Annotated in this window: 56 protein-coding genes and 5 pseudogenes (2 of these 61 running past the window's edge); 26 read left to right on the top strand and 35 right to left on the bottom strand. The window is 69.2% G+C overall.

The genetic code is table 11. The features are described 5' to 3' along the window. On the top strand, positions 1-256 hold the final stretch of the coding sequence (locus ACZ6IM_RS31875; RefSeq protein ID WP_052840975.1) for a dihydrofolate reductase family protein. 302 nt of this gene lie to the left of the window's left edge; the window shows 256 of its 558 coding nt (coding positions 303-558); the start codon falls outside the window, past its left edge; it ends in the stop codon at positions 254-256. On the opposite strand, the gene ACZ6IM_RS31880 is transcribed toward ACZ6IM_RS31875, so the two are convergent. Further along, positions 241-1,128, bottom strand: coding sequence for a helix-turn-helix domain-containing protein (locus tag ACZ6IM_RS31880; protein WP_052840974.1), 888 nt, complete (start codon positions 1,126-1,128; stop codon positions 241-243). The genes ACZ6IM_RS31875 and ACZ6IM_RS31880 overlap by 16 nt on opposite strands. 130 nt (positions 1,129-1,258) lie before the next feature. On the opposite strand from ACZ6IM_RS31880, the gene ACZ6IM_RS31885 reads away from it, so the two are divergent. The 3 genes from ACZ6IM_RS31885 (at position 1,259) to ACZ6IM_RS31895 (ending at position 4,110) form a co-directional block, all read left to right on the top strand. After that, positions 1,259-1,723 (top strand): nuclear transport factor 2 family protein, encoded by a 465-nt coding sequence (locus ACZ6IM_RS31885; protein WP_052840973.1) that lies wholly within the window; start codon positions 1,259-1,261, stop codon positions 1,721-1,723. After that, complete coding sequence (locus tag ACZ6IM_RS31890) at positions 1,720-2,574, top strand: NAD(P)H-binding protein (protein ID WP_052840972.1); 855 nt, start codon at positions 1,720-1,722, stop codon at positions 2,572-2,574. The genes ACZ6IM_RS31885 and ACZ6IM_RS31890 overlap by 4 nt, the downstream gene beginning before the upstream one ends. 462 nt (positions 2,575-3,036) lie before the next feature. After that, on the top strand, positions 3,037-4,110 hold the full coding sequence (locus tag ACZ6IM_RS31895; RefSeq protein WP_469561283.1) for a PP2C family protein-serine/threonine phosphatase: 1,074 nt from the start codon (positions 3,037-3,039) through the stop codon (positions 4,108-4,110). A 302-nt stretch (positions 4,111-4,412) separates the two neighbouring features. Here the strand turns inward: ACZ6IM_RS31895 and ACZ6IM_RS31900 are convergent, their stop codons facing one another. Further along, entirely contained in the window at positions 4,413-5,021 is a 609-nt protein-coding gene (locus tag ACZ6IM_RS31900; protein WP_052840970.1) for a TetR/AcrR family transcriptional regulator, read from the bottom strand. Between the two features lie 101 nt (positions 5,022-5,122). Between ACZ6IM_RS31900 and ACZ6IM_RS31905 the strand changes: the two genes are divergently transcribed. Further along, positions 5,123-6,037: an NmrA/HSCARG family protein gene (locus ACZ6IM_RS31905; RefSeq protein ID WP_052840969.1), complete on the top strand. Its 915-nt coding sequence runs from the start codon at positions 5,123-5,125 to the stop codon at positions 6,035-6,037. A gap of 189 nt (positions 6,038-6,226) precedes the next feature. Here the strand turns inward: ACZ6IM_RS31905 and ACZ6IM_RS31910 are convergent, their stop codons facing one another. Next, complete coding sequence (locus ACZ6IM_RS31910) at positions 6,227-6,901, bottom strand: TetR/AcrR family transcriptional regulator (protein WP_469561288.1); 675 nt, start codon at positions 6,899-6,901, stop codon at positions 6,227-6,229. A 337-nt stretch (positions 6,902-7,238) separates the two neighbouring features. Between ACZ6IM_RS31910 and ACZ6IM_RS31915 the strand changes: the two genes are divergently transcribed. Further along, on the top strand, positions 7,239-8,174 hold the full coding sequence (locus ACZ6IM_RS31915) for an oxidoreductase (RefSeq protein WP_469561290.1): 936 nt from the start codon (positions 7,239-7,241) through the stop codon (positions 8,172-8,174). A 303-nt stretch (positions 8,175-8,477) separates the two neighbouring features. Continuing rightward, positions 8,478-8,996, top strand: a complete 519-nt coding sequence (locus ACZ6IM_RS31920) for a hypothetical protein (RefSeq protein ID WP_469561293.1) — start codon at positions 8,478-8,480, stop codon at positions 8,994-8,996. Positions 8,997-9,179: 183 nt separating this feature from the next. Here the strand turns inward: ACZ6IM_RS31920 and ACZ6IM_RS31925 are convergent, their stop codons facing one another. After that, entirely contained in the window at positions 9,180-10,115 is a 936-nt protein-coding gene (locus tag ACZ6IM_RS31925; RefSeq protein ID WP_469561296.1) for a quinone oxidoreductase family protein, read from the bottom strand. A 149-nt stretch (positions 10,116-10,264) separates the two neighbouring features. Between ACZ6IM_RS31925 and ACZ6IM_RS31930 the strand changes: the two genes are divergently transcribed. Beyond that, positions 10,265-10,645, top strand: a complete 381-nt coding sequence (locus ACZ6IM_RS31930) for a winged helix-turn-helix transcriptional regulator (RefSeq protein ID WP_469561433.1) — start codon at positions 10,265-10,267, stop codon at positions 10,643-10,645. A 119-nt stretch (positions 10,646-10,764) separates the two neighbouring features. Here the strand turns inward: ACZ6IM_RS31930 and ACZ6IM_RS31935 are convergent, their stop codons facing one another. The 8 genes from ACZ6IM_RS31935 to ACZ6IM_RS31970 all read right to left on the bottom strand — a co-directional run bounded on the left by ACZ6IM_RS31935 (position 10,765) and on the right by ACZ6IM_RS31970 (position 17,447). After that, on the bottom strand, positions 10,765-11,601 hold the full coding sequence (locus tag ACZ6IM_RS31935) for an NADPH-dependent F420 reductase (protein ID WP_469561436.1): 837 nt from the start codon (positions 11,599-11,601) through the stop codon (positions 10,765-10,767). A gap of 10 nt (positions 11,602-11,611) precedes the next feature. Next, the gene (locus ACZ6IM_RS31940; protein WP_469561298.1) at positions 11,612-12,205 is read right to left on the bottom strand and encodes a TetR/AcrR family transcriptional regulator; all 594 of its coding nucleotides are present in this window, start codon (positions 12,203-12,205) and stop codon (positions 11,612-11,614) included. A gap of 386 nt (positions 12,206-12,591) precedes the next feature. After that, positions 12,592-12,906, bottom strand: a complete 315-nt coding sequence (locus tag ACZ6IM_RS31945; RefSeq protein ID WP_052840961.1) for an SCO5918 family protein — start codon at positions 12,904-12,906, stop codon at positions 12,592-12,594. Positions 12,907-12,971: 65 nt separating this feature from the next. After that, positions 12,972-13,376 carry a CBS domain-containing protein gene (locus ACZ6IM_RS31950; protein ID WP_469561302.1) on the bottom strand — a complete coding sequence of 135 codons (405 nt, stop codon included), beginning with the start codon at positions 13,374-13,376 and terminating at the stop codon, positions 12,972-12,974. 57 nt (positions 13,377-13,433) lie between these two features. Further along, positions 13,434-14,915, bottom strand: a complete 1,482-nt coding sequence (locus ACZ6IM_RS31955) for a DEAD/DEAH box helicase (RefSeq protein ID WP_469561305.1) — start codon at positions 14,913-14,915, stop codon at positions 13,434-13,436. A 228-nt stretch (positions 14,916-15,143) separates the two neighbouring features. Further along, a complete protein-coding gene (locus ACZ6IM_RS31960; protein ID WP_052840958.1) occupies positions 15,144-15,347 on the bottom strand; it encodes a cold-shock protein in 204 nt (67 codons plus the stop codon). A gap of 463 nt (positions 15,348-15,810) precedes the next feature. Beyond that, the gene (locus ACZ6IM_RS31965) at positions 15,811-16,920 is read right to left on the bottom strand and encodes an FAD-dependent oxidoreductase (protein ID WP_469561309.1); all 1,110 of its coding nucleotides are present in this window, start codon (positions 16,918-16,920) and stop codon (positions 15,811-15,813) included. A gap of 83 nt (positions 16,921-17,003) precedes the next feature. After that, positions 17,004-17,447, bottom strand: a complete 444-nt coding sequence (locus tag ACZ6IM_RS31970) for a MarR family winged helix-turn-helix transcriptional regulator (RefSeq protein ID WP_469561311.1) — start codon at positions 17,445-17,447, stop codon at positions 17,004-17,006. A 572-nt stretch (positions 17,448-18,019) separates the two neighbouring features. Here ACZ6IM_RS31970 and ACZ6IM_RS31975 point away from each other — a divergent pair. Further along, positions 18,020-18,934 (top strand): hypothetical protein, encoded by a 915-nt coding sequence (locus tag ACZ6IM_RS31975; protein WP_469561314.1) that lies wholly within the window; start codon positions 18,020-18,022, stop codon positions 18,932-18,934. A gap of 45 nt (positions 18,935-18,979) precedes the next feature. Here the strand turns inward: ACZ6IM_RS31975 and ACZ6IM_RS31980 are convergent, their stop codons facing one another. Then, the gene (locus ACZ6IM_RS31980) at positions 18,980-19,429 is read right to left on the bottom strand and encodes a winged helix-turn-helix transcriptional regulator (RefSeq protein WP_469561317.1); all 450 of its coding nucleotides are present in this window, start codon (positions 19,427-19,429) and stop codon (positions 18,980-18,982) included. 85 nt (positions 19,430-19,514) lie between these two features. Here ACZ6IM_RS31980 and ACZ6IM_RS31985 point away from each other — a divergent pair, with 85 nt between their 5' ends. Beyond that, complete coding sequence (locus ACZ6IM_RS31985; RefSeq protein ID WP_469561320.1) at positions 19,515-20,441, top strand: NADP-dependent oxidoreductase; 927 nt, start codon at positions 19,515-19,517, stop codon at positions 20,439-20,441. Between the two features lie 301 nt (positions 20,442-20,742). Here the strand turns inward: ACZ6IM_RS31985 and ACZ6IM_RS31990 are convergent, their stop codons facing one another. Continuing rightward, on the bottom strand, positions 20,743-21,639 hold the full coding sequence (locus ACZ6IM_RS31990) for an NAD-dependent epimerase/dehydratase family protein (RefSeq protein WP_469561323.1): 897 nt from the start codon (positions 21,637-21,639) through the stop codon (positions 20,743-20,745). A 148-nt stretch (positions 21,640-21,787) separates the two neighbouring features. Here ACZ6IM_RS31990 and ACZ6IM_RS31995 point away from each other — a divergent pair, with 148 nt between their 5' ends. Then, the gene (locus tag ACZ6IM_RS31995) at positions 21,788-22,747 is read left to right on the top strand and encodes a GlxA family transcriptional regulator (protein WP_469561326.1); all 960 of its coding nucleotides are present in this window, start codon (positions 21,788-21,790) and stop codon (positions 22,745-22,747) included. Between the two features lie 306 nt (positions 22,748-23,053). Here ACZ6IM_RS31995 and ACZ6IM_RS32000 read toward each other — a convergent pair. Beyond that, a pseudogene (locus ACZ6IM_RS32000) lies at positions 23,054-23,212 on the bottom strand (helix-turn-helix domain-containing protein); the annotation flags it as partial. Here ACZ6IM_RS32000 and ACZ6IM_RS32005 point away from each other — a divergent pair. The 4 genes from ACZ6IM_RS32005 (at position 23,210) to ACZ6IM_RS32020 (ending at position 26,670) form a co-directional block, all read left to right on the top strand. Continuing rightward, positions 23,210-24,001 carry a Rossmann-fold NAD(P)-binding domain-containing protein gene (locus ACZ6IM_RS32005; RefSeq protein ID WP_469561329.1) on the top strand — a complete coding sequence of 264 codons (792 nt, stop codon included), beginning with the start codon at positions 23,210-23,212 and terminating at the stop codon, positions 23,999-24,001. The pseudogene ACZ6IM_RS32000 and the gene ACZ6IM_RS32005 sit on opposite strands and share 3 nt — an antisense overlap. Further along, positions 23,998-24,486 (top strand): MarR family winged helix-turn-helix transcriptional regulator, encoded by a 489-nt coding sequence (locus ACZ6IM_RS32010; RefSeq protein ID WP_469561332.1) that lies wholly within the window; start codon positions 23,998-24,000, stop codon positions 24,484-24,486. The genes ACZ6IM_RS32005 and ACZ6IM_RS32010 overlap by 4 nt, the downstream gene beginning before the upstream one ends. Then, positions 24,483-25,775: an MFS transporter gene (locus ACZ6IM_RS32015; RefSeq protein ID WP_469561334.1), complete on the top strand. Its 1,293-nt coding sequence runs from the start codon at positions 24,483-24,485 to the stop codon at positions 25,773-25,775. The genes ACZ6IM_RS32010 and ACZ6IM_RS32015 overlap by 4 nt, the downstream gene beginning before the upstream one ends. 217 nt (positions 25,776-25,992) lie before the next feature. After that, positions 25,993-26,670: a HalD/BesD family halogenase gene (locus tag ACZ6IM_RS32020; RefSeq protein ID WP_469561337.1), complete on the top strand. Its 678-nt coding sequence runs from the start codon at positions 25,993-25,995 to the stop codon at positions 26,668-26,670. A 539-nt stretch (positions 26,671-27,209) separates the two neighbouring features. Here ACZ6IM_RS32020 and ACZ6IM_RS32025 read toward each other — a convergent pair. The 5 genes and pseudogenes from ACZ6IM_RS32025 to ACZ6IM_RS32045 all read right to left on the bottom strand — a co-directional run bounded on the left by ACZ6IM_RS32025 (position 27,210) and on the right by ACZ6IM_RS32045 (position 30,627). Beyond that, on the bottom strand, positions 27,210-27,956 hold the full coding sequence (locus ACZ6IM_RS32025; RefSeq protein WP_469561339.1) for an NADPH-dependent F420 reductase: 747 nt from the start codon (positions 27,954-27,956) through the stop codon (positions 27,210-27,212). Between the two features lie 175 nt (positions 27,957-28,131). Next, positions 28,132-28,758 (bottom strand): TetR/AcrR family transcriptional regulator, encoded by a 627-nt coding sequence (locus ACZ6IM_RS32030; protein WP_469561342.1) that lies wholly within the window; start codon positions 28,756-28,758, stop codon positions 28,132-28,134. A gap of 320 nt (positions 28,759-29,078) precedes the next feature. Next, positions 29,079-29,519 (bottom strand): annotated as a pseudogene (locus ACZ6IM_RS32035) (inositol monophosphatase family protein); the annotation flags it as partial. Between the two features lie 49 nt (positions 29,520-29,568). Beyond that, on the bottom strand, positions 29,569-29,811 hold the full coding sequence (locus ACZ6IM_RS32040; RefSeq protein ID WP_469561344.1) for a hypothetical protein: 243 nt from the start codon (positions 29,809-29,811) through the stop codon (positions 29,569-29,571). A 237-nt stretch (positions 29,812-30,048) separates the two neighbouring features. Then, the gene (locus ACZ6IM_RS32045; RefSeq protein ID WP_469561347.1) at positions 30,049-30,627 is read right to left on the bottom strand and encodes a TetR/AcrR family transcriptional regulator; all 579 of its coding nucleotides are present in this window, start codon (positions 30,625-30,627) and stop codon (positions 30,049-30,051) included. Positions 30,628-30,718: 91 nt separating this feature from the next. Between ACZ6IM_RS32045 and ACZ6IM_RS32050 the strand changes: the two genes are divergently transcribed. Continuing rightward, positions 30,719-31,165, top strand: a complete 447-nt coding sequence (locus ACZ6IM_RS32050) for an anthrone oxygenase family protein (protein ID WP_052843641.1) — start codon at positions 30,719-30,721, stop codon at positions 31,163-31,165. Between the two features lie 384 nt (positions 31,166-31,549). On the opposite strand, the gene ACZ6IM_RS32055 is transcribed toward ACZ6IM_RS32050, so the two are convergent. Together ACZ6IM_RS32055 and ACZ6IM_RS32060 are read right to left on the bottom strand one after the other, a co-directional pair. Further along, positions 31,550-31,990 (bottom strand): DUF6281 family protein, encoded by a 441-nt coding sequence (locus ACZ6IM_RS32055; protein WP_469561350.1) that lies wholly within the window; start codon positions 31,988-31,990, stop codon positions 31,550-31,552. Positions 31,991-32,322: 332 nt separating this feature from the next. Then, positions 32,323-33,111, bottom strand: a complete 789-nt coding sequence (locus ACZ6IM_RS32060; protein ID WP_469561353.1) for an SDR family NAD(P)-dependent oxidoreductase — start codon at positions 33,109-33,111, stop codon at positions 32,323-32,325. A 120-nt stretch (positions 33,112-33,231) separates the two neighbouring features. On the opposite strand from ACZ6IM_RS32060, the gene ACZ6IM_RS32065 reads away from it, so the two are divergent. Further along, positions 33,232-33,870 carry a TetR/AcrR family transcriptional regulator gene (locus ACZ6IM_RS32065; RefSeq protein ID WP_052843647.1) on the top strand — a complete coding sequence of 213 codons (639 nt, stop codon included), beginning with the start codon at positions 33,232-33,234 and terminating at the stop codon, positions 33,868-33,870. 173 nt (positions 33,871-34,043) lie between these two features. Here ACZ6IM_RS32065 and ACZ6IM_RS32070 read toward each other — a convergent pair whose 3' ends face one another. Together ACZ6IM_RS32070 and ACZ6IM_RS32075 are read right to left on the bottom strand one after the other, a co-directional pair. Further along, positions 34,044-34,538: an LGFP repeat-containing protein gene (locus tag ACZ6IM_RS32070; RefSeq protein WP_469561355.1), complete on the bottom strand. Its 495-nt coding sequence runs from the start codon at positions 34,536-34,538 to the stop codon at positions 34,044-34,046. A 262-nt stretch (positions 34,539-34,800) separates the two neighbouring features. Continuing rightward, positions 34,801-35,358, bottom strand: a complete 558-nt coding sequence (locus ACZ6IM_RS32075) for a TetR/AcrR family transcriptional regulator (RefSeq protein ID WP_052843651.1) — start codon at positions 35,356-35,358, stop codon at positions 34,801-34,803. 135 nt (positions 35,359-35,493) lie between these two features. Here ACZ6IM_RS32075 and ACZ6IM_RS32080 point away from each other — a divergent pair, with 135 nt between their 5' ends. Together ACZ6IM_RS32080 and ACZ6IM_RS32085 are read left to right on the top strand one after the other, a co-directional pair. Then, positions 35,494-36,690, top strand: coding sequence for an MFS transporter (locus ACZ6IM_RS32080; RefSeq protein ID WP_052843653.1), 1,197 nt, complete (start codon positions 35,494-35,496; stop codon positions 36,688-36,690). 238 nt (positions 36,691-36,928) lie between these two features. After that, complete coding sequence (locus ACZ6IM_RS32085) at positions 36,929-37,804, top strand: glycosyltransferase family 2 protein (protein ID WP_469561360.1); 876 nt, start codon at positions 36,929-36,931, stop codon at positions 37,802-37,804. A gap of 1,402 nt (positions 37,805-39,206) precedes the next feature. On the opposite strand, the gene ACZ6IM_RS32090 is transcribed toward ACZ6IM_RS32085, so the two are convergent. Together ACZ6IM_RS32090 and ACZ6IM_RS32095 are read right to left on the bottom strand one after the other, a co-directional pair. Then, positions 39,207-40,235 carry a zinc-binding dehydrogenase gene (locus tag ACZ6IM_RS32090; protein WP_469561363.1) on the bottom strand — a complete coding sequence of 343 codons (1,029 nt, stop codon included), beginning with the start codon at positions 40,233-40,235 and terminating at the stop codon, positions 39,207-39,209. A gap of 48 nt (positions 40,236-40,283) precedes the next feature. After that, positions 40,284-41,261, bottom strand: coding sequence for an aldo/keto reductase (locus ACZ6IM_RS32095; protein ID WP_469561365.1), 978 nt, complete (start codon positions 41,259-41,261; stop codon positions 40,284-40,286). 215 nt (positions 41,262-41,476) lie between these two features. On the opposite strand from ACZ6IM_RS32095, the gene ACZ6IM_RS32100 reads away from it, so the two are divergent. Then, positions 41,477-42,373, top strand: coding sequence for a helix-turn-helix transcriptional regulator (locus ACZ6IM_RS32100; protein WP_469561368.1), 897 nt, complete (start codon positions 41,477-41,479; stop codon positions 42,371-42,373). 173 nt (positions 42,374-42,546) lie between these two features. On the opposite strand, the gene ACZ6IM_RS32105 is transcribed toward ACZ6IM_RS32100, so the two are convergent. Further along, complete coding sequence (locus tag ACZ6IM_RS32105) at positions 42,547-43,284, bottom strand: dienelactone hydrolase family protein (protein WP_469561371.1); 738 nt, start codon at positions 43,282-43,284, stop codon at positions 42,547-42,549. Between the two features lie 424 nt (positions 43,285-43,708). Between ACZ6IM_RS32105 and ACZ6IM_RS32110 the strand changes: the two genes are divergently transcribed. Further along, entirely contained in the window at positions 43,709-44,170 is a 462-nt protein-coding gene (locus ACZ6IM_RS32110; protein WP_052843660.1) for an SRPBCC family protein, read from the top strand. A gap of 197 nt (positions 44,171-44,367) precedes the next feature. Here ACZ6IM_RS32110 and ACZ6IM_RS32115 read toward each other — a convergent pair whose 3' ends face one another. From ACZ6IM_RS32115 to ACZ6IM_RS32135, 5 genes and pseudogenes are all read right to left on the bottom strand, one after another. Beyond that, on the bottom strand, positions 44,368-45,180 hold the full coding sequence (locus ACZ6IM_RS32115; protein WP_469561374.1) for an HD domain-containing protein: 813 nt from the start codon (positions 45,178-45,180) through the stop codon (positions 44,368-44,370). Between the two features lie 134 nt (positions 45,181-45,314). Then, positions 45,315-46,238: a serine hydrolase gene (locus ACZ6IM_RS32120; protein ID WP_469561440.1), complete on the bottom strand. Its 924-nt coding sequence runs from the start codon at positions 46,236-46,238 to the stop codon at positions 45,315-45,317. A gap of 417 nt (positions 46,239-46,655) precedes the next feature. After that, positions 46,656-47,369: pseudogene (locus tag ACZ6IM_RS32125) on the bottom strand (IS5 family transposase); the annotation flags it as partial. A 68-nt stretch (positions 47,370-47,437) separates the two neighbouring features. Next, entirely contained in the window at positions 47,438-47,917 is a 480-nt protein-coding gene (locus ACZ6IM_RS32130) for a hypothetical protein (protein ID WP_469561377.1), read from the bottom strand. Positions 47,918-48,005: 88 nt separating this feature from the next. Then, a pseudogene (locus ACZ6IM_RS32135) lies at positions 48,006-48,227 on the bottom strand (hypothetical protein); the annotation flags it as partial. Between the two features lie 253 nt (positions 48,228-48,480). Here ACZ6IM_RS32135 and ACZ6IM_RS32140 point away from each other — a divergent pair. Next, entirely contained in the window at positions 48,481-48,969 is a 489-nt protein-coding gene (locus ACZ6IM_RS32140; protein ID WP_469561380.1) for a DinB family protein, read from the top strand. A gap of 848 nt (positions 48,970-49,817) precedes the next feature. Beyond that, entirely contained in the window at positions 49,818-50,054 is a 237-nt protein-coding gene (locus tag ACZ6IM_RS32145; RefSeq protein ID WP_469561383.1) for a tectonin domain-containing protein, read from the top strand. Here ACZ6IM_RS32145 and ACZ6IM_RS32150 read toward each other — a convergent pair. Next, positions 50,051-50,518 (bottom strand): DoxX family protein, encoded by a 468-nt coding sequence (locus ACZ6IM_RS32150; protein ID WP_469561385.1) that lies wholly within the window; start codon positions 50,516-50,518, stop codon positions 50,051-50,053. The two genes, ACZ6IM_RS32145 and ACZ6IM_RS32150, sit on opposite strands and share 4 nt — an antisense overlap. A 125-nt stretch (positions 50,519-50,643) precedes the next feature. Here ACZ6IM_RS32150 and ACZ6IM_RS32155 point away from each other — a divergent pair, with 125 nt between their 5' ends. The 3 genes from ACZ6IM_RS32155 (at position 50,644) to ACZ6IM_RS32165 (ending at position 53,200) form a co-directional block, all read left to right on the top strand. Next, the gene (locus ACZ6IM_RS32155) at positions 50,644-50,868 is read left to right on the top strand and encodes a SpoIIE family protein phosphatase (RefSeq protein WP_469561388.1); all 225 of its coding nucleotides are present in this window, start codon (positions 50,644-50,646) and stop codon (positions 50,866-50,868) included. Between the two features lie 220 nt (positions 50,869-51,088). Next, positions 51,089-52,318 (top strand): metal-dependent hydrolase family protein, encoded by a 1,230-nt coding sequence (locus ACZ6IM_RS32160; RefSeq protein WP_469561391.1) that lies wholly within the window; start codon positions 51,089-51,091, stop codon positions 52,316-52,318. 291 nt (positions 52,319-52,609) lie between these two features. Then, on the top strand, positions 52,610-53,200 hold the full coding sequence (locus tag ACZ6IM_RS32165) for an SMI1/KNR4 family protein (protein ID WP_469561394.1): 591 nt from the start codon (positions 52,610-52,612) through the stop codon (positions 53,198-53,200). Between the two features lie 96 nt (positions 53,201-53,296). Here ACZ6IM_RS32165 and ACZ6IM_RS32170 read toward each other — a convergent pair. Further along, positions 53,297-53,536, bottom strand: a pseudogene (locus ACZ6IM_RS32170) (transposase); the annotation flags it as partial. A 446-nt stretch (positions 53,537-53,982) separates the two neighbouring features. After that, positions 53,983-54,532, bottom strand: partial view of a helix-turn-helix domain-containing protein gene (locus ACZ6IM_RS32175; RefSeq protein WP_052843667.1) — the 3' portion only. It continues 26 nt past the right edge of the window; the window shows 550 of its 576 coding nt (coding positions 27-576); its start codon lies beyond the right edge, outside the window; it ends in the stop codon at positions 53,983-53,985.

The raw sequence follows: 54,532 nt of genomic DNA on the forward strand, positions 1-54,532 counted from the left end.
CGAGCGGACCTTCGATCCGGATGCGGTGCGCGAGTTCAAGGCCCAGGCCGATCACGACCTGACCGTGGACGGTCCGAACCTCGCGGCCCAGGCGATCGCGGCCGGCCTGGTGGACGAGTACCACCTGTTCATCACCACGAGCGTGGTCGGCGGCGGCAAGCGGTTCTTTCCCGACGGTGTGCGCCTCGAACTCGAGCTGGTCGAGGAACGTGCCTTCGACAGCGGACTGATCTACGCGCGCTACCGGACCCGCTGAGCCGCGCCGGCTCCGATGGTGCTGCGGACCTCCGTGTTCGGCCTGCTCGCTGTTCCGAGTCGGGCCAGTGCGGCGGCGCTGGGGCTGCCCGGCTCAGCCTGGTACATCACCACCTGCAGGTCGGTTCCCGGCAGCAGCAGGGTTTGGCAGATCACTTCCAGGTCACCCAGCTGAGGGTGGCAGATCACCTTACGCACCGTGGGCACCGGCCGTACGTCGTGTTCGCGCCAGCCGGCCGCGAACTCCGCGCTGTGAGCGGCGAGTTCGTTGACCAACTCGCCGAGCATGCGGTCGGCCGGGTGCCGGACGCCGGCTGCCCGCAGCTGCGCGGCGAACTGCCGGGCGTACTCGCCTTCCGCGCCCTGCGCCGCCCGGCAGAGCGTGCCGCCGAGGCGGATGGCCAGCCGCACCGTGTTGCGCTCCGCAGGGTGCAGCCGCTCCAAGCCGGGGACCAGCGCGGCCACTTCGGCATTCCAGGCCACGATGTCCTGTCGCTCGTCGACCAGGTAGGCGGGGGTCGGCGCAAGCCGGTCGAGGAGTTGGCGGGCCTCGTCGGGAACCGGTCGTCGCTCGGCGTCGGTGGTGGGCGGCATCTGACCGGCCAGCCGCGCCAGGTGCTCGCGCTCCGCCGTGCTGAGCTGCAGCGCCGTCCCGAGCGTGGTGAGCACCTCCGGAGAGGGGCGCGGGGCCCGGGCCTGCTCGAGCCGTTCGTAGTAGCTGACCGACACCCCGGCCAGAGCGGCCACCTCTTCCCGGCGTAGTCCGGGTGTGCGCCGGGCGCGTCGGCCCGGCGGGTGCGTGCCCGGCGACCGGTCCGGGTGCAACGCCTCCCGCCGACGGCGCAGGAAGTCGGCCAGTTCCCTTCTGCTCACCCGTTCATGGTGGCACCTTTTGCCGGCCTTAGCCACGGACTGCCGGTCCGGGGCTCAGCCGTCGGTTCCCGGATCGCGGGCCCGCGTCCAGTCTGGGCGGGTCGCATCCCGTCGAACACCGAAGGACACCATGCCGAGCACACGTGAAGAAGCGACGAGCACCCCCGAAGCAACAATCCGGCGGTTGCTGGATCTGATGACGACCGGAGACACCGATGCCGCCGCCGGCCTGTGGGCGGAGGACGGCATCGCCGAGTTCCCGTTCGCCACCGGCACCTCACCGCGTCGACTGGCCGGGCGGAACGCGATCCGCGACTACCTCGCCCGCCTCCCGGAGCTGATGGACCTACGGGAGGTTCCCTCGATGACCGTGTACCGGACGCAGCGGCCGGACACGGCCGTCGTGGAGTTCACGGGCACGGGATCCACCGTACGAACGGGAGAGCCGTACCGGCTGGACTACATCGTGGTCCTCACCGTCCACGATGGACTGATCACTTGCTACCGGGACTACTGGAGCCCGCTGGCCACCGCGGAGGCGGCCGGCATCCTGCCCGAACTGCTCGACGCGCTGCGCAAGGAGGGCACCCGATGACGGGCGTGCTGGTGACCGGCGGCACCGGGAAGACCGGGAGCGCCCTGGTGGAACTGCTGCGCGGCCAGGACGTGCCGGTCCGGGTGGCCAGCCGGACTCCCGCTGCCGGTGACCCTGACGCGATCCGGTTCGACTGGAGTGACCCGCGGACCCATCCCGCCGCACTGCGCGGGATGGACCGGGTCTTCCTGGTGCCGCCGGTGGAGAGCGTGGATCCGCTGCCACTGGTCGCACCGTTCCTGGCCGAGGCGCAGCACTGCGGCGTACACAGGGTGGTGCTCCTCGGCTCTTCCATGGTGCTGCCCAACGCCCCCAGCGCACTGGAGCTGGCCTCACGGGTGCGGGCACAGCCAGGGTGGGCCGTGTTGCGCGCGTCCGGGTTCATGCAGAACTTCCTCAGCCCGCACCCCTTGGGCGAGCGGATCCGCCGGCACGGCGAGATCCGTACCGCCGCGGGGGAGGGGCGAGTGGGCTGGATCGACACGCGGGACATCGCGGCCGCGGCCTGTGCTCTGCTGGCCGACCCGGTCGTCAGGCCCGACGACCGCCGTGACTACCTGCTCACCGGGCCGCAAGCCTTGAGCTACGCGGACGCGGCGGCGACCCTCACCACGGGCACCGGCCGACCGGTGCGCGTGGTGCACATCGACACCGACGAACAGGCGGCCAACTACCGTTCGGCAGGCATACCTGCGGAGTTCGCGCACGCCCTCGCGGCTGTGGAGGACGGCATCCGGGCCGGTAGGGAAGACCAGGTCAGCACCGACGTACTGGACCTGACCGGCCGCCCGCCCCGCACGTTCGCCGAATTCGTCCACCAGCACGCACAGGAGTGGCCGATGAGGCCCTGAGCCCACGCGAAGCTGATGGAGCCGAGCCGCCTCACCAGGTCGTCATCGATGCCGACACGGCCTGGTCGGGGCGCGAAGCGTGCCGCGGCCACTGCGCGCCCACCCGTTCCATCTCAGCGGCCGGAACTCTTCCGGACCAACGCATTTGGGACACGTCCGGGCTCCGATCAGGGGGACGCTCCGAGTCCGAGCCCGGCTCCTCGTTGTGGACGCGACGGGATGGCGACCGTCTCGCCCCGCACCTCGACCGTCGCGGAGAGCCGTCGTGCGGTGGGTTGATGCCGTCCAGGTCGTGCTCACTCATGCATGATGCTCACCGAGGCATGGACCGGAAGCTGGTGAGAAGCGGGTGACAGCGTGGGAGCGGGGCGGGCTGCGGCGGAACACAGACAGTGGGATGAGCAGCACGCCTGGCCGCCCCGATGGCTCCCCTGGGTTCCGCCCGCACTCATCGTGGTGACCATGGTGCTCGACCAGGTGACACCGCCGCGCTACTTCTTCGGCTCGCTGCTGGCGGCCTCGGTGGTGCTGGCCCTCTTCACGTACCCGCCGTTGGGTGTCGTCGCCATCGGCGCCGCCGGATGTGCGCTGCTGGCGGTCACCGAGTGGCTCGAGGACTACATCGGTCCGATGACCGTCGTGGCCCTGACCGTCCTGGCCACCGTCACCGTGCTGTCCGCTTCGCTGTGTGTGGTGCGCCGACGGGCCGAGAGCCGTTTCCGCCGCGTACAGGCGGTCGCCGAGGCCGTGCAGCTGGCCCTGCTGCGTCCGCTGCCCGCCCGGATCGGCCCGTTGCGCCTGGCCGGCTTCTACCGGGCGGCGGACGACGAGGCGCTCATCGGCGGGGACCTCTACAGTGTCCGCCCGACGCCGTTCGGCATCCGGGTGATCATCGGGGACGTCAAGGGCAAGGGCATCAGTGCGACGCAGACGGTGGCCACGGTGATCTCCTCGTTCCAGGAGGCGGCGCTGCTCCAGCCGTCGCTGAGCCAGGTGGCCGAGCGGATCGACGTGGCCCTGCAACTGGACCGAGACAACCCTCCGCCGGAGCCGATGGGTGACGGCCGGCCGGCATACACGCCCGGGGAGGCCGCGGGGCCGGCGGACGAGGTCTTCGTCACGGCCGTCCTGCTCGAGTTCTCCGCCGACGCGCGTACCGTACGGATCCTGGACCGGGGGCATCAGCCTGTGTTCACCATCCGGCACGGCGAGGCGGCGGTCGTGGAGGGCGAGCACAGCCTGCCGCTGGGCATGAGTGACCTGCTGACCGCGCCCCCGCGCACCGTGACACTCACCCTGGACCCCGGAGACACCCTGATCGCCTACTCCGACGGGATCACCGAGGCACGCGACAGCGCCGGCACGTTCTACCCGCTGCGCGAACGCCTCCAGGCCCACTGCGCCGACAGTGCCGGGCCGGTTTCCCCCACCCGTCTTGTCACCTTCCTCGAGGAGGACGTCGCCCGGTGGGCATCCACACTGGGCGACGACCTTGTCGCCATCGCCTTCCAACCCGCCCCGTCCGGCGACAACTGACGTCCGCGCTGCGCAGGTACGATCATCCGACGGGCCGCCTGTCGCCCTTCCACCCGCCTCGCCTGCGAATCGCCCTGGCCGGGTCGCCGGAAAACGGCTCTGCGCACCAGCGCGGGACGAGGCCGACGAACGCAAGCGCCACGAGCGGGAGCGCCTGCGCCAGAAGGCAGCGGATCAGTTCGCCACGTAGAAGGCGGTGGCTGGCTCTCACGCTTCCGCACCCGACCCCGGCAGCTGTGGCGACCGACCACGCAGGGGCAGAGCCGATCATGAAGCTGTAGGCCACGGGCAGTACGGGCTGGTCACTCATTACTGCTGTTCGCCGTCTCCGGGGTGGAGCACGGCCGACGCCCGTGCTCAGGGCTCAGCCCTTCCACGGCGAGGCGGAAGAGGCGGTCCGCCTGGGGCTCGGGGTCCTTGTGGTGCTCGGTGGCCAGGGCGATGCCGACGGCGAGGGTCAGCAGGTCGTGAAAGGTGACGTGCGGTGCGACCGCCTCGTCGCGAATGGCCCGCTGGAGCAGGGGGGTTCCGGCCGCTGCGATCCTGTCGCCACAGGAGTGCGGGGAGGATTCCTCGGCTGGAGGCTCGTAGCTGAGGGTGCTGGCGAAGCCGCGGGCCGAAACGGAGTAGAGGACGAGGGCGTGGAGCCACTCCAGGAGGGCGGTGCGGCCGTCCTCGGTCGCACCGAGCCGGTGGGCGTGCTCGCACAGGCCCTCGATGCGCTCCTGAAAGACGGCTTCGAGCAGGGCACGGCGGGTGGGGAAGTGACGGCGCACGGTCGCCGAGCCGACGCCTGCGGTGCGGGCGATCTGCTCCACGGATGCCTCGGTGCCGTGCGCGGCGACCTCGGCTTCGGCGACGGCGAGGATGCGCTGGTAGTTGCGTCGGGCGTCCGAGCGCTGACCGGTCATGATCTCCTCATTGCTAAACGGCGGGCCCCGCCATATCTTAGCGGCATGAAAAACGGCGGGCCCCGCCGTTTTCTTTCCCCGGTCCGCGAGGAGCAACAACCATGCCCGTCAACAGCAAGACCGTCCTGGTCACCGGAGCCACCGGCCGGCAAGGCGGGGCCACGGCCCGCGCACTCCTGGCCGCCGAGGTGCCCGTACGCGCACTCGTACGCGATCCGCGGTCGAAGTCCGCCCGAGCGATCGAGGCGCTGGGCGCCGAGCTGGTGCGGGCGGATCTCTCCGACCGGACCTCCCTCGGCGCAGCGGTCGACGGAGTCCGCGCGGTGTTCTCGGTGCAGACGCCGCCCATGACCGAGACCAGCGTGGACTTCGCGGGCGAGCTCGCACAGGCCACCAACCTGGTGGACGCGGCGAAAGCTGGGGGAGTACGGCAGTTCGTGCAGTCCTCGACCAGTGGAGTCGGTGAGCACACCCGGGCCGCCGGCTGGGCCGAGGGCCGCTGGGCAGCGATGGCGGACTACTTCCGGACCAAGCAGGCGATCATGACGGCGGTGCGGGGGGCGGGCTTTGCCCGCTGGACGGTGATCAAGCCCGCCTTCTTCATGGAGAACCTGCCCCTGCTGGCGCCCAAGGGGCCGCGAGGCGGACTGCTGACGGTACTGAAGCCGGAGACCGAACTGGCCCTGGTGGCCGTGCGGGACATCGGCACGGCTGCGGCGCACGCCTTTCGAGACCCTGACCGGTTCCACCAGGTGGAACTGGAACTGGCCGGTGACCTGCGCACGATGGAGCAGATCGCGCAGACCTTGTCCGCCGCCTGGGGCGTGCCCATGACCGCGCCCTCCATGAGCCTGGAAGAGGCCCTCGACGCGGGCATGCCGACGTGGGGAGCCGGACACGCATGGAACAACGCGGTCCTCCAGCCCGCCCGGCCCGAGTTCGCCCGGGAGCTGGGCATCCCGGTCACCACCTTCGCCGAGTGGGCGGATGAGCAGCCGACACCCGTATCCGGCTAGAGCGTATCCGGCGCTGTGACGCTCGGCGGAGAGGGTGACGACGGACGGCTGAATCGTGCAACTGCGCGACGAAGCCGCCGGGGAAGGCCAGGTGTTCGGGCATCAGCGAGTTGAAGGGCAGGGCCAGCGAGTGCGCGCCACCGCTCGCTGGCCACCGCGGCCCGGCCCACGGCTGTTGCGTGGACGGGCTCAGGCGTTGGCGCGGGCGACAGTGCCCGCGGTGAGCGTGGCCAGCATCTCCTGCAGGGTAGTCACGAAGTCCAGCTTGAACGCGGTGAGTGAGGGGTCGGCCTCGTAGGCGGCGAGCATCGCCGGGGAGGGCCGTGCGTGTGTCCACACGGCGCCGACGGCCATGATCATGGCTGCGGTCAACTGCGGTGCGCTGTCGCCCAGTTCAGGAAGGTACTGATGGGCCAACGCCGCGATGTCGGCGACGTTGGCCACGGCCGCGCGCTTGTAGCGGACGGCCACCTGCGGGGAGACGTTGTGTTCCAGTACGCCCGCCTGAGCGCTCAGCAGGTCACACAGGACCCGGCGTGGGGCGAGGGAGCTCGCGATGACGCCGGCGAACTGCTCTGCACGCAGGCTCACCGGAGCGTCCCGGTCGACGCCGGCGTGTACCAGGGCAGGCAAGTCGGCCACCCACTGCCGCCAGGCACGGTCGAGCAGCTCCAGCAGGATCGCCTCACGCGATTCGAAATAACGCAGCACATTGGACTTCGCCAGCCCCACGCGGCGGCTCAGCTCGTTCAGGCTGATCGCGCCGATGGGCATCTCCTCGAGCATGGCGGCGGTGGTGTCGAGGATGGCCTGGCGTCGTACCTCACGCTGCTCCTCGCTACGTGCGCGCTGGAAGTTCGTCATGCTCCCAGATTACAGACTGCTGGTCTTTTGACATCAGACCGGCGGTCTTCTACGTTGAGGGTGCAGCCAAACAGACCACCGGTCTGAAAGAGGGGACAGGTCTTGGGCTGCGCACCACGACTGAGGTCCTTCATCGACGAAGCCGTCAATGCGGGCTGTCTCGACGTTGTCGACCAGCTTCGAGCGTTCGACGTGCTCGCGCGCGGCGCCTGGACGGCATCCAGATCGTCGCCGAAGCCGCCTTCGCCGAGGACATCCTCGGCATGCACTTCCAACTCGGCATCACGACCCTGCCGAGTGCCGCATACCGAGCACAGATTCAACGAATCCTAGGAGCGTGACAACGGTGAACCACTGGACTCCCGACGACATCCCCGATCAGACCGGCCGCACGGCGCTGATCACCGGTGGGAACAGCGGGATCGGACTGGAAACCGCCCGCGCGCTCGCCCGGCACGGGGCCCGCGTCATCCTGGCCGGCCGCAGTCGGACCAAGCTGGACCAGGCAGCGGAGGCCGTGCGCGCCGCGACCCCCGAGGCCCGGACGGACACCCTCGTGCTCGATCTGTCCGACCTCTCCTCCGTCCGTGACGCGGCCACCCGGATCGCCGAGACCGAGACGGTCGACCTGCTCTTCAACAACGCCGGTGTGATGAACCTGCCCGAGCGGCGGACCACCCACGACGGCCTCGAGATGACGGTCGGCATCAATCACCTCGGCCACTTCGCCTTCGACGCCCAGGTCTGGCCCGCCGTGCGCCGCTCGTCCGCACCGCGCGTGGTCACCGTCAGCGCCATCGCGGCGCGGTGGCCGATGGGCAGGCTCGACGACCTGATGAGCGAGAAGAGCTACCGCGCCATGGGCGCCTACGCCAAGTCCAAGCGCGCCAACATCGTCTACACCCTCGAACTCGCGCGCCGCACTGAAAGCAGCCCCGTCGAGGCGCTCGTCGTCCACCCGGGGTCGGCGATGACCGGCCTGCAGCAGCAGGGTACCGGCGCCCTGAGCCGCATGATCACCCCGATCGCCGCACGCCTGCTCATGGGCTCGGCCGAGGGCGCCGCCTGGCCCTCCTTGTACGCGGCGACCAGCCCGCACATCCAGTCGGGCCGGTTCATCGGCCCTGCCGGACGCGACCAGACCTCCGGCTCCCCCCGGCCCGCCAAGCTCCCCACAGGCGCCGACGACCCCGCTGAGGGCAGGCGGCTGTGGGCGGTGAGCGAACAGCTCACAGGTGTCCCCTTCGACATCGAAGCCGGGTCCGCCGTCTAGGGTTCCTCTCCACAGGTCGTCAGACCGCCAGATGGTGCGGCACGGTGGCGTGGTACGCCGTCGAGAACTCACCGACGAGGATCGTGAGTTGTTCGCTCTCCACATCCCTCGGTCCGGGACGGCCGGCTCCTCCGGGTGGAGGACCGCCGGCGGACGTCCGGGCGACAGGCCACACACCTTCGACCGGAGGCCTCTACCGCAGACGCAATACCCCCGGACGCGGCATTGCACTTAGTTCAAGTCATGGGCTACTGTCTCCTGTATCGCCCCACTTGAACTAAGTGCAAGTCGAAGGAGTACACCGTGAACACCCTTGCCGCAGTCATGCAGTTACTGGTCGCCGCCGCCTTCGTCAGCATCCCTGTGGTCCGCCACCGCTTCGGTCCGGCCGCGAAGGCCGCTGCGGTGGCCGAGCTGCGCCGCCAAGAGATCAGGCCGGAGATCCTGGAGGAGAACGGACTGCGTTTCGATGCCGGCGGTCATGAGACCGCGGTGCCCGTCATCGTGGCCTTGACCATGATCGCCGCTGCGTGGGCGAACTTCGCCGACGTCGATGTGGCCCAGCTGCTGACCTGGATCTTCTCCTCGCTGGTCCTGCTGATGAACGCGGGAATCGTCTACAGCAACCTCAGCGCGGTGAAGTCCGTCGAGGCAGCCTTCCGCCGCAGCGGCGACCCGGAGCTCGCCAGAGTCGCGGTCGCCCCGTTCCTTCAGGCCGCGGCGGACACCTTCCCGACCTGGGTACGTGTGCAGACCCACATGCGCAACACCATCGTCTTCGGCGGCTCCGCGCTCGCCCTGCTCGCCGTCTCCGTGGCTTGACCCTGGTGCTTCCAGAACTTCTGCAGCACCTCGAGTAGGGCGTGTGACGGAAGTGCTACTTCTGACCTCGCGGGTGAGCCGAGACACGATAGTCATCACATGGGCAGGCTTGTTGTCAGCGTCGGAAACCGTCGTTGGTGCGCCCCGGCGGGTGTCCGTCGGAGCGCACCAACACTGGGGTGTTCAGGGCGTGAGGAGGGTTTTGCCGATGGTGGCGCGTTCCTCAAATGCCTGGTGCGCCGCGGCGGCCTCCGACAGCGGCAGCACGGCACCGATGACCGGCTTGAGCGCACCGGTGGAGGCCAGGGCGAATGCCTCGTCGCGCAGGCGGGTCTGTTGGTCCGCCGCCAGGACCATGGAGGCGAATCCGGTCACGGAGACGCCTCGGTGATACACCGTGAGCGGGTCGAAGCGCGGCGGCTGCCCGCTGGTCATGCCGTAGATGACCATGCGGCCTGTACCGATGGTCAGCAGATCGAACGCGGCCTCCGACACCGAACCGCCCGTGGTCTCCAAGACCACATCCACGCTGCCGCCTGCCGCATCGCGTACGTGTTCGTGCCAGTCCGGCGCGGTGTAGTCGATCACTGTGTGCGCGCCGAGCCGCTTGGCCACGGCCAGTTTCTTCTCACCCCGGGCAACGCCGATCACGGTGGCGCCCGCGCGCCTGGCCAACTGCACGAGAAGGCTGCCGACACCTCCCGCGGCAGCCTCGACCAGTACGGTGTCGCCTGCTCGCAGTGCGGCGGCCCTGGCCACCCCGACCGCCGTCGAACCCTGACCCAGCAGTGCCAGAGCCTCGTGGTCATCAAGGGCGTCAGGGCAGGGCAGCGCTGCGGCGGCGGACACCACCGCCATTTCGGCGTAACCGCCACCAGAAGTCGTGCTCACCACCCGCCTGCCGACCGTTGCGGGATCGACGCCGGGCCCGACATCCGCCACAGTGCCCGCCACCTCAAAGCCTGGCGAGAACGGCATCGGCAGATCGGGGAGGGCAGTCTGCCGCATCAGGCCGGCCCGAATCTGGACGTCGGCGAACCCGATGCCCGCGGCGGTGACCCGGACCAGCAGTTGCCCGGGCCCCGGCCGGGGATCGGGTACTTCGTCGACCCGTAGCACGGCGGGTGATCCGTAGTCATGGAATCGGACAGCACGCATGCTTCCCTCGCATCAATGGTCCGGAGAGGCAGCGATCGGTTGCGCTGCCGACGCGAAGGTAGTGCAGGACATAATCGTTACTTCAAGGGTATCTGGCTACCGCGGGGGTACTGGTGCAACCGCTCGATCCTGACATGTTCCATCCGGCCTGTCCGAGCAGAGCAATGCCGATCCGGGTCGGCGACAAATGGTCCGCCATGGTCATCCTGTGCCTGGAGCAGGGGCCACGACGTTTCTCCGAGCTGCGGGTCCCTCTGCGTACCGCCACCCCGAAGGTGCTCACCCAGACCCTGCGGGCGCTGGAACGCGACGGGCTGATCACCCGTACCGTCTATGCCGAGGTCCCCGCGCGAGTGGAGTACGAACTGACCACGCTCGGCCGTACCTTGCTCGAACTCATCGCAGCCGGACGGCGCTGGGCGGAAGACCACATGCCCACCCTGCTGGCCGCCCGCGAAGCGTACGAGAACCAAAACTCCGGCAAGGGCTGAAGAAGCCCACCGGCGACCCGCACAGCTCGGGGTGGCGCCGGGTTTCATCTTGTGTGTCCGTGGCGTGCCGGCGCTGCCGCCCCCGCACCATTGCGTGCGCGAGAACTGCGTTGGGTGACTCAGCGGTGGGCGGCGCGGTTCATCTCGACGACGTCCTCCACCGTGGGATTGGCACCGAGGGCGGCGAAGCGCTCCGGCAGGCTGTCGCGGACGCGCGTGTCCTTGACGCGGTCGGCCGCGGCCAGGGCCGCCGGCAGCTCGTCAAGGGTCAGTTCCGTGCAGTAGGCGGGGCTGTTGGGCTGCTGGCGCCAGGAGTCGGCCAGTGGGCCGGCGTCGTACGGGTCGAAGCCGGTGTCGTCCACCAGCTGCATGGCCACACGACGCGCCACCTCGAAGTCGCCGGCGACGGGGATGGCGATGCGGCCGGGGGTTCCTGCCGGGACGCCTCGCGTGCGCTGGGTCTCGGCCAGCGCGGCGTTCCACGCCTTGACGACGGGGCGGCCGAGCAGCTCCGCGGTGTACACGCTCTCCACCTGGCCGTTGTCCACCGCCTCGATCGGCTCGATGAGCGTGCCCGGGTAGTAGTTGGAGGTGTCGACGACCACCGTCTCGTCGGGCACCGACGCGAAAAGGTCCGCCAGCTGGCCCGCCACCCCGAACGGGATCGACAAGACGATCACGTCCCTGTCGTGGACCGACTCCTCCAGGGCCACCGCGCGGGCACCCGTTTCCAGTGCCTCTGCCGGGACGGCCTCGGGGCCGCGGGCATTTGCCACCTGAACGTCGTGACCCGCTGTGCTGAGCTTGGCAGCGAGGTTCCCGCCGATGGCACCGGCGCCTATGACAGTTATTTTCATGATGTGTCCTTCGCTGGATTGTGCTGCGCCACCCGCGAAGGTGGCGCCATCTGATGACTTTGCGTGGCGAATCGCCGAATGTTCCCGGCCGGACCCGATCGTGCGGCGGTCAGACCTGGGCGTCCCGCTCGCGGTAGCCGCTCGCGATCAGCGCGCGGAGTCGGCCGAGCGACTCCTCGTCGGTGCCGTTGCCCTTGATCCAGGCAAGGGAACAGGCGGCGAGAAACAGGTCGTACCCCTGCACCGACGCCCGCACGTGCCCCGCGTGCTGTGCCGCTCGCACGTACTGGTCGGTGGCGGTGATGAGGATGTCGCAGGGAATCGTGAGCGGGCTGTCCGGCTCCTGCGCCCGGGCCGCAGCCATGAGGGGTTCCGGCAGGCCGCTGTAGGCACTGAAGTACTCCTCCATCGCCCGAAGCCACTGCTCCAACGCCTCGGCCGGGTCTCCGAGTTGCTCGATGTCCGCCTGGCGGGCCGCGAGTTCCTCGGAGCGGGTCTGCAGGACGGCCGCGAGCAGTGCTTCCCTGGTGGGGAAGTGCCGGTACAGGGTGCCGGGACCGACGCCCGCCTCCTTGGCCACCGCCTCCAGGGAGGTGCCGACCCCGTGCCGCAGGAAGTGCCGCTGCGCGGTTTCAAGGAGGGTCGCGCGGTTGCGCTGGACGTCCGCGCGAGGCTTACGCCCCTGGTGTCCGGTGGTGGCCATGCGTCCTCCTGCCTCTGGTGCGTACACGGACGCATCAAAGCGGATGCTGCCTCCGTACTCGTTGAAGAGTAAAACGGAGGCAGCATCCGGTCAAGCCGGCGGCCCGGCCACGGAGCCCGGACGGCGCACGGGCCGACCTGTCCGGCCGCAGAGCGCAGCGCAAGGATCGCCTGATCCGAGCTCGCGAATGCGTTCCCGGACGTCGGCAGTCTGCTCGAAGGCAACGACTACCTCGGCAACGGACAACGGCCACCCGCCCCCATCCTCCGCACCCAGCGACCAGGTGTTGGTCTCTCCCACTCGACCCGCCGGTTACCCGGCCCGTTGAAGCCCGCGTACGCCCGTGGGGCTCCGAACCACGGTTGGCTCGTGACTGTCCCGCGGGGTCAGACGGACAAGGGTGCGCCGAGCATCGCGGAAGCCCGCTGGAGCGGGTCGACGATCCTCGCGGTCACGGTCGCAGCCTCGGGGAGGGTGCGGCAGGTGAAGCCGAGCCGGGCCATGGCACGGAGGACCTCGCCGCCGCTGAAGTCACGGCGGTCCTGGCGGGTGATGACCTGGCCGACCTGCTTGGCGGGGTAGTGGCGGCGTCCGATGATCACCGAGTCGCCAGTGACCTGCTCGGGCTTGACGCCCTTCATCGTTTCGAGCACGCCGCCCTTGGTGAGCTCGAACGGGAAGCGGGCGATGACACAGCGCATGATGCCTCACAGGGAGAAGAGACGGGAGAGGGGGAGGGGAGAGGGGCCGACCGTGGTGAGGCGGTTCAGCGGGACAGAGCGAGAATGCCCAGGGCGTTGCCGTGCTCGTCGACCACCGGCAGCGAGCCGAGCCGCCGGTGACGCATGGCGTGCTCGGCCTCGGCCACTGGGGTCAGCGGGGAGGTGAAAGGAGCGTCGCTCTCGGTGATGTCACGCAGGCGGACCTGGTCCGAGTACCCGAGACCGTCCCGCACGGCGTTGAGCCGGGCCCGGGTGACCAGGTCGGTGTACTGGCCGTCCACGTCGCAGACGACGAGGTGACCCGTACGGGCGGCGACCATGACGGACAGCGCCACCTCGACCGTCATGTCGTCCCAGACCTGGGGTCCGGCCGCGTCCATGGCGTCGGCGGCCGTCCTGTGCGCGGCGTTGATGCCCGTCGGGCGGTCTTGTGTCTGGACCAGCGTCAAGAAGTGCCTCCTGCGGAGTTCGGTCAACTGATGGTCAGCCTTCTGATCAGGACGGTCCTAAGCCGCCGCGCCGGTGACGGACCGCCGGGCCGCCGAGGCCGGGCGGCGCCGGCCGCGCGAGGTGGCGCCACGCTTGGGGCGTTCGGTCACCGGTGCGGTGATGACGACCGGGATCCCGGAGGGGGCCTGGGCGCCGGTGATGCGGTGCAGGGCCTCCGCCCCGGCGCGGACCTGGGTGGTCTGCGGGACGATGCCGGCCGTCGCCATGAGGCGGGTCATGGCACGGCGCTGGGCCGGCGTGACCAGAGTGACGACGCTGCCGGACTCGCCGGCCCGGGCCGTGCGGCCGCCGCGGTGGAGGTAGTCCTTGTGGTCGGTCGGGGGATCGACGTTGACGACGAGGTCGAGGCTGTCGACGTGAATGCCCCGCGCCGCGACGTTGGTCGCGACGAGCACGCTCACATGCCCGTTCTTGAACTGCATCAGCGTACGGGTGCGCTGCGGCTGCGACTTGCCCCCGTGAAGGGCGGCGGCGCGGACGCCGCTGCTGAGGAGATGCTCGGTGAGACGGTCGACGGCGTGCTTGGTGTCCAGGAACATCAGCACCCGCCCCTCGCGTGCGGCGATCTCGGTGGTGGCCGCGTGCTTGTCGGCGCCGTGGACGTGCAGCACATGGTGCTCCATCGTCGTGACCGCGCCGGCCGACGGATCGACGGAGTGCACGACGGGGTCGCTCAGGTAGCGGCGCACCAGCAGGTCGACGTTGCGGTCGAGCGTGGCGGAGAACAGCATGCGCTGACCGCCGGGGCGCACTTGGTCGAGCAGCTCGGTGACCTGCGGCATGAAGCCCATGTCGGCCATCTGGTCCGCTTCGTCGAGGACGGTGACGCGGACCTGGTCCAGTCGGCAGTCGCCGCGCTCGATGAGATCCTTGAGACGTCCGGGTGTGGCGACGACGACCTCGATGCCGCCGCGCAGGGCACTCGCCTGCCGGCCGATCGGCATCCCGCCCACGACCGTGGCCAGGCGCAGCCGCACCGACCGGGCGTACGGCGTGAGCGCGTCGGTGACCTGCTGCGCCAGCTCGCGCGTCGGTACGAGAATCAGCCCCAGCGGCTGCCGGGCCTCAGCACGCTCCCCGGCCGTACGGGCCAGCAGGGCCAGCCCGAAGGCCAGGGTCTTGCCGGAACCGGTGCGGCCCCGGCCCAGCACGTCGCGGCCGGCGAGGGAGTTCGGCAGCGTCGCGCCCTGGATCGGGAACGGAACGGTCACGCCCTGCGAGGCGAGTGCGGCCAGCAACTGCGCGGGCATGTCGAGATCGGCGAAACTCTCCGCGGCGGGCAGCGCCGGGACGATCGTCTCCGGGAGGGCGAACTCGCCCTGCGCCGCGGCTGGACGACGGCCGCGGCCGCTGCTGCCGTTGGAGCGGAACGCCCCGCCCGAGCGGGCTGAAGATCCGTACCGGCTGCCGTTCTTCGCGGGAGTGGCACTGCCGCCGCGAGTGCGGGGGAACCGGTCGTTCGTGCGTGTGGAGTTCATGCGGAACCTTCCTCAATGCGGCACACATCAAGGAACTCTCGCAGCAGCGAACGCATGGAGAATTGCAAGAATAGGCCGAGTGAAACGGAAACCCGTTTTTTTGAATCTGCGGATTCCTCGCGGTGGTGTCGCAGCTGAAACAGCTGCGGAAAGCATGCAGCTGGGGCCCGCACCCCGAAGGATGCGGGCCCCAGCTACGAAGTGCGCGCCGACGGGCGCGTCGGCAAGTCAGGCGAGGGAGATGTTCTCGGCCGTCGGGCCCTTCTGGCCCTGGGCGATGTCGAAGTTCACCTTCTGGCCTTCGAGCAGCTCGCGGAAGCCCTGGGCGGCGATGTTCGAGTAGTGGGCGAACACATCGGCGCCGCCACCGTCCTGCTCGATGAAGCCGAAACCCTTATCCGCGTTGAACCACTTCACGGTGCCACTGGCCATTTTTTTCTCCTCCGGGGCAGTGCGTCGGCGCCCGTACTGCACGGACGCGGCGTCGCCGCGATGATCACCCCGTCCGGAAAAACCGGTGCCAAAAATACTGTCCAGCCGTACAGAGTCCGGCAGGAAGTACTGGAATTCGGGAACCACAACAGCAACTGACTACGACAGTAGCACGTTGAGAAGGTCCGGGCGGGCTGAACGAATCCGCTCCACTCACTCCTGCAAGGAAACTCTGTGCCTGTTTCCTGAAATCCTTAGTTCGCGGGTACAGATAAAATGGGCCCCTGTCGGCCGACTCGGTGCACAGGAACGGTGCAGTCGGCGGCTGTCGCAGCCGTTGCGGCTCAGGGTGTCCATCAACCGAACGTGCCCTCGATCTCGGCGGCGAGGCCGACAGCAGCGCGGTGAGCCATACGGCACCGGCCTGGTCATCTTCGCTACGTCCCATGCCTGCGGTGAATTCTCAGGCTTGTCCAGTTGCCGTGGGTCGGTTCAGTTTGAATTCGGGGTAGTAGGCTGCGGCGGCGGTCGCCGTGTCGATGTTCCGTGGGAAGAGCGCGGCTTCGTAGGCGCGGATGGCCGCGTCGACGTTCTTGGGCTGTTGGGCGATGGCGTTGCCGAGCTGGCCTGCGTCGAAGAGGGCCCAGTTCGCTCCCTCGCCGTCCGGCGGTGCCAGGTGGGCGGCGTCTCCGACGAGCGTGACCCCGGGTACGTGTTCCCAGCGGTGTCCGATCGGCAGCCCGTACAGGGGTCGGAAGATCGGCGGGATGTCGCTGTCCGCGACCAGGGCGACGAGCTCCGGCGCCCACCCCTCGAACATCGCCGCGACCGTACGGGCGGCCGCAGGGCCGTCATTGAAGTCGATGCCGTCGAACCAGTCGAGCGGCTGGTCGAACATGGCGTAGGAGTGCAAGGTGTCCGCGCGCTCGCGCTGTACGCCGAGACCGATGCGGGTGGTTTCGTCGTAGGCGGTCATCGACCCGCCACCGACCAGTGCCAGGGTGGCGGGGTGCCGGGTGCCGCTCTCGTACAGGTAGGTCTCGATCATCGACCGTCCGGCATAGGCGGGCGTGGCATCGGAGAGCAGCGGCCGGACCTTCGACCATGCGCCGTCGGCACCCACGAGGATGTCGGTGCGGCTCTTCGATCCGTTGGCGAAGGTCACTTCGTGACGACCGTCAGCGAGGGTCCGTACGCTCCGAGTCCTGTGGCCCCAGACGACCGTGCCTGGGGGCAGGGACTCCAGCAGCAACTGCCGGAGCTCGCCCCGCTGCACCTCGGGGCGGCCTCCGGCGGGGTCATCGGGCCGGTCCGCCAGGACGGTGCCGTCAGGTGCCACGTCGCGGGACGCCTGGCGGCCTTCGAGGACGAGGGACCGGAAGCCGTTCATCAGGCCGGCGGCACGAATCCCGTGCTGTCCGTTGTAGTCGTGGATGTCGAGCATGCCGCCTTGGCCCCGGGCCTGAGCAGACGCCTCCGCTTCGTAGACCGTGGACGGGATTCCATGAACCGCCAGGGTTCGTGCCAGTGTCAGTCCCGCTAGACCGGCACCGATGATCGTGATCTGGGTCATACCTGTGTTCCTTACTGCTGCTGGAGGAGCCTGAGGTCCTGCCCGCGAGGTTCCCGGCCGCCGTGCGGAGCGGTAGAGCCGGGTCAGGGAGAGCTGGGTGGCTCGATCCGGGACGCGAGCTGTTCCAGCAGTTCATGGAGCTGACGCCGCCCTGCGGCGCCCAGCGGCGCGAGGATCGACTCCTCGACACGGTCCATGGCCTCTTCGAATCCCTGGATCAGCTCGGAGCCCGCTGGAGTGACATGCACCCGACGGCTGCGTGTGTCACTCGCCTGCGTCTGGCGCTCCACCAGTCCGCGCCGCTCGAGTCCGGCCAGGAGCCGCGAGATGCTCGGCGCACTGGTGCGCATGGCCCGCGCGACGTCACGCTGAATGGCGTCCGGGTTCTTCGACAGGTACGCCAGCACGGCACTCTGCTCGTGCGTGAGGCCGCGTTCCCGGATCCAGTCTTCAGCGGTGCGGCGCTGCCCCCACACAACCCACCGCATCAGCTCCAACGTGCTCTCTCGGTTCGATCCACCGCTCATACTTAACACGCTAACTGTTGCCAGGTTAACTATCAAGCCTTGGGGCTTTGCCTCACTGCATGGGCACACACGCTGCCGCGCCGGACCTCCACACGCAGAACCTGTCCGCGGTCGCTCCGGCGATCAAACGGACGCACGGATTTGCCGCAGCTGCGGCCGCGGCGACCGCCGCGACAGTGACGCGGAACGCGCCTACTGCTGGGCGAGGCCGCAGCTCGTTCCGCAGCAGCTGGTGAAGCCGGCCCCGTGCGCCGGCCTCGTTCCGGGCCGCAAGGCACCGCAAGCAGGCCATGCCCGAGCCGGCCGAAGCCGAGCTCCTGGGGCAGGGACTCCCACTGGAGGCCGGTATGCAGATCCCGCACAGCGTGGAAGGGGGCGGCAGGAAGGGCTGAAGTGCAACACCTGCCGGGTTTCGGCAGCGCTGCACGCCCGAGCGCTGCCGGACGCGCCTCTCAATCCCTGGACGGGCTTGCGGGATGCTGGTGAGCCTGTAGGGGAGGGGAGACGGGATGAGGCATGTGCCCTTTTTCCGATGGGTACTGACGCTGGGTTTCGTACTCTTCGCTTGTGCGGTGGGGCTGTACGCAGCCGCGCCGGACTTGCCTGAAGCGCGCCAGATCGACCTGACGGTACTCGACGAGGAGCCCGACGGATCATGCACAGTCCGTTGGAGCGACCCGTATCAGAAGCGGGAGAGGGAAGCGTCCTACCAGTGCGATCCCGGCAGGTCCGACCTCCTCAAGGCCTCGCAGTCCTCCGGTAGTGGTGGCTACGGCTGGGAGAGCGGGTTCATGTTCACCGAGGGCCCGGACCGGGGGAATCTGGAGGACCTCTCCGCCGGGCAGGATCTCGAACGTCCGGACGTCTTCCTGCTGCTCGGAACATCGCTCATCGCCGTCGGGCTGATCGGTGGGAATCTCCGCGCCCTGCCCCGGGTCCTTGGGGTGCAGGCGCGGCTTGTCCGACGTGCGACCGAGCTGTCCGAGGCCGCCATGTCGACGGTTGAGGACTACGAACGGGCTGTCGCGGCGGTAGAGGAAGCGGGACGCCAAGACGCGCTTCCCAACGGTGCCGACAACACTCGCGGCTCCCAACTGGTCACGGCGCTCTGGGTGCTGCGGGAGGCGGGCCCGCAGGCGCGGGAGGCGACGGCCCTCGCCCGGGAACTCACAGGCCGGCTTCACGGCCTGCTGGACGACGCGGCCCCCGCCGCCGGGCTGCGGAGCATGCTGCAGGCCGGCCCAGCAGCCCGGTTGGCTGCTGCCCGAGCGGTTGCCGACCTGCGCCTGCTACTGGACGACGCTGAGCGGAACGGTCTGCGCGAGCGTCTCGCACAGACCTCCGTTGACCTGCTTCGGGGCCAGGACACCGACCGGGCCGCCCTCGCGGCCGCGAGCGACTTCGCAGGGAACCCCACCGCGTACAGACACTTGTTGGCCCAGCTGACACGGCCCGAGGTTCATCCCGCCACGCCCCCTTCTCCGTAGGCGTGCCGGCGACGGCCCCGTCGGGCACAGCCCTGTGCGTCGTAATCACTGATCGTTATTACTGATCATTTCAGAATCAAGCGCTTGGCCTGCGGAGCGGCTGGCCGAGGTCGTCGGTGTTCCGTGGGTAACCGCCTCGGGATCGGCTTGGTGTGCAGCGAGCACCGCGTCGCCGTTCTCTCTCGCCCATTCGGCCAGCATGTGGATCGGATCGATCAGGGTCGCCCCGAGCGGAGTGAGCTCGTATTCGACACGGGGCGGCGCCTCGGCATAGGCGTGACGGCGGACTAGTCCGTGCGCCTCGAGCTGTCGGAGCGTCTGGGTGAGCATCTTGCGGGAGATGCCCCCGATCAGTTCGATCAGTTCGCCGTGGCGCACCGGCCCCCTGCTGAGGCCGGCGAGTACGACCACCGTCCACTTGTCGGCGATCAGCTCGACCGCCAGACGCGCGGGACAGTCGGCGAGAAAGAGGTTGCCGGGACCAAGATCGCTCATGGCGCCAAAGGGTACCTGCTGGTTCCTTTCGGATAGCTAGCGTGGCTTTTCCCCCACACCCCCCTTTTTTTTAGTCAGGAGAGTCATGCGAGTCATCACCCAGCACAGGCTCGGCGGTCCCGAGGTACTCACCATCGTGGACGCTCCCGAACCCCGGCCGCTGCCGACCGAAGTCCTCGTCCGGGTCAAGGCGATCGGGCTGAACCCGCTGGAGGCGCGCCTGCGGGCCGGCGAGTTCCCACTGATCGGCCAGCCGCCGTTCATCCTCGGCTGGGATATCAGCGGCGTCGTCGAACAGGCGCAGACGGGGCGGTTCCGGCCCGGCGACGAGGTGTTCGGGATGCCGCTGTTCCCGCGGGCGGCGAGCGCGTACGCCGAGGTCGTGTCGGCGCCGGCCTTGCACCTGGCACGCAAGCCTGCCTCGCTCTCGCACGTCGAGGCATCCGCGCTGCCGGTCGTCGGGCTCACGGCCTGGCAGGGCCTCGTCGACCTCGGCGGCGTGACCGACGGCGATCGCGTCCTGGTCCACGGCGGTGGCGGCGGGGTCGGTCACATCGCGATCCAGATGGCGAAAGCGCTCGGCGCACACGTCATCGCGACCGCCAGCGGGAGCAAACGGAAGTTCGTCGAAGGGCTCGGCGCCGACGAGGTGATCGACTACACCGCGGTCGACTTCACCGAGGTGGTCCACGACATCGACGTCGCACTCGACACGCTCGGCGGCGACACTGCCGCGCGGTCGCTCGAAGTGCTCCGGCCGGGCGGTCACCTGGTGACGGCGGTCGCCGACGAGGATGCGGAGCTCGCCGCCCGGTTCGAGGCGGCCGGCATGCGCTTCAGCGGCATCGCGGTCGACCCCGATCCGGTCGCCCTGCGCGGTCTCGTCGCCCTCGTCGAACAGGGCGAACTCCGGGTCCACGTGCAGGAGACGTTCCCGTTCGAGCGCGTCACCGACGCGCACCGGTTGCTCGACGATGGTCACCTTCAGGGCAAGCTCGTTCTCACCATCTGACCCCTTCGCGGGGAATCGGCACCGGCGGCCGTCACTTGGCCTCGCCGGGTTGGCCTCGCGCTTTCACGAGGTGCGCTGTCCAGGAGTTGATCAGAAGCGCACGGAAAGTGCCCTTGAACCGCAACGAGAGGACTTGCTGAGGGTCCTGCTGGCTGCAAGGGAAAGGGCACTCTCCCGATGGTGCCTCACTGTGCGCTGTCGCTCCTGGCGATTGCGGTGGCGACCAGTGAGGTCAGCTGGGTGGACCGCGGGTTGGTTGCGGCGTGGGCGGGCCGCGGAGCCCGGCCCGCCCACCACCCCGTCAGGCCGCCAGCGCTTCCCGGAGCGTTGAAGGCTCGAGTCCGAAGGTGTCGCGGACATCGCTGTCGTCCACGATGAACGGGCGCTCGACCATGTAGCTCATCTCGCTGAACTCCCGCCACAGTGGATCGGTGAAGGACAGCAGTGCCATGTCCCGTTCGGTGAGCTGCTCCAACCGCGGTTCGGGTGCTCCGTGGAGTTCGGCCAGGTCGGTCGCGGCGTGGCGCACGGTCGTGGTGATGACCGGGGCGTGCCAGGCCCGTCCCCAGGCCCGCTCGTCGCTGCTGACCGCCACCAGCGCCGTTGCGACGTCCTCGGTGTAGGAAAACGAATGGGCCGCATCTGGGTTGCCGTGGACGAGGGCGAGTTCGCCGTCGCGGACTCGGGGCGCGACCAGCAGCGTGAACTGTGAGACCGCGCCAGGGCCCAGGTACTGGCCGGCTCGCACTTCGGTGGCCCGCAGCCGCCCTTCGTCGTGGGCGTCCTTGGCCTGCTGCCACAGTTGGGCCCTGACCCGGCCCTTTCGGGTGTTGGGGGCCATCGGGGTGCGCTCGGTGACCGGCTCGGTGGTCTGCCGATAGCCGTAGTGGTTGCCGAGCATCACGTAGTCGGCCCCGGCCCGTTCGGTCGCGGCGAGAATCGAGGTGAACAACGGCGGCATGGTCTCCGGCCAGGTGTGGTAGGCGGTCATGGCGGCGTTGAAGACCGTTGTCGCTCCGGCCAGGGCCTCGGCCAGCTGGTCAGTGTCGCCCGCGTCCAGGGCGACCCGTTCGATGGCGGAGTGGTCAGGACCACTGCCGCTGCGGGTGACGAGGCGGACCCGCTTGCCGCTGTCGGCCAGTTGCCTGGCGGTCGCTGCCCCGGTGGCACCCGCCCCGATGACGACTGATCCACCCATGGTGTTGTCTCCGTTCACCTTCAACAATGGAACGCCTCCCCGATGAGGGAAACGTGGTTGACGGAGGGCCCGTCCGCACGCCCAACTCCGCCGTGCGGGCGCAGGGTAGGTTAGTGGCCCGAAAGCCATGAGATCCAAGGATCTAGCCATGCATCGTGTCGCCGTCCTGGCCGTTCCCGCGGTCAAACCGTTCGACCTGTCCATGCCGTCCGCGCTGCTCGGCGCCGCCGAAATCGACGGACGCCCCGGCTATGAGGTGACGGTGTGCACCGCCACGCCCGGTGTGATCGGCGCCTCCGGCGGCATCGAGGTGGTGGTCCGGCACGGCCTTCAGGCAGTCACGGCGGCGGACACGGTGATCGTCCCCTCGACCGCCAGCCGGCACGACGCCGAGCCTGCCGCACTGGACGCCTTGCGGCATGCGGCCGCCGCGGGCAAGCGCGTCACCTCGATCTGCAGCGGTGCCTTCGTCCTCGCCCAGGCCGGACTCCTCGACGGCCGTGTCGCCACCACCCACTGGAGTCTGGCCGAGGAGATGCAGCGCGCCTTCCCATCGGTGCGCGTGGACGCCGACCGGCTGTTCGTCGAGGACGGACCGATCGTCACGGGTGCGGGCTCGGCCGCCGGGATCGACCTGTGCCTGCACCTGATCAGTTGCGACTACGGCGCGGCCGTGGCCAACGCGGCGGCCCGCGCCGCTGTCGTCACCCCGGTCCGCCACGGCGGGCAGGCGCAGTTCGTACAGACCCCGCTCCCGGTCGAAACCGACTCCTCCTTGGACGCGGCCCGCATCTGGGCACTGCAGCACCTGGACCAACCGATCTCCCTGCGCGACCTGGCCGGTCAAGCCAAGGTCAGTGTGCGGACCCTGACCCGCCGTTTCACGGCCGAGACGGGCGTGACCCCCTTCCAATGGCTGCTCCAGCAGCGGCTGCTGCGGGCCCGCGAGCTGCTGGAGACCACCGCTCTCACCGTCGACCAGGTGGCCGGCCGCAGCGGCCTCGGCTCCGGAGAGTCGCTCCGCCAGCACCTGAGCCGCCAGATCGGCATGACCCCAGCCGCCTACCGGGGCGCCTTCCGACGCCCGAGCGTGAACACTGGTCGGTGACCGAGCGGTTCGGTCCGGAGCCGGCGTTTCATGCGCGGCGGCGCGGGTGTCACCGGCGAGGGCGTGCTGTCCATGGCACTTCACCCGCGTGACCAGGAGATGCGCCAGCGCGACATCGCCAGGCGGCTCGTCGTCACCACCGGCAGGAAGCAGGGCCGGGACCCCCTCACCCGCCCCCGCCGTCATGCGGATGCTTCGCGAGCACGACGAGAAGGCCGTCACGGTGGCCAGCGTGTGATCACCCGCTGCTTTGCGGCCGGTGTCTCGGCCAGGACACCGGGGCCTGTACGGCGCGTAGAGGTGGTTCTACGCCTTGCCGGTCAGGTGTTCGCTCGGGCTGATGCCGCGGATCCTCTTGAACGCGGAGCTCAGGGCGAAGGCGTTGGAGTAGCCGACACGTCCCGCGACGGCGCCCATCGTCGCGCCGGGTTCGCGCAGCAGCCCGGTGGCCAGGGCGATCCGGTGCTCGCGCAGACAGGTCCTCGACACCGGCCATGTGTCGGCGGCCGAGCGGGCGCCCTGGGCGCGGCCGGCCTGGAGGCGACCCTGCTCCGGCCGCGCTGGTTCTTCCAGAACTTCAGCGAGGACTTCCCGCGCGATGCGGTCCGCTCCGGTGACGTGCGACTGCCGGCCGGCCAGGGCAAGGAGGCGTTCGTCGACGCCGAGGACATCGCGGCCGTCGCCGTCACCGCCCTGACCCAGGACGGGCACGCCGGGCAGGACTACGAGCTGAGCGGCCCACGGCTGATGTCGTTCGCCGACGCCGTGGCCGACATCGCCCACGCCACGGGCCACGGCATCGGCTACACCGCGCTGAGCGCCGAGACGTACGCCGCCGAGCAGCGCGCCCACGGCGTGCCCGAGGACTGGGTGCGGCTGACCATCGGCCTGTACGCCGAAGTCCGCTCCGGCACCCTCAACTCGCTCACCGGCGACGTGGAAAAGGTGCTGGGGCCGCCCGCCCCGCGACTTCACCGACCACGCCCGCACCACCGCCGCACAGGGCGCCTGGACCCCTTGACCCGCTGCGGCCGCGCCCCTCCTCGTCGTCCTCGGCGGTATCGGGGACGGGGGAGGGGCGCAGGCCCTCGCCGGGCCGCCGGCGGTGACGTTGAACAGGTGGTGGCCCGGGAAGTCGATGTGCCGGTCCCCGAGCGGGAGAGGCGGGCGACCACGACGGTGTCCGGAGCAAGGCCGGCGTCGGCGGCCGCGAGGGGTGAGAAACCGGTAAGCGCTGTTATATTAGCGCTGTGACATCTTCAGATCCCACAGCGCTACCCGACCCCTGGCACTCCCTGCACGAGCTTCTGGCAGCCATGGACGCCGAGATCGAGCAGGTCTACGTCGAGCGTGGCATCAAGGGGGTCCGGCCGCGGTTCGCCTATCCGCTGATCCGGCTCGCCCACACCGGACCACTGACCATTCGCGAGCTTGCGAAGTCCCTGGACCGCTCGCACTCCGCGATCAGCCAGACCATCGCCGCCATGCGCAAGGAGGATCTGGTCACCTCCGAGCCGGGTCCCGACGCCCGCACCCGGCGGATCGACCTGACCGAACGCGGCCGATCGCTGGTGCCGTTCCTGGAGGCGGAGTGGCGCGCCACCCACCAAACGGTCGCCGAGCTGGACAGCGAACTCCCGTACGCGATGACCACCGTGGTCGAGGAGGTGAAGCGGGCGCTGGAACGCCGGTCGATGCGGCAGCGGATCCTCCACCACCTCGTCGAGCCACCGCGATGAGGCGGCGTGTGCGGGTCCGCTTCCTCGACACCCGCCCGCTGCGGAGCAGCCGGCCGTTTCGCGACCTGTGGATCGGCACCTCGGTCTCCCAACTCGGCGGACAGATAGCCAATGTGGCGGTGCTGGCCCAGGTCTGGGACCTGACCGGCAGTCCAGTGGGCACCGGCGCCATCGGCCTCGCCACCGGCCTGCCGATGGTGCTGTTCGGGCTGCTCGGCGGCACGTTGGCCGACACCGTTGACCGCCGTGCGGTGGTGCGGGCCACCACAGCGGGCCAACTGCTGGCCTCCGCGGGGCTGTGCGCCCAGGCCCTGGCGGACAACCGTGACGTGCTGCTGTTGCTCGCCCTTGTCGGCCTGGGGACAAGTTGCAGCGCCCTCGGAGCTCCTGCCCGGCGCACCTTCCCGGTCCGGCTGTTGCCGGGCGACCAGGTCGCGGCCGGGCTCGCGCTGACCAACGTCTCCTTCCAGGCGGCGATGCTGGCCGGTCCCGCGATGGCCGGACTGATCATCGCCCGCTGGGATTTCCCCGCCGCATACGCCGCCCAGGCCGTGGCCATGGCAGTCTCGATGCTCGCGGTGATCCGCCTGCCCGCTCTGCGGCCCGAAGGCGCCGGCGCGGCAGGCGGCAGGCGTCGGCCCGAGCGTGGCGGTTGGCGGATCACCCTGCGCCGCCCGACGCTGTGGGGCTCGATGGCCACCGACCTGTCCGCAACACTGCTCGCCATGCCCATCGCGCTCTTCCCGCTGGTCAACGAGACCCGTTTCGGGGGAGACCCGCAGACCCTCGGCCTGTTCCTCTCGGCCGTCGCGGTCGGCGGGATCACGGCCGGTCTGCTCTCCGGCACGGTGACGCGCTGGCGCCGCAGCGGCCTCGTACAGCTTTCCGCAGCCGGGGTCTGGGGCGTGGCACTGGCCTGTTTCGGTCTGGCGGGGCCGTTGTGGCTGGCGCTCGGCTGCCTGGCGGTGGCCGGCGCTGCCGACACCGTGTCCGTCGTCACCCGCAGCGCCCTGGTCCAGCTGGAGACCCCGGACGCGTACCGCGGTCGGGTCTCCTCGGTGGAACACGTCATCGGTGTCGCGGGCCCCGAACTCGGCAACTTCCGCGGGGGCCTGTTGGCGTCGGTCACCTCTGCTCCCTTCTCCCTGGTCTTCGGAGGGCTGTCCGCCCTCCTGGCGATCGCCGTCGTGGCCGCGACCAACGCGCCCCTTCGCGCCTACCGCACACCGCCCGCCGCCAAGGAGCCGGCCGCCCCCGGGGCCGCCGACGCCGCGACGGCCGCCGGTTAGGCTTCCGGATTCACGTTTCACATCCAGCTCCGAGCCCGTGAGGGGTGGTCGGCCTCCCGCGCCGCCGACGACCCCTCACCGACCGTCATTCCTCGTCTGCGGGGGCTGTGCGGGTCCGCACGGTTTTCGGACACTTCCAAGCCGTGGGGGACTGAGCTACGCGCCATCCGGGGACGCATGAGGCGTGTCCTGTCCACCCGACCGGAAGGCACCGCCTGTGCCCTTCGCCGCCCGCACCGACGAGGAGAGGGCTGCCGCCCGACTGCGATTCCGTAACGACGGCTACGCCCCCTTGCCCGGCCTGCTCACCGTGAACGGCCTGGGCGAGGTACGGGCGGAGGCCCGGCGACTGGCGGAGATTGCCCGGCGCCGGGACTTCACGATGTCGTGCATGAACGACTCCCCCCGGCACATGACGACCCTCGGCGGCCACGACATCGCCCGGGAGTCACCACTGGTTCGCGAGCTGTACGAGAACCCGCTTCTGCTCGGTCTCGTGGGCGAGATCGCCGGCGAGCCACCCGTGACGGTGCCCGACCCGCTGGAACGGCACGTGCTCAACGTCCTCCATCAGCAAGGTGACACCCACGGCGCGCACACCGACGACTACCCCTACGCGCTGGTGCTCTTCCTGGAAGCGCCGCCCGAAGCCGCCGACGGCGGTCTGCTTCAGTACGTTCCGCAGGCCGGCTCACTGGCCGACCTGGACACCGACCAAGCACGCTCGGCCCATCACCGTGCCAGCGACGCCTATCTCCTGCGCAGCGACACCACGGCGCACCGTGTCACCCCTCTCACCCGGCCAGGTGTACGCCGCACGGTCCTCAACTTCGCCTACACCAACCGCTTCGCCGCCTCGCGCCCTACGCCGTCGGCACGTGAGCTGTACATGTGATGTCTTCGCGCAGCGCTTGGGTGGCATACGTTCCAGGGAGGGGGCACCGGCCACTCGACATCTCGTGGCCCGGTTCGGCCTCACCGGCGATCATCAGCGGATGACGTGTCTCATGAGACACCGGCGGCTGAGCGGCCTCCTACCGCCAAGTCACTGGCTTGCCGGCGATGGGCAGGCCGCACGGCACGCTCGCCGAGCGCGACCGGACCGGCGACAGCCGGGCCGACTTCAGTGACCGCTCCACCTTGATTGAAGAACTGAGAGACCCGCAGGCCCCTCTCGACGCAAGCGACGCCGACGCGAAGGTCCGGGCCGCCGAGCTGATCGGCCGGCTCGGCTTCGACACGGCGGACGTCGGCACCCTGGACGAGAGCTGGCGCTTCGAGCCCGGCGCCTGCCCCCGCATCTACCTGGCGGATCCCGACGTGCCGGCCGAGCGCATCATGCAGGCCCCTGCGGCACCGCTGCGCACCGACAAGCCGCAAGTGGCGTGTGCTGCTCACCGGCCGATGTGCGAGTACGGGACACGCCCCGGGGGGTCACATGAAGAGGGCCCGGTTCAGGCGGACGCCGTACTCCGCGTCGGGGTTGGTCGTGGCATCTCCGACCCTTTCCTGGATCGCGGCGACGGCGAGGTCGCGCCGCTTGGGCAAGCGGTCGGCCTCCGCTGCGGCCAGCGCGCCCGGCATCTCCTCGCGGGTGAGGTCGGTGCAGTAGCACGGCGCGCCCGGCTGCTGCCGCCACGAGTCCGCGAGGGTCCCGGCGTCGAAGGCGTCGAACCCGGTGTCCTCGACCAGTGCCATGGCCACCTGACGGTCCCGGTCGCGGTCGGCGGCGACGGGGATGGCGATGCGGTCCGGAGTGCCCGCGGGGCTGTCCTTGGCCGCGAACGAGTGGGAACCGATCGCGTTCCATGCCTTGGCGATCGGCCGGCCAAGCTGTTCGGTGACCCACAGGCTCTCGACCTGCCCGGCATCGATGGCTCCGATCCGGTCGTCCCGCGCCGGGTAGTAGTTCGACGTGTCGATGACGACCGTGTCGGCCGGTACACCGGCGATCAGCGGCGCGATCTGCGGAATGCGGTTCAGGGGAATCGAGAGGATCACGGCATCGACGTCCGCCACGGCCTCCGCCGCGGTGACCGCTCGCCCGCCCGAGGACAGCACGTCGGTCCCGATCGTGTGCGGGCCGCGCGAGTTGGCCACCTTCACCTCGTGTCCCGCGGCACTGAGCCGCCGGGTCAGGGTCTTGCCGATGTGTCCTACGCCCAAAATGCCGATCTTCACGGTTGATCTCCTTGCATCGAGTGGGGAATGGGGGGTGGTGGTGCGGTCGATGCGGCGTCGGCACCCAAATGACAAGGCGCTCGGTCACGCCTGACAGGGGGGAGGTGAGGGCTGTCCAATGGCGCGCCATCCGGGACGTTCGTTGCGGAAGGTCCTCACACCGGTCGGTTCCCCGCTATGGATACGAGGGGGCTTGGTCGCACCCGGGCACGCCTTCCGTCGTGGATGTCTCCCACCCGGTGCGCATGAGGGAAGCGAGTGCGTCGGGGGAAGATTCGTCGGCCATGGCGGCGCTGCGGGCCCAGGCGGTGGCCAGCGTGCTGAGGAACAGGTCACGTCCCCGCACCCAAGACTTGGCGACGCCGTCGCGCTGTGCCGCGTGGAGGAAGTCCTCGGTGGTCGTGACGAAGCCCTGGCAGGTGATCGCCAGCGGGGACGTGTCCTCGGTCAGTGCGGCCCGTAGAGGTTCGGGCAGGCCGTCGAACGCGGTCACCCATTCGCTCAGCGCCTGAAGCCACTGCGCGAGCGCGTCGCGGGAGTCGGCCACGTCGCGCCGGATGGCGTCCCGGCGGGCCTCCAGCTCTTCGTCGCGGGCCTGCAGCAGAGCGGCCAGCAGGGCCTCCCGGTTGGGGAAGTGCCGGTAGAGCGTGCCCGGGCCGACACCGGCCCGCTTCGCGATGGCGTCCATGGAGCCGGTGATGCCCTGCTCGGCGAAGAACTTTTCCGCGACCTGGAGGATGTGCGTGCGATTGCGCTGCTTGTCCGTCCGCTGCCGACGCCCGCCGGCTGCTCCTTCGCTCATGCCCTGCACCTCCCTCTGGAAATGCGGAGACCATCTCCGTATCGGCGTCCGCGAAACGGAGACTACCTCCTTATCGGGTCCGTCGCCACCGCCGGGAGTCCCACAGACATGGCCCCGGGGCCGTAGCCGGCCGCACCCACAACCTCCGGCTCCACGGCTCGGCCATCGCGCGGCGTAATTCCCGCGGCCTGGACCGGCTGGGTCAGGCGGCGCCGGCCACCCTCAGCCGCCACGATCGCCGCGACCGTGGTCTCGGCCGGCAACGGTCGTCGAGCAGGCCGGCAAGTACCTGGATCATGTTGTCGGTGCCAGGCTCACGGAGTGGGCGTCAGCAGTGCGTCGTCAGCCTCGTCATGCCGCACCCAGGCCCTCTCGCCGTCGGTGAAGAAGACCTCGCCGCTGAACGGGTCGGCCACGGCCGCCGCGCCATCGCGCAGTGCCACGTTGACGGACACCAGCATGTTGCCGACGGCGTAGTTGAGGGTGCCGCACAGGGGGTCCACCAACCACTGGCGCACCGCGTCGGCGGCACCTCGCTGACCGTCTTCCTCGCCGAGCACCGCATCATCGGGCCGTGCGGCACGGATGACGCCGAGGATCGCCTCCTCCGCCTCCACATCGGCGGCGGTGGCAAAGTCCCCGGCACCCTTCTCGATGCGGCTCAGCCGCCGTCCGTACAGGGTGCGGACCACGTGCGCGCCGGCCCGCGCCCCGGCTATGGCGACTGCAGCATCGTCGGAGCCCGCGTATGAGTCGGTCATGCCGTGCAGACTAGCGAGGCGAAGCCACCGCGCCGGCGAACCTTCCCGTTCAGAGCACTGCTGAGTGTCCGCGAGGAGCATCCGGGCCCCGGCGGACTGCTTCCGTGTCACCCTCGGCCGCGGTCAGCGGTGCTCCTTCGCGCTGTGCCCGTGCACGGCGGTCCGTGACCGAGCCGTAGTCGGTCAGGTGGACGACGGTCTTGACCTGCAACTTGGCGTTGGAAGACATCTGTTCGTTGACGCGGTACACGCGCAGCCGGTGCCGGACCAGAGCCCCGGCCGGCTCGATCATGGCCCGGCCGACCTCGCTGTCGCCACAGTCCGTCCGCACCGGAGTTCGCACAAGTGACTTCGTCGCCCGCGACCGCTCCGGTGTCCTCCGGCTCTACCTCGGTTACGGCAACGACAACTTCGCCCCGCGAACCGGTATCGGCGGCGGCTGGAACCCTACAGCCACCTGGTCAGTCCGAGTTGCAGCAGGCAGCGGCGGAGCCGAGGGCCCCGGCTGTGTGCCCGCCGGGGCGGTGTGTCAGAGGATGGCGAGCCGGTCCACCAGCAGCTCCACTCTCGGCTCGGCGTCCTCGGGCAGCAGTCGGCCCGCTCGGGTCAGGGTCGCCAGGCCGTGCAGGGCTGCCCAGAACACTTCGGTGAACATTGCCGGGTGGACGTCGTCGCCGGTGACCTCGCCGAGGGTTTCCAGCAGTGCGGCGAAGGCGTCCTTGAGCGGCTCGGGGGTGTCCTCCTGTGCGTAGGCCAGGCCGCCGTCGAGCTGGAACAAGGCGTCGTAGACCGCTGGGTTGCGTGCGGCGAAGTCGAGGTAGGTGCGGGCGAGGGCGGCGACCCGCTCGCGTGGGCCGTCCGCGGCGGAGGTCGCGGCACGTACCGCCGCGGCCAGCTCGGCGGCGCCCTCCAGGGCCACGGCGCCGATGATCTCGCGTTTGCCGCGGAAGTGGCTGTAGAGGACGGGCTGGCTGTATTCGATGCGCTCGGCGAGCCGGCGGGTGGTGACTGCGTCCCATCCCTGCTGCTCGGCGAGTTCGCGGGCCGTCGCCACGATGAGGCGTTCGCGCTCCGCCCGTTCGCGCTCCTTGCGTTCCTTTACCGACATGATTCGATCCTAGCACTGCTAGACAAGCGAGCGACAATAGTACTAGCGTTGCCTCATCGGCTAGCGACGCTAGCTTCTAGGGGAGGTCATCATGCTCAACGCACTCGAGGTGTTCACCACCGTGGTCGTCGGCCTGATGGTGGGGGTGGAGTTCTCCGTCGCCTTCATCATGAGCCGGATCCTGGACGCGCTTCCCGAGGACAGCCGCCAGCTCGGCCACGCCCACGGCGGCCGGATGCTCGGTGCCGTGATGCCGATCTGGTACATGGGCTCGGTCGCCCTCAGCGCGATCTGGGCCGTCGCCGGCCGGCACCACCACGGCGCCGGACTCGTCGTCACCGCCGCCGGACTGCTGCTCCTCAGCGTGGCCATGTCGATCCTGCTGCTCGTCCCGATCAACAACCTGAACAAGACCTGGACCCCCGAGAACCGGCCCGCCGACTGGAAGGAGCAGCTGCACCGCTGGAACCGCTACCACTACCTCCGCGTCGCCGTCATCGTCGCCGCGTTCACCCTGCTGGTCACCGCCCTCGCCTGACACGCGCGCAACTGAGGGACGAAGAGTGGGAGTTCATCGAGCCGCACCTGACGATCGGCGAGTACGGCTCCCTCCTACCTCAGGACCCTGTGGCAGCAGTTCGAGGGCGTGAGTAGGCACGAGAGTGTGGATGGACGCGAGAGACCGGCAACCGGAGGAGTGCAAGACCCTGCTCGCTGAGTCGGGAGTCCGATAGCAGGACCACGCCCCGGCCCCGTTCTCCGTCCTCTGTGACCGCGAACGGGGCCGCGTCGTCGGTCAGGGACCGGGCAGCCGGACCGGTGCCTGACTGCCTCATCGAATGCTCCCGTCGACTCATGCGCAGTGGGCGCGGCCGTACTCCCCATCGCAGGCATCCGTCCCATTCCGCACGCTGGTCCAGCCCTAGCTTCGTGTCAGGGCCTCGACCTCGGGAGGCATGCTGCCGCCCGGTTGGGCGGCAAGGAGCATGACCTCGTCCGAGGTGTACCGCATCGCAATGGCGATACGTGGATTCAGGCCGTCGACTGCATAGGCCGTGGTCGGTTCGGGCCCTGCGGCATGGTCCCCTGCGGCATCGTCGGCGTGGCCCGGCGTGTCATCACAGGGCGGGAACGTGGCGGTCCCGAGTGCTTCGCCAACGGTGAAGTCGACGTTGGCCACCTGCGTATAGGTGCGGCCACCGTACAGGGCAGCGATCGCACACGACCCTTCGGCCTCCCCGCCACCGCCCTGTGTCGTGCAGGCGGTCGTCAGTGCGGCCACGACCATGCCCGAATACCACGGCAGCCACCGCGACCGCCTCGACGTAGCGGCATTGCGTCGGCTTGACATGCTGATTCGCATCAGTGGGCTCCTCCTGGAGCGTGTGCGCTCCGTCTCACGGGTGGCGCCTGACCCGTGAGAGGCTCAAAACCCCGGGCGCGGCTCCCGATCCATTCACGACCATGACGGAGCTCAAGGCGAACTGGTTCGTTCCGCTTTTGACGACTCGGCCTTTCCGCGAGCTCCAACCGAGAGAACCTGGTACCCAACGGAGCTGTCCAGCACGGCTCGGACGTCGTGATCACGACTGCTACAGCCCGTCTTCATCTCAATCGCAAGGCAAGATCGCTTCGCCTGGACAAGATCTTCGCAGCGGGCGCCTGCGATCGCACACTCCGTACCGCCATGCCGGTTCAAGCTGCGACGTCGGCTTCAGGCCGGAGCGCGGGGCCGAGCAGCAGGCCCCCGTCCAGGACGAATTCCGAGCCGGTGGCGAACGACGCGTCCTGGGAGGTGATGAAGAGCAACAGGCGGGTGACTTCAGAGGGTTCGGCGAGGCGGGGGATGGCGAAGGGATCGGGCGAGTAGAAGTCGGCGATGGCCGGCTGGCCAGCGACGGTGGGTTCGTTGATCAACGGTGTGGAGACGACTCCGGGGTGGATGGAGTTGACCCGGATGCTGTCCCGTCCCAGCTCCAGCGCGGCCGTCTTGGTCAGCCCGCGCACGGCCCACTTGCTGGCGGTGTAGGGGGCGTAGAAGGCCGTGCCGATGTGGGCCATGGTCGAGGCGATGTTGACGATGCTTCCGCCACCGCCCCTGCGTATCGACGGGGCCACCGCCCTGATGCCGAGGAACTGCCCGGTGACGTTCACGCTGAAGGTGTGTTCCCAGGTGCGGAGTTCGGTGTGCTCGACAGGAGCCGCCGGGTTCTGGACCCCCGCGTTGTTCACCAGGATGGTGATCGGCCCGAAGTGGCCTTCGACTTCTCGTACCGCCGCCGCCCAGTCGTCCTCGCTGGTGACATCCAGGTGAACGGACAGAGCCCGATGACCAAGCCGAGCCACGAGTTCGCGGCCGGCGTCGTCGTCGCGGCCGGCGATGACGACGTTCGCGCCCTCGGCGTGGTAGCCCTGTACATGGCTGCTGCCCATGCCCCCACTGCCGCCCGTGACGATGACGGTCTGGCCCTCGAAGCGTCCCATGGTGCTTCCTTCCGGCTCGCACTAGAGGTGAGCCGAGTGACTCACCTCCTCTCTCAAGGTAGGGCGGGCCGCGAGGTGAGTCAAGTGACTCACCTCGCGGCGGCAGCCATACTGGAGGGCATGACGGCACAGCCTTCGGAATACCACCGGCGCGTGGCAGCGCAGAAGCGGACGGCCATCGTCGAGGCAGCGACGAAGCTCTTCCTCGACTCCGGCTACGACGGCACCTCGCTCGCCCGCATCGCCGAGGCGGCCGGAGTGTCGAGGGCGACTCTGTTCAAGCAGTTCACCACCAAGGCGGCCCTGTTCGAGGCGATCGTCACCGAATACTGGAAGGTCGACGACGAGGAGGCGCCCCTCCCTGAGCCAGGGAACCTCCGCGCAGGGCTCGAAACCATCGGACGCCGATACGTGGCCCTTCTCACCCAACCCGGCATGGCCGCCCTCTTCCGCATCGTCATCGCCGAGGTGCCGCGCTTTCCGGAACTCGGCGCGACCCAGTTCAAGCTCGGCAAGATGCCCTACTTCGAATCGGTCCGCAGCTACCTGGCAGCGGAGAACGCCGCTGGTACGGCCCGGCTTGACGATGCCGAGATGGCGGCGACCCAGTTCCTCGGAATGATCTCCAACTACGTGTTCTGGCCCCGGATGCTGCTCGCACGCTGGGAGCCCGACGACTCCGCCATCACCAACGCGGTCGACCAAGCGGTGCTGACCATGCTCGCCCGGTACGGCGCGCCGGGGGCCCACGACGCCTGAGACACCGGCGGCCCCACCGCTCAGCGCAACCACCCGACAGTCCCAGCCGCCAGGTGTACAACGCGGCGTTCAGCGCCGACGGGAGTTCACGCCCGGCGCCCCACGGGCAGCGAGGCGCCGGGCGCGAGCCGATGCCGCAGCGGAGAGCCGTTGCGACGACCCGTCTCGGGACCTCACACGCAGGTGTTGCCGTCGTTCCAGGTCTTGGTGGTGTTGCCCGGCAGTGCCTGCCAATGGACGACGGCGCACTGGAAGTTCTGCCGTGTCTCGTTGCCGACGGTGTACTCGTAGGACGTTGGGTATTTCATCCAGCCCGCTTCGCATCCCTCGTTGCACCAGTAGTCGCCGATGTCACCCCATACGGGCCATGCGCCGCTGCGAGGAGACCAGTAGACGGTCCCCTTCTCGAACTGCGTCCGGCGGCCGATCCCGTCGGGGTTGACCAACTCGTCAGTGAGCGGACAGCCGAGAGACCCCTCAGGGCCGCCCATGGCGAGGTACCGCTTCTCGATGTCGCCCAGTACCCGGTGACCGCAGTAGTCGCCGTCGGCCTGGGCGGCAGGCGAGGCCGACACCACGAGCGTGCCCACCAGCAGGGCGAGCAGGCCCACAGTGGAAGCCGCCTTCCTCGGCTTCCTGGTCCGGACGGTTCCCTGGATACGCGCCATGCGTCCTCCTTGTAGTCGAGTGAACGGATGCCACCCCTCTGCAATGGCGGTGGCACACGATCAGCCCAACGACGCACCCAGGGCAGGAGGCACGAAGTCACCGTCCCCTCGCGTGCGCGCGAAGCGAACCGCGCGCGAAGCGAACCGCGCGCGAAGCGAACGAGCAATCCCAGCGCTCTCTCAGCGCCCTCCCGAGTCCTCCCGCGTCGTCATGGGCCCGTGGGGCAGTTGCCCTCGGGGTTCGTCCCGGTGGCGGCCGCGCTCAGCGGTGCCGGTCGACGACGGCGTCGACGATGGCGGCCACTGCCGCGCGGTCGGTGGGGCGGAGGTCGACGGAGTTGTGGATGGAGAGCCCTTCGATCAGTGCGTCGAGGGCTCGCGCGGTGAGGGGGTCGAAGTGCCTTGCCAGCGAGTCGCGGCTGGCTTGCATCCAGGACCGCATGACGCTGCGCACCTCGGGGTGGCGGGTGGCGAAGGCGTAGAGCTCGTAGCTGAGCAGCAGGTTGCGGTCGGTTCCCCAGACTTTGCCGCAGATGATCTCGACGACCGCCTCCCGCGCCTCCCGGGGTGACTGCGCCGCCTCCAGGAGGGCCCCGTACCGCGTGGAGACGGACTCCGCGTGCCGGGTGAACGCGTCGGTGAGCAGGTGCTGCATGTCGTCGAAGTAGTAGGTGAGCGAGCCGAGCGGCACCCCGGCCGCGTCGGCGATCTTGCGGAAGGTCACTTTGATGGCGCCGTGCTCGGCGATGACGTCGAGCGCGGCGTCGAGGATGCGTTCGCGGCGCCGGGGGTCGTTGGGGCCGCGGGTGCTGCCTGTCATCGCCGTTGTCTGCCTTGTCTCCTCGGACATCCACTCGGTGTGTACATTTGTGCATACTCGGTGGGTGCGCGGACTCGTTGCCTGCCTGCCCATTCTGTCGAATGCCAGCGGAGCCCCTTCTTGATAGACCGCGCCGTGCCAGACCGCGCCGTGCGCCGACGCCGTCGTGCGCTGTTCCTGTTCTTCTTCCTCAACGGCATCGCGATGTCCTCGTGGGTCACGCGTACGCCGGACATCCGTGATCGCCTGGGCGTGTCCACCGGGCAGATGGGTCTGGTGCTGTTCGGGCTGTCGGTGGGCTCCATGGCCGGCGTCCTGTGTTCCGGCCGCCTCGTGTCGAGGTTCGGCACCAGGCCCGTGACGGCACTCGCCACCCTCCTGGTCGTCGCGAGCGTGGCCGTCATCGGGGTCGGCAGCGTCCTGGCCTCCGCGTCGCTGGTCACCGCCGGACTGTGTGTGTTCGGCCTGGGGATCGGGTCGGGTGAGGTAGCGATCAACGTGGACGGCGCCGACGTGGAACGGATCACCGACACGGCGGTTCTGCCCACGCTGCACGGATGCTTCAGCCTGGGCACGGTCATCGGCGGCCTGGCCGGGATGGCGGCCACCGCGGCGTCGTTCCCCGTCCACTGGCACCTGGCGGCAGTGGCCGTGCTGACGGCCGCGATCTTCGTGTACGCCATCGGCGCCGTCCCCGCCAGGATCGGAATCCGCGCCGTTCCGCGGGACTCCGAGGGGGCACGGCCTTCGAGGCCGCAGGTGTGGAGGGACCGCAGGCTCCTGCTGATCGGGGCCGTCGTTCTGGCGATGGCTCTCGCCGAGGGGGCTGCCAACGACTGGCTGCCGCTGCTCATGGTCGACGGCCACGGGCTCGACGCCGCAGCCGGCTCACTCGTCTACGTGGGGTTCGCGGCGGCGATGACCCTGGGGCGCTTCAGCGGCACGTTCTTCCTCAACCGTTACGGCCGCGCGGTCGTCGTGCGGGCCAGCGCGATCTCCGGCGCCGTCGGCCTGGTCCTGGTCATCTTCTCCGACAACGCCGTCGTGGCGGCGGGCGCCGTCCTGTTCTGGGGCCTGGGCGCGTCCCTGGGCTTCCCGGTGGCCCTGTCAGCCGCAGGCGATTCGGGGCCCGACGAGACCGCCCGCGTCAGTCTCGTGGCCACGATCGGTTACATCGCGTTCCTCGTGGGGCCTCCCACTCTCGGTTTCCTGGGCGATCACTACGGACTGCGTTCGGCGATGGTGGTGGTGCTGGCCTTCGTCGCCACCGCCATCCTCATCGCCCCTGCCGCCGGTCCTCGCACACGTGCTCCTGATTCCGTGCGCGCCTGACCGAACCTCCCCGGCGCCGACACTCCTTCCCGAATGTACGTGGAGCCTTGGCGCGCCCCCGCCCGCGGAACTCGCCCAGTACGGCCGAGCCAGAACACCGAGGAATGATCGCCTGCCCAGCCCACTTCGGCGAACCGAACCGCTCGGCCGAACCACGGCCGCGACGCCTGTCGGTGTCGTGGGGAGGGGGTGGCACGCCGGTAGGCTGCGTCGATCGGAAGTCGATCGGAGTTCACCTGTGAGTCGTCCACGCCTGGGGATCGCGGTCCTGACCATGGGCAACCGACCCGCCGAGCTGAAGGCGCTGCTGGAGTCGGTGGCACGGCAGACCCTGCCGGCCACGCGGATCGTGGTGGTGGGCAACGGCAGCCCGCTGCCCGAGCTGCCCGCGGGTGTGGACGGGGTGGAGCTGGAGGAGAACCTCGGGGTGTCCGGCGGCCGGAACGTGGCCATCGAGCACCTGCGGGCGTGCGGGGACGTGGACGTCGTCGTCGACCTGGACGACGACGGGCTGCTCGTGGACGACGGCGTGTTCGCGAAGCTGGCCTCGATGTACGAGGCCGATGAACGGCTGGGGATCGTGTCGTTCCGGATCGCTGACGAGCGGGGTCGCACGCAGCGTCGGCATGTGCCGCGCCTGCGGTCGAAGGACCCGATGCGGGCCGGGGAGGTGACGACGTTCCTGGGCGGCGGGCACGGGCTGTCGATGCGGATGCTGGAACGGATCGGTGGCTGGCCGGAGCAGTTCTTCTTCGCGCATGAGGAGACCGATCTGGCGTGGCGGGCGCTGGATGACGGGTGGCGGGTGGTGTACGAGCCGACGCTGCTGCTGCAGCATCCCTGGACGTCACCGGCCCGTCATGCGGTCTATTACCGCATGACGGCCCGCAACCGGGTGTGGCTGGCCAAGCGGCATCTGCCCGCGCCACTGGTCCCGGCCTATCTCGGGGTGTGGGCCCTGCTGACGGTGGTGCGGACGCGGTCGTGGGACGGATGGCGGGCCTGGGCGGGCGGGTTTGCCGAGGGTGTCCGTGAGTCGGGCGGGCCGCGGCGACCGATGCGGTGGGCGACCGTGGCCCGGATGACCCGCCTGGGCCGCCCACCGGTCGTCTAGGCGCGCTGTCCGGCCGCCTGGCGCAGCCAGCCGGGCAGTGCGGCGGGAGAGTGGAATTCGTCTCCGTCCTCGACGCCGATGGCGCTGCCAGCCCGAGACCCGTTGCATCAGGGGGTGGCGGCGTAGCCGCCCAAAGGGCCGCCGGGCGGCATCTGCGTCTCCAACAACCTGAGTGCCGGGGAAGTGTCCGGATACTACGACTATGACCGCCTGCGCCGATGGTTCCGCAGGCGCGGCGTCCGCCACCGCAAAGCCCGCAAAGGAATCGCGTCTTGGCAACCGTTCGCCCGCCACCGATGGGCTGTCGAAAGGACCGGTTCCTGTCAGTGGGAGGATCCGACACTGCTGACCCAGACACGGAAGGGCCTGACCTCCGGGTCGGTCTCGGTCTGCGCTGAGAGACAGTCCGGCCAGGCGATGAAACCTGGCTCGCTGTCGGCGAGAAATCTCTCGACTATCGGAGCGAGGTCGTCGGAAGGCTTATAGGTACCGCTGAAGGGCAACATATCCGGGGGCACAGAACCGGTCGAGCACCGGAGCTGACCTGCCTGTTGGTCGTGCCACACGTAGAACGTCGCCACCCCGGAGACCCCCAACTGGCTAATATGTTCCCGGATGGCAGCAGCGGTCCGCTCGAAGGCAGCCACGACCTCGGCGACGGACAACGAAGCTTGTCCCCGTCAGTTGCACCCAGCGACCAGGTGTTGGTCGCCCACTCCACCCGCCGGTCAGCCGGCTCCAGTACCAGAGGCTCGTCCGCCACCTCAGCGATCCACGTCAACAGCACCACAGCAGTATCGTGCAGTTCTCACGGGGCCGCGCGCAGTCACCTCTCCTTACGATGTAGTTGTCATGAGACAAATAAAGGAATCGACCATACCGCCATGAACAGACGGGCTGGGTCGAACAATGGGGGCGGATGGGGCAGTTCAACTGCCTCGGAGTTGGCCTGAAATAGGCGGTGATGGTGGGCTTCAGGTGTCGAAGCGCGCCGAACGGAGAGGTTTCGGACACGACCACTGCCGTGGTGGTCGCGGCGGCTCCCGGCCTGGCTATGACGCCGAAGCCGGAGTTGCCCGAGCCGGAGAGTCCGTGGACGAAACCGACGAAGATCGAAACCGACACGTTCCTCTACGCCGTGGGTGGTCCGGTGAATCGCGTACCCGCATGGGTAAAGGCAGCCTTGTCGGTAACGTTCGGGATCGCCCTGCCGGCTACGCCGCTTTGTGGTGGCGCCACCGCCGTAGCGGCACCGCTGGCTGACCAATCCGGTGACCTCTGGCGAAGGGCGGCAGGCTGGGTCCAGCATCCAACTGCCGCCGTTCCTCTGCTCAACTGCTTGGCTCTGCACGAGCGGGATGTCCTTCGCCGGCGAGCGGAGCGGGGACGGGAGGAGCGGGAGTCAGGGGCGGATGAGGGCCTTGAGGACCTGGCGGTCGGCCATCGCCCGGTAGGCGTGCGGCGCCCGGTCGAGGGTGAACTCCTGGTCGAAGACGCGGCCGGGGGTGATGGTGCCGTCCAGGACGTCGGGCAGCAGCTGCTCGATGTAGGCGCGGGCGGGGCTGGCGCCGCCGGTCAGGGTGATGTTGCGCATGAACTCGGCCGGGCCGATCGGGCCCTGCTCGTACTGGGGGACGCCCAGGCGGCTGATGGTGCCGCCGTCCAGGACGGCGCCGAGCGCGGTGTCGAGGGCCGGGCGGGTGCCGACGGCCTCGACGACCTTGTCCACGCCGCCGGTCAGCTCGCGGATGCGGGCGATGCCCTCCTCGCCCCGCTCGGCGACCACGTCCGTGGCGCCGAACTCACGGCCCAGGCCGGTGCGGGCTTCGTGGCGGCCGGCGAGCACGATCCGCTCGGCGCCGAGGCGCTTGGCGGCGATCACCGCGCACAGTCCGACCGCGCCGTCGCCGACGACCAGCACCGCATCCCCGCGGCCGATGCCGGCGGTGACGGCGCCGTGGTGGCCGGTGGTCATCACGTCCGACAGCGCCAGCAGCGACGGCAGTAGTGCGGAATCAGCCGCCACCGGCAGCTTGACCAGGGTGCCGTCCGCGTGCGGGACGCGGACGGCTTCGCCCTGCCCGCCGTCGACGCCGTCGAAGCCGTACCGGCCGCCGTTGCGGCACGAGATGTGCAGGCCCTTGGCGCAGTAGTCGCAGGTGTTGTCGCTGTAGGTGAACGGGGCAACGACCAGGTCCCCCCTCTCCAGGCCGGTCACCTTCGCACCGGTCTCCTCGACGACGCCGAGGAACTCGTGGCCCATGGGGCGGCCGGTGCCGGTGACGGGCATCGACTGGTAGGGCCACAGGTCGCTGCCGCACACACAGGAGGCGACGATGCGAACCACGGCGTCGGCGGGCTGGACGACCTTCGGGTCGGGTCGGTCCTCGACGCGGACGTCACCGGCTCCGTACATCATTGCTGCACGCATCAGGGGTTACTGCTCCAAACGGGGTTCGTACTGAGGGCGCGACGGATGTCAGCGTTCGAGCATCCGGGCCTGAGCCTCGGTGTGGGTGTCGCCGGCCGGGGGCGGCAGGCTGGAGAGCCGGTCGAGCTGCTCGGCGGTGAGCGTGACCGTGTCAGCGGCGGTGTTCTCCTCGACCCGGCTGACGCGCTTGGTGCCGGGGATCGGGGCGATGTCGTCGCCCTGGGCGAGCAGCCAGGCCAGCGCCACCTGACCGGGTGTGGCACCCGCCTCGTCGGCCAGGGCCTTGACCTCGTCGGCCAGCGCAAGGTTGCGCTGGAAGTTCTCGCCCGTGAAACGCGGGTTGCCGCGACGGAAGTCGTTCTCGTCGAACTGGTCGGTGGAGCGCACGGTGCCGGTCAGGAAGCCGCGGCCCAGTGGGGAGGACGGCACCAGGCCGATGTTCAGCTCCCGCAGGACGGGTAGCACGCGTTCCTCGATCCCTCGGGTGAACAGCGAGTACTCGGACTGCACCGCGGTGACGGGCTGGACGGCGTGGGCCCGGCGGATGGTGTGCGGACCGGCCTCGGAGAGCCCGAAGGCACGCACCTTGCCCTCGTCGATCAGCTCCTTGACGGCGCCGGCGGTCTCCTCGATCGGAGTGTTCGGATCGACGCGGTGCTGGTAGTACAGGTCGATGTGGTCGGTGCCCAGGCGCTTGAGGGAGCCCTCGATCGCGGTGCGGATGTTGGCCGGGGAGGAGTCCAGGTTCCACGCGCCTTCGCCGGCGTGCGAGACCAAGCCGAACTTGCTGGCCAGCACCACCTTCTCCCGGCGGCCCTTCAGCGCCCGCCCGAGCAGCTCCTCGTTGATGTAGGGGCCGTAGATCTCGGCGGTGTCGATCAGCGTGACGCCCAGCTCAAGGGCCCGGTGCACGGTCCTGATCGACTCCGCGTCATCGGTGCCCGAGCCGGTGTAACCGTGGGACATGCCCATCGCACCCAGCCCTATCCGGGAAACCTCCAGGTCACGCAGCTTGATGTACCGCATCTCGCCCTCTTCCGATCATGGTGTTGCCCGGTCTCTCGCTCTCGTCCGGCCCCAGACAGGCCGCGCTTGCCGAAGTTCGGCGGCGCAAGAGGCCGGCGTCTTCCCCATTCACCTTCGCCCGGGTTGCTCGGGTGTGGCAGGGCGGGCTCTTCAGGGGTAACGGCAGGGCCCCCTCCCGTCTGCGGCGCGGCTGCCCGCCGGGTGAAAATGGGGTCATGGCATCCCAGAGCGCGAACAGCGAGGGCGCCGAGCTGGGCCGCTTCCTGCGCGCCCGCCGCACCCAGACCAGCCCAGACCATGTCGGCCTCACGGTCGGCGCCGGCGTCCGTCGCACCCCCGGCCTGCGCCGCGAAGAGCTGGCCACCCTCGCCGGCATCAGCATCGACTACTACGTACGCCTGGAACGCGGCAAGGAGACCCGGCCCAGCCCGGCCGTCCTCGACGCGCTCGCCCGCGCTCTGCACATGGACGACCAGGAGCATCAGCACCTGCGTGAGCTCGCCGCGCGTGCGGCCCGCTACGCTCCCGAACCGCCCCCGGCCCCCAGCCGCTCCGTGCGTCCTCACCTGAAGCTGCTGCTGGAGTCACTGCGTCCGAACCCCGCCTACGTCATCAGCCGCAGCATGGACCTGCTGGCCTGGAACCCCGGCGGCCTCGCCCTTTACGCGGGACTGGAGGACTGGCCGGCCAAACACCGCAATCTCGCCCGCTATCTCTTCCTCCACCCCGCAGCCCGCGACCTCTTCACCGACTGGGACCGCCAGATCACCGCCTGCGTCGCCCGCCTGCGCGCCACCGCCGGCACCGCCCCCGATGCCCCGGACCTGACGAACCTCGTCGGCGAGCTGCTCCTCAAGAGCCCCGACTTCGCCCGGCTGTGGGAACGCTACGAAGTCACCGGCCGCAAGCCCGCGCAGAAGACCTTCCACCACCCCCGCGTCGGCACCGTCACGCTCACCTCCCAGTCCATGCAACTGGAAGGCACCCCCGGCCAGCGCATCGGCGTGTACACCGCCGAACCCGGCACCCCCGACCACGACGCCCTGCTCCTGCTCGACACGACTACGCCCGCAGCCGCGCCGAGCCACCAAGCCCCGCACACCTCGCCCTGACCGCTGCCCACACACAGGGGGCGAGCTCAAGTGGTCAGAGCATTACTGCTGATCTCCTGAACGTCGCAGGTCGCGAAAATCATGGCAGGGACTCCGCCGCAGTAAATCCGGTACCTACTGCGGCAGTTGCGAATGCGTCTCCGCGGTTGAGCATCCGCCCGCATGCGGTTCTGCTAGGGAAGCAGATCTTCCGTCACGGGCAGGCACTCGGCGAGCAGGCCGACGACGTCGCGCCAGGCTCGCTGCGCGTGCTGCGGGTGATAGCCGACGCCGGGGACCGTGGGGTGGTCCACCGGCGGATGGTGGAAGGCGTGCAAGGCGCCGCCGTAGACCGTGAGGCGCCAATCGACGCCTGCGGCCTGCATCTCGGCGGTGAACGCGTTCCGTTGTGCGGGCGACATGATCGGGTCTTCCGATCCGACGCCGGCCCACACCGGGCAGCGAATGCGCGCTGCCTCGCCCGGTCGGCCCGTGGTCAGTGCGTTGACTGTCCCGATCGCGCGCAGGGTGACGCCGTCGCGCCCGAGTTCCAGCCCGACGGCGCCTCCGGTGCCGTAGCCGATGGCGGCGATCCGGTCGGGGTCGGCCCGCGATTCGGTGCGCAACACGTCGAGCGCCGCGTGGCCGATGCCCCGCATCCGGTCGGGATCAGCGAGCAGCGGCAGGCAACGGGCCAGCATTTCCTCGGGCTCGCACAAATAGCGCCCGCCGTGAAGGTCGAAGGCCAGCGCTACGTATCCCAGCTCGGCGAGAGCATCGGCCCGGCGGCGCTCGACGTCGCTGAGCCCCATGCCCTCTGGTCCGAGCAGCACCGCGGGCCGGCGGTCCCTACCGGCCGGGAGCGCGAGGTGCCCGATCATCGTCAGACCGTCGGCCGGATACTCGACCGTACGCGTCGTAATCGTCGTCATGAGACTGGACTGTAGTGATCGCCGAGCCCGGTCCGGCCGGTGTTCTGCCGCTGGCAGAGCAGCGTAGGCGTCACTCTGGAATACCGGACGGGCCCGGCGCTACCGGGGAAGCACGTGCAGGTGACCCGGGACGCAGAGCGAGGCACACCTTTTCGATCACCTTGCGCGTGAGGGGCTTGGCCAGCTTGATCCCGCGCATCGTCCTGAGCGTCGTCGTGCACAAGGAACCCGTCGACGTCGGCCGCATCGCCGCCTGGCCCTCATCATCGCGGCCGTGGCCCTCGCACGGGCCACGCCGACGGAGTGACGATACGCGGACGACGTTATACGGGGAGTCCTGGGGTACTCGCCTCATCGTGCCGAGGGCTCTGGCCGGACCTCAGCCCTTGGCAGCAACGATCGCGACAGAGAGGGAAGTTCTCAGATGAGCACGGTCAAGGAAGCGGTGGACGTGCAGGTTCCCGTGCACACCGCCTACAACCAGTGGACCCAGTTCGAGGAGTTCCCGCACTTCATGGAGGGGGTCGAGGAGGTCAGGCAGCTCGACGAGCGGCACAACCACTGGATCACCCAGGTCAGCGGTGTGAAGCGCGAGTTCGATACCGAGATCGTCGACCAGCTCCCCGACGAGCGCATCACGTGGCGTACCACCACGGGTGACACCAGTCAGAAGGGCACGGTCCGCTTCCAGCGCCTGGACGACACGCACACCCGGGTCGAACTCGTCATGGACGTCGAGCCCACCGGCGTCGCGGAGAAGACCGGCGACATGCTGGGAGTCATCGACCGCCGGGTGAAGGGCGACATGCAGCGCTTCAAGGAGTACATCGAGAAGCGCGGCGACGAGTCCGGGGCCTGGCGCGGGCGCATCAGGCCGGGTGAGTGACCCCGCGGCCGTCCCGCGTCTCACCGGCCGAGCGACCACACAATGCGGGTGGGCCCGCCCCTTCGGCAAGGGGCGGGCCCACCCGCGTGTCCAGGCAGCGCCATCAGGACGAAAGCTGCGCCGGGCCCGGCCTTCCTCCCTCCGAGACCCCCCTTGCGGCAGTGGGATGGGGGAAACAACGCCGTGGCAACCGATCGTCACTCCTCGAACGGCGTGGCGAACAACATGTCCTCGACCGTGGGAACCGCGAAATCAGCTAGGTGACGACGGCCGACCTCTGCGAAGGGGTGCATCACCACCGACGTCGGATTCCCGCGGCAGATCGAGAGGATGGTGTTCACGGCGTGCTGCTTGAAATCCTCCCTGGGGAAGGCGGCGAGTATGTCCTCCAGGGCGTCGGCAGGAATTCGCTGAAGGCCTTGCCCGGCGAAATCGACTGCGGAGCCGACGGAGACCATGGCGATCTCCGGCCTTTTCCGGCTGGCTATGCTACTGCTGGTATGCAGGGCGATGGCGTCCCAGACGACTGCAACCCGGTCCTCCGGCACACCCTGTTTCCTGAGGAACCTCTGCGCGGCGTCGGCACCCCCGACTTCGAAGCGTTCGCCCGGTACCTGGTAGGTCTCCAGCAACCCGAGGTCGTGCAGGACCGCGGCGACGAAGGCCAGCTCCCGGTCGTAGCGGACACCTTGGCGCTCGAAGAGCACAGCACTGTAGAGGTACGTCCGCATGACGTGGTTGAAAAGGGTCACGGAGGACGCGCTCCGGGCGAATCTCACGGTTTCCCGTGTCAGATCGGTGTTAGGGATACGAATTCCCGCGACCGATGCCGGCAGCGCGTGGTCCCGGGAAATCGACCTACTGTCACCCTGTGCCGCAACGGCGGAGGGAGTGGAGATCGCTGCGGCGAGCAGGGAGGCCGCACCGACCGCGGCAACACCCGTGCTGCTTCGTAGCACTGACCGCCGGGTTACGTCGCTTGCGGCATCGTGGTCGCTTCTTTCAGACATGCGAGTTGCCTTCTCTTCAGTGGTGCGGACATGAAGAGCCTATGGAGGGCATGAAGGAGTTCGACAGTGGGGTGAATGACAACGACCGCTTGGTTAGTGCCAGATGACGAACTTCTGGATGGCTTGGTCGGGCGTCAGGTGGTGGACTTCTCCTTGAGATTTCGGGAGAACGCCGTCGCGGACGCGCGCGACGCCTGTTCCACGATGCTGATGCCGACCTCCTGCGTGCTGCAGCCGTTGAGAAGTACCGCCATCAGGTAGACGTGCCCCTCATGCTGTATCCGACCGATGCTGTTGACGTCCCACTTCTTGGTCTGAGTCCGCTTGAGCCACCCGTTCTTGAGTGCCGTCGTGCCCGAGTCGGCTGCCGCAGACACGCCCCAGGACTGGCTGCCCACGACGTGCCGCATCAGGTCCTGGATGTAGGCACGCGACGCCTCACTCAGGGGCGACTTGTCGCCGAACACGGACTGAAGCAGGCGTATCTGGTCTTCCGCTGTGGTCTGGGTGATGCCCCAGACGGTCCCTTCACCGCCCTGTGTCTGGGACAGGCCGAGCCGTTCGTTGGCCGCGTCGAGCCCCGGAGCACTGCCTATCCGAGTCCACAAGGCACTGGTGGAGTTGTTGTCGCTCTTCTGGATCATGGCAGCGGACTGGGCACGCTCCTCGGTGCTCAACTTCCGCCCCTCGTCCTGGGCCTGGAGCAGCAGGGTCGCCAGGATGTCCACCTTCACGATGCTGGCGGTGTCGAAGGCGTCGTGTCCGTACGTCGCCATGGCACCGCTGTCGACGTCCAGCATGGCCACGGACATCCGGTTGGCGCCGAAGAGTGCGGTCACGGAGGCCAGAGCCGGTTCGAGATCGAAGGACTCCTGTGCCGGGGTGGGCGACGGCAGCGGTGTCGGTGCGTCCGCAGGCGCCTCGCCTGCCTTCGCCCGGGCAGAGGCGGCCGGTGGGGCCGGAGCCTTCGCCCGGGCGGGCGTGGACGACTCACCGGAGTCGCTCCCGGTGACGGCATAGGTGGTGACGCCGCCGATGAGGACCACGACCGATGTCACGGTCCACGTTATGCGGCGGCGCCTGGCCCTGCGGCGGCGTCGTTGCTCCCGGCGGGAGCGGCCGCGTCGCCGAACAGGTGGGTTCTCATGCACGGGGGAGATGATAATCGAATCGAAGTTCGAGATTCTCAAGTGTCTCGGCGGTGTGTCCACTCCCGGGCGTCGGCCCTTTCGAGGTCGGTCAGGGTGCCCCTCCGGGGCGTGGTCACAGGTGCCGCGAGGACAACAGTCCTCAAGGACGCGCTTCGTCGCGTGAACGAAGCGTAGTCCCGCCCGGCCGGGCGGGAGTTGAAGGCGGTGACCAAGGTGCGTCAGCCGGGTACACCAGGGGTGGAGGACTGCGGGAGCCGGAGGTGAGCGGGTGCGGTGGAGCCGGCCGTCGGCGGGCCCGGGGTGCCGCCAGGACGTCCGCCCGACGACGTTGCGGCGTCGGTAGGCGGCCCGGTCGAGCCGGCAGAGGCTGTCTCCTTGGCGGATGCGGCCGTTGATCTGGTCGATCCGCTCGGAGATGGCCGCCTTGATGCCGCGTCTGCGCAGGTAGGAGCGGATCTTCGTGGACGAGTAGCCCTTGTCGGCGACGACCCGCTCGGGCCGGGTCCTGGGCCGGCCGGGACCGCACCGCGCGATGCGGATACGGGCCAGGACCTGCTCGAACTGGGTGCAGTCGTTGACGATTCCGGCGGTGATCGGGAGGCGAGCGGCCGGCCCTGCCCGTCGCAGGCGAGATGGATCTCTGTCGTCAGCCCGCGCGGGACCGCCCGAGCGCCTCGCCCGGCCGGGCACCCCCCTCTTTCGGGCCCCGGCCGCGTGCTGGTGTGCTCGCACGGCCGTGGAGTCGGCACACGTGACGGTCCAGTCGACCGCACCGACGGCATCGCAGCGCTGCTGGACGTGGGCCAGGAGCCGGTCCCAGGTCCCGTCGGCCGACCAGCGGCGGAAGCGCTCGTAGACCGTCTTCCACGGCCCGTACCGCTCGGGAGGGTCCCGCCAGGCCGCAACCGTGGACAGCGTCCACAGGACCCCGTTGACCACCTGACGGCGATCGCGTACCGGTCGGCCCATCCGCGGCGGAGCCAGGAACGGCTCGATCACCGCCCACGACTCATCGGTCAGCTCATGACGACGCACCACGAATTACCTTGACGACAATCCTGCGGCACCCCCTGCTAGCGGCCAGTTGACCGATTGTGAGGGATTCCCTACGAGATCCGAGTGAGATCCATGATCCAGTTGGTGCGCCAGGTGGTTCCGCCGTCGTATGAGAACGCCTGCTCCCACCGTGGGGTTTCGAGATCGAGGGTCGTCCATTTGAAACGGACTTTGACCTCGTGCCCGCCCAGGACGTCCTCGCAGAAGAACTGGCCGACGCCGTGGGCGAAAGAGCCCTCGACATAGGGGTCCAGGTGCCCGGGTCGGCCGCTGGAGGCCCACCAGATCCGCCACACCTTGGCCTCCGGATCGAACTGTCGCAGAGTGAACCCCTCGAAGCCATCGGTCCAGATCCGGTCGATATGGCCCAGACCGCCGAGGATCGGCTCTGCGGCAGCCGTCGCATCGAAGTCGATCCACTCCTCGCAGGTCGGATCAGTGACGTCGACCAGCTTGTGGTTGTGTACCCGCCAACGGCCGAAGATGAAGTCGAAGTCGGATCGCCCGTCGGCGGGCACGGCGGAACTCACAGCGAGGGCTCCTGAGAATCAGCACTGCCTTCGCGGTTCGGGCAGTGGCGGAAGCCGAGAACAATACTGTCTGTCGCCCGCCGGAGGGCTACATCTTGATCAAGGAATCGTCACGGAACGTGCCGGCGATGTGGAGTCCAGCGAGGTAGATGGTGGCGGTCTTGTCGTAGCGGGTCGCCAGGCCGCGCCATCGCTTGAGCCTGTCAATGCACCGCTCGACGGTGTTGCGCCGCTTGTACGCCTCGCGGTCGAAGGTCGGCGGACGGCCACTGAGCCGGCCGCGTTGCCTGCGGTTCGCGGCCTGGTCCGCGGCTGCGGAAGGAAATGGCCCAGCAGTAGGCCCGATGCCATGCCACTTTGGAGAGCCTGTCCATTGATGCGGGGCTGACGTCGCGTTTTACGTCGTGCCGTTGACCACCGACCCCGCATTCGCATGGGACTGGTTGCCCTAGACCCGGTGACGGTTGCCGTGGACTTCGCCCGCTGGCCGTCGGCTAGCAAGAGGGCGACAGCTTCGGTCTTGTCGCTGCCGGCTTGTCAGTGGCTCCTGGCACCATGCGCGCATGGACCCACAGAGCAAGGAGAAGAAGACGCTGTCGGCGTTCCTCGCGGCGCAGCGAGCCAGCGTGCTGGCCATTGTCGACGGGCTCGACACGCAGGCACTGAGCACGCCGGTCCTGCCCTCCGGCTGGACGCCTCTCGGACTCATAGAACATCTGGGGCACGCGGAGAGGCACTGGTTCCAGGAGGTCGTCACCGGAGCGGCCGAGCCGTTGCCGTGGCCCGATGACCATGCCCCACTGACGACACCGCGAGCGCCGGAGGTGGTTTTCGCCTTCTACGACGACCAGTGCCGCCGTTCCGACGCCGTGATCGCCCGCACTCCGTTGTCGGCAGTCCCGCGGGGTCGTCACCCTGAACCCATGGGGGACGAACTCGCCGACCTGCGCGGGATCATCCTTCACGTTGTGGAAGAGACCGCCCGACACGCCGGCCATCTGGACGTCTGCCGCGAACTCCTCGATGGGCAAACGGGACTCGGACCTCGCTGAGCACCGGACCGTAGCGCTGACCGGCACCAGGCTTTCACTGTCGATACAGCCCTAAGGGGGCGGCCGTGGGGCGGCTCCGGGTGGTGGCGCGGGGCTGGCGCGCGGTTTGGTGGGTGAGGAGGAGCGGCGTGTCGGGGGAGTCGTGGAAGTCGAACGCGTCAGGGTCGAGGCCCGTGTCTGTGTGTTCCGAGCACGTCGCTGAGCGGTAGAAGCTTCATCATGCCGTGCTCCTTGCTGCCGCCGGATGCCCGGAGCAGGGGCGCACGAGCCTCCGTCGCGGTGTGGAGCGCAGGGCCCGCGGCGCGTGCTGTCGAGGTCGGGTTCCAGGGCGTCGCGGACAGGGTTCGGGTAGGCGACGTGGGAGGCAGCGGCCGTCTGGTGAGTCTCTGTTGTGCTTTGCCCTGTCCACCGCATCACCTACGACACCAACGGTTGGTTCATGGCGTCTCAGCCGCCCTGCCATCCTCTGAGATGTCCCTATCGGCCGTAGGGCGGGCAACAACCTTCGCTCCTCGGAGAGTGCCCTCGCGCCGGACGGCGGAGCACCTGGCATCGCTGTCGGTGGCAGGCCACTTTTCCGTAGCTCCGTAAGCGGAGGGCCAGACCTTTGATCGGCATCGGGATTCGTCAACTGGTTGGCGAGTGGGATTCCTCTGTGGGTGACGGTGGGATTGAGTCGCGAGGTCTGCGGCCTGCCGTTCCGGCGGCAGAGGCGCCGGAACGGCAGGCCGCGTCAAACGCCTAGTTTCGGCTGATTTCAGATGTTGATCGTCATAGTCCGCCGTTGGGTGGGCGCCTGGCAGCCAAAGAAACCGGCCGTCACATTGCCTCGGAAAGGGAATGCCCGTATGGCTGACTGGCTCAAGATCAACGGCGGTCTCACCCAGATCGCGGTCGGCTCCAGGACCAACGTCTGGGGCGTCAACGCCAACGGCAACATCTACACGTACACCAACAACGATGCCGGTCCGTGGCTGCAGATCCCCGGTTCGGCCGTCGACATCGGGGTCGGCGCGGACGGTACCGTCTGGCACGTCAACAGCGCGGGAGGCATCTTCCGCTACACCGGAGACCAGCCCAGTTAAACCGGGCTCTCCTCATCACAGGGGTCCCCCAGCCCACCAGCAGGGGGCCCCTGCTCTCCCGCCACGCCCCCAAGGACTCGGCACGGCAGCCCGGCAGGGCAAGCCGACGGGCATGGGTGCAGCCCGGTGCAACGGCGAGGAGGACGGCGGCGGGGAGGAACGAGCCCCGGCCCCGGTGGCCAGCCGGTGAAGGGCGTGGGCCCGAAACGGCCCCACGCGGCAAAGACAGCCAGGGCGAGGTAGATCAGGTCGCCCGTGATGGTGGCTCTCTCGCCACGGTGCAGGCGCATGGTGACCGCGCAGGCGAAGAGCAGAACGAGTCCGGTGGCTGTCAGCGGCACCAGCGCCAACGCGATGTCGAGCACTGCGGGAAGGATCAGACTGGCCACAGCCAGTAGCTCGACGGCGCCGATGGCCTTGAGAACGCCGAGGCTGAACTCCAAGATCCACAGCGCGACGTTCATCAACTGCCTGATCGAGGACTTCCGCCCCGAGACAAGGCAGCGACTGGGCCTGCGACATGCCCGAACCCAGACAGTGGGGCGGACGGCGGTACCGCCCTCGTCGTCGGGGAGTCATTTGAAGCGGTGTGTCAGCCGCCGTCGCCAGGGGGCAGTTGCGGACCGCTACCCGCACGCTGTCTCCTCTCGGCCTGTCCCCGGCTGACGTCCTGAGCGGGCTGGACCACCACGCCGAAGACCTCGAAGCCCCGTTCGCCACCTGCATATACCTCACCTGCCAGCCGGCCTCGGGCCTCTGCGAGTTCGCCTCCGCCGGTCACCTGCCGCCTGTCGGTCAGCGCGCCGCCGGGTGACAGCGAGACGGGCGGGAAGGCCGACCAGGGGCAGTCCTCCGGCCCCGCCGACCACAGACATCGGACGCGGTGAGTCGCCTTCGCGCAGGCCGAATTCCTCCCCCGGTTGCCGGTGAAGGAGAACGGTGTCTTGCTGGAAACAGGGGCAAGCCCGATGGGAGCGGAAGTGCCGACGGGCCGTTCCGGGGCGCCGTGCGGCCACCTGCGGAAAGGTTCGCCAATGATCACGCTGCTGACCGGCGCCACCGTGTGGGACGGGCTCGACGACAGGCCCGCCGGAGTCCGCGACATCCTGATCGAGAAGGGCAGGATCTCCAAGATCGCCGAGAAGATCACAGCACCCAATGGGGCCGTGGTGATCGACCTGGCCGGGCACACGGTGACCCCCGGGTTCATGGACTGCCACACCCACGTCACCGTCACCCCGGCGATCTTTCCGGTCCTGACCCGCTCAGCCGCGGCGACCGCACTGGCGACCATCCCGGTGCTCAAGGCGATGCTGCTCAACGGGTTCACCACCATCCGGGACCTGATGACCGCCGACACCGGGTACAACACCCTCGATCTGCGCGACGCGATCGCCGCAGGACGGATCGAGGGACCGCGCATGCTGGTGGCCCCGCACCTGATCTCCGCGCGGGGCGCACACGGCGACTTCTCCGGGGCACTGGACGACCAGTACCAAGGCCGGACGCGACCGATGGAACTGGCCGCTGCCGACGGCTGCGACGAGATCCGCAGCCGAGTGCGCACCGAGATCCGCGCCGGCGCCGACTGGATCAAGTTCGGTGCCACCGGCGGGTTCTCCAGTCCCTCGGACGATCCGGCCCAGACGACCTACAGCCAGGAAGAGATGGACGCCCTGGTCGCCACCGCCCGCGATCTGGGCCGCCACGCCACCCCCCACTGCTACGGCGACGAAGGGGTGCGCCGGGCGGTGCACGCCGGGGTGCGCAGCATCGAGCACGGCAACCTCGCCACCGCCGACACACTGCAGATCATGATCGACAAGGGTGTCTACCTGGTGCCGACTCAGTTCACCACCCTCGACGACGCCCGCCACGTCGATGACGACGCCTTCTGGGCAGGCCAGCCTGCCTTCAAGCGCCGCAAGTACAAGATTCACCAGAAGGCTCTGCTGGACGGCGCGGACCATGTCGCGAACTCCGACGTCAAGATCGCCTTCGGGACCGACGCCGGCATGTTCCCGCACGCTGAGAACTGGAAGGAGTTCCCCACCATGGTCTCCACCGGCATCACCCCCGCTCGCGCCCTGAAGGCCGCGACCAGCGTCGCCGCCGAACTCCTCGAGCTCGACGACCTCGGCGTCCTCGCACCGGGCAGGACCGCCGACATCATTGCCATGCCGGGCGACCCGTTCACCGACATCGACGTCACCGGCCAGGCCGACTTCGTCATGAAGGAAGGCGTCGTCCACAAGCGACCCTGAGCGGGAAGTTGTCTCAGCGGACTCGCCGTCTCCCGCCGGAAGGGCAGGAAGTTGACGACACCGGCGTCCTCAGGCACGGGTCTCACGTGGGCACTGCCGCCGTATCTCTCCATGGAGGTACGCCCTCAGGGCGTGGGTCGTCCCGTTCATCTCCGGGATCATGGAAACCACCTGGGCGTCGACCATGGACGCCTCCCACGGGTTCAGTTCACCCGGCATGGCCCCTCCGCCTTGCCACTGGCGTCCGGGTGAGCAGGCCGATGGTCTGGACGACAGCCTTACGCTCGTCCCATGACAGAGTCGCCCCTCACCGAAGCTGCCATCGTCGAGGCCGAAAGGGAACTCGGTGTTTCCTTCCCCGACGAGTACCGGGCGTATCTGCGCGAGGTGAGCGCCGGCGGGGCACTCTTCCGGCTGGAGCGGACCGGGCGTGGTTGGTGGTGGGCCGGGAACGACGAGGGGCGGCGCGAGCTGCTGGCTACTCCCTTTCCGCATCCCGACTCCTACGCCGGGGCGGATTACGAGCTGATGGCGCGTGAGCCACAGCCTGAGGCCTTCGAGGATGATGCCGCCTACCGGGAGGCTTGGTGTGCCTGGGACGACGAGGCCGACCGGTTCGAGGACCTGAAGACGGCCGGTGCGGTCGTCATCCAGGAGCACGGCTGCGGCTTCTCCACCTTGTTGGCCCTGACCGGCTCTCTGGCTGGCACGGTTTGGTGGGATGGACGGGCTGCCTGTGACCTGATCGTCCCGCTGTCCTTGGATCACGTCGGCGGCGGCCAGCCCGTTCAGTTCGGGCAGTGGTTGGATTACGGTTCCTGGGCACTCTTGCCGCCGGGCTGGGGGCCATCCGTTCCACCAAGTCCTGTTGTTCACCGGTGACTTTGACTTTGTGGTCAGCGTCGGCTCCAGACAAGGATGCCTGCGGGGTGCAGTGCGGCCCGGTAGGCGATCGCGAGCTTGTCGGTTCGTGTGGTTGTCATCGTCGGGGTCCGCCGCCAGGACGGCTGCGAGGGTCCGCTCCCAGGTGCCATCGACGGCTCACCTGATCAGCCGCTTGTGAGCGGTCTGGAAGGAGCCGAGCTCGTCGGGAAGGTCCCGCCAGGGCGAATTGGTGCGGCACTTCCACGCGATGGCCTCAAGAGCGCGGCGGTGGTTGGCCCAGCGCCGCCCGCGTATCGGATCCACCGGGATCAACGGCCGGATCCGGTCCCACATCGCATCGGTGATCACTCATGGGACGGACACACTCGCTCAACTGATCAACCCGTCAAAGAGTCCACGCTGCAGTACCGCAACGGTGTTTGCCGTGACCGACGGCCGGATCGACGCCGACTTCGAGGAGCAGCGCGGGGAAGACGCCCTCACCGCCTCCGCGACCTCACGCCACCCGCACCAGCTCACCCGGGCAGGATTCGTCACCACTCGCCGCGAGGGTGCTATCACGTCCTCTACTCCCTCGGCCTCGCCCGTCTCGACCAGATCGCCACAGCCCTCACCGCCCTCACCCCCGGGTCGAGCCCGAAGCCCGAAGCCCGAGCGAGCATGCTGCGAAACCCCAGGAGACCGTCACCGCCAAGCCGGACGTGAGCTGGCCGTCGTCAGACGACCGTTTCACGACGGGGGAGCCGGATGCCGACCGGCCGTCTGGGATCATCGGGGCGCTACCCAGGCCCCGGCGGCAGGTGGACGGTCATGATCAGGTGGCAAGCCTCGGCGCCCGAACCGCGGTAGGTGTGGGTGGTGTCGGCGTCGAAGGTGGCGGTCTGGCCGGCGGCGACGGGGTATTCGGTGCCGTCGACGACGAGGACCATCTCGCCGGCGGTGACACTGACGGTCTCGGTCACGCCGGCCTGGTGGGGGTGGCTGGGGTATTCCTCGCCGGGCTCCAGGGTCCAGCGCCAGACTTCGGTGGCCGCCGGTCCGCTGGTGGTCAGCATGAGCCGGGCCTCGCTGCCGTGCTCGCCCTTCCACAGGGGCATGACGGTGTCGGCGTCCACTACCCGCACCCGCTGTTCGGGGCGGCCCTCCATCAGGGCGGAGACGGAGGCGCCGAGGGTGTCGGCGAGGCGGACCAGGGTGGCGAAGTTCGGGTTGCCCTGCGCTTTCTCCAGGGCGACGAGGGCGCCCTTGCTGACCTTGGCGCGGCGGCCAAGTTCGTCCAGGGAGAGTCCGGCGCGGGTGCGGGCCGCGCGGACGTTGTGCGCGAGCGTT

It is taken from the genome of Streptomyces sp. NPDC042336, from assembly GCF_055581985.1.

Bases quoted from the DNA above. Each gene is read 5' to 3' on its own strand.
- ACZ6IM_RS32115 (WP_469561374.1), bottom strand. From the start codon at position 45,180: ATGTCTGAAAGAAGCGACCACGATGCCGCAAGCGACGTAACCCGGCGG.
- ACZ6IM_RS31960 (WP_052840958.1), bottom strand. From the start codon at position 15,347: ATGGCCAGTGGCACCGTGAAGTGGTTCAACGCGGATAAGGGTTTCGGC.
- ACZ6IM_RS31890 (WP_052840972.1), top strand. From the start codon at position 1,720: ATGACGGGCGTGCTGGTGACCGGCGGCACCGGGAAGACCGGGAGCGCC.
- ACZ6IM_RS32105 (WP_469561371.1), bottom strand. From the start codon at position 43,284: ATGACGACGATTACGACGCGTACGGTCGAGTATCCGGCCGACGGTCTG.
- ACZ6IM_RS31970 (WP_469561311.1), bottom strand. From the start codon at position 17,447: ATGAGCGGTGGATCGAACCGAGAGAGCACGTTGGAGCTGATGCGGTGG.
- ACZ6IM_RS32150 (WP_469561385.1), bottom strand. From the start codon at position 50,518: ATGAACGTCGCGCTGTGGATCTTGGAGTTCAGCCTCGGCGTTCTCAAG.
- ACZ6IM_RS32030 (WP_469561342.1), bottom strand. From the start codon at position 28,758: ATGAGCGAAGGAGCAGCCGGCGGGCGTCGGCAGCGGACGGACAAGCAG.
- ACZ6IM_RS32060 (WP_469561353.1), bottom strand. From the start codon at position 33,111: ATGGGACGCTTCGAGGGCCAGACCGTCATCGTCACGGGCGGCAGTGGG.
- ACZ6IM_RS32070 (WP_469561355.1), bottom strand. From the start codon at position 34,538: ATGGCGCGTATCCAGGGAACCGTCCGGACCAGGAAGCCGAGGAAGGCG.
- ACZ6IM_RS31945 (WP_052840961.1), bottom strand. From the start codon at position 12,906: ATGCGCTGTGTCATCGCCCGCTTCCCGTTCGAGCTCACCAAGGGCGGC.
- ACZ6IM_RS32100 (WP_469561368.1), top strand. From the start codon at position 41,477: ATGGCATCCCAGAGCGCGAACAGCGAGGGCGCCGAGCTGGGCCGCTTC.
- ACZ6IM_RS32140 (WP_469561380.1), top strand. From the start codon at position 48,481: ATGGACCCACAGAGCAAGGAGAAGAAGACGCTGTCGGCGTTCCTCGCG.
- ACZ6IM_RS32110 (WP_052843660.1), top strand. From the start codon at position 43,709: ATGAGCACGGTCAAGGAAGCGGTGGACGTGCAGGTTCCCGTGCACACC.
- ACZ6IM_RS32145 (WP_469561383.1), top strand. From the start codon at position 49,818: ATGGCTGACTGGCTCAAGATCAACGGCGGTCTCACCCAGATCGCGGTC.
- ACZ6IM_RS31900 (WP_052840970.1), bottom strand. From the start codon at position 5,021: ATGACCGGTCAGCGCTCGGACGCCCGACGCAACTACCAGCGCATCCTC.
- ACZ6IM_RS32040 (WP_469561344.1), bottom strand. From the start codon at position 29,811: ATGATCGAGCCGGCCGGGGCTCTGGTCCGGCACCGGCTGCGCGTGTAC.
- ACZ6IM_RS31940 (WP_469561298.1), bottom strand. From the start codon at position 12,205: ATGGCCACCACCGGACACCAGGGGCGTAAGCCTCGCGCGGACGTCCAG.
- ACZ6IM_RS31965 (WP_469561309.1), bottom strand. From the start codon at position 16,920: ATGACCCAGATCACGATCATCGGTGCCGGTCTAGCGGGACTGACACTG.
- ACZ6IM_RS32165 (WP_469561394.1), top strand. From the start codon at position 52,610: ATGACAGAGTCGCCCCTCACCGAAGCTGCCATCGTCGAGGCCGAAAGG.
- ACZ6IM_RS31905 (WP_052840969.1), top strand. From the start codon at position 5,123: ATGCCCGTCAACAGCAAGACCGTCCTGGTCACCGGAGCCACCGGCCGG.
- ACZ6IM_RS32055 (WP_469561350.1), bottom strand. From the start codon at position 31,990: ATGCGAATCAGCATGTCAAGCCGACGCAATGCCGCTACGTCGAGGCGG.
- ACZ6IM_RS32045 (WP_469561347.1), bottom strand. From the start codon at position 30,627: ATGTCGGTAAAGGAACGCAAGGAGCGCGAACGGGCGGAGCGCGAACGC.
- ACZ6IM_RS32090 (WP_469561363.1), bottom strand. From the start codon at position 40,235: ATGCGTGCAGCAATGATGTACGGAGCCGGTGACGTCCGCGTCGAGGAC.
- ACZ6IM_RS31985 (WP_469561320.1), top strand. From the start codon at position 19,515: ATGCGAGTCATCACCCAGCACAGGCTCGGCGGTCCCGAGGTACTCACC.
- ACZ6IM_RS31910 (WP_469561288.1), bottom strand. From the start codon at position 6,901: ATGACGAACTTCCAGCGCGCACGTAGCGAGGAGCAGCGTGAGGTACGA.
- ACZ6IM_RS31995 (WP_469561326.1), top strand. From the start codon at position 21,788: ATGCATCGTGTCGCCGTCCTGGCCGTTCCCGCGGTCAAACCGTTCGAC.
- ACZ6IM_RS32095 (WP_469561365.1), bottom strand. From the start codon at position 41,261: ATGCGGTACATCAAGCTGCGTGACCTGGAGGTTTCCCGGATAGGGCTG.
- ACZ6IM_RS31885 (WP_052840973.1), top strand. From the start codon at position 1,259: ATGCCGAGCACACGTGAAGAAGCGACGAGCACCCCCGAAGCAACAATC.
- ACZ6IM_RS32050 (WP_052843641.1), top strand. From the start codon at position 30,719: ATGCTCAACGCACTCGAGGTGTTCACCACCGTGGTCGTCGGCCTGATG.
- ACZ6IM_RS31990 (WP_469561323.1), bottom strand. From the start codon at position 21,639: ATGGGTGGATCAGTCGTCATCGGGGCGGGTGCCACCGGGGCAGCGACC.
- ACZ6IM_RS32075 (WP_052843651.1), bottom strand. From the start codon at position 35,358: ATGACAGGCAGCACCCGCGGCCCCAACGACCCCCGGCGCCGCGAACGC.
- ACZ6IM_RS32160 (WP_469561391.1), top strand. From the start codon at position 51,089: ATGATCACGCTGCTGACCGGCGCCACCGTGTGGGACGGGCTCGACGAC.
- ACZ6IM_RS31980 (WP_469561317.1), bottom strand. From the start codon at position 19,429: ATGAGCGATCTTGGTCCCGGCAACCTCTTTCTCGCCGACTGTCCCGCG.
- ACZ6IM_RS32065 (WP_052843647.1), top strand. From the start codon at position 33,232: ATGACGGCACAGCCTTCGGAATACCACCGGCGCGTGGCAGCGCAGAAG.
- ACZ6IM_RS31955 (WP_469561305.1), bottom strand. From the start codon at position 14,915: ATGAACTCCACACGCACGAACGACCGGTTCCCCCGCACTCGCGGCGGC.
- ACZ6IM_RS32015 (WP_469561334.1), top strand. From the start codon at position 24,483: ATGAGGCGGCGTGTGCGGGTCCGCTTCCTCGACACCCGCCCGCTGCGG.
- ACZ6IM_RS31895 (WP_469561283.1), top strand. From the start codon at position 3,037: ATGGTGCTCGACCAGGTGACACCGCCGCGCTACTTCTTCGGCTCGCTG.